The organism is Serratia sp. X10 (genome assembly GCF_017811775.1).
GTDB classification, from domain to species: Bacteria; Pseudomonadota; Gammaproteobacteria; order Enterobacterales; family Enterobacteriaceae; genus Serratia; species Serratia ureilytica.
The window spans coordinates 626,191-683,861 of the sequence record NZ_JAEIOH010000002.1; the positions used below are offsets into that span (position 1 = coordinate 626,191).

The window sequence follows — 57,671 nt, forward strand, 5'->3', positions numbered from 1 at the left end:
TGTAAATTGTCGATGCGTTTTTAAATTCATAACTAAGTATTGGGCATGGGGTTGTATTGCAATCAGCTCGTGTCACTTTTCCTTGTAAGGTTAAAGCAGCGCCATCTTTTTTACGCTTTCCATCATAAGTTGCATCATTACAGTCGTCTTTACTGGAACAAATAGTCGTGAGTTTGATAGAGAATGACTGCGTATCAAAATATTCTTTTTCCGCCCTCGCTTTTTTAGTTTTGTTGACTGTGACAAATTGCATGTTTTTGAAGCGTTCAGCCCAATGCTGGATGTCATTATTAATGGGAGCATCTTTATCAGATGATTTGTAATTTATGATATCAGAATCAGGTACAACCCAGGCGGCATAAATTTTCCCATCGGGATTGATGACCAAAGCAGAGGCATTTTCCAGGTAAAGATCCTTTAGCCAGCCCTCAACAAATAACCCACCGCCTGGAGTTGCGTGGGGCTCACCGAATACATCAAAATTATTGATGTACTTTTCATAGTCTTGACCCAGTATGCTTTTAAGATTGTCAGTGACCGCTTTATCGTTGACCAGCCCGCTTACTGTGTTGATTTTGTTATATTGTAACAAATCTATCGCTAATGTGGATTCAATGGAGCAAAGCAAAGAAGCAGCAAACAATGTAGGTAATAAGATTTTTTTGAACATAAATCACTCGTTTGATAATTTTAAAAATTCTTCTGCTTCCCGGGCATACCGCTTTTGAAGGCCATTACCATAACGTGCCCACCAGTTGTACTGTTTACCACCCTGCGTCGTGATGGTATCTCCATATATTGCTCTATCGTATTCTACCCGAGCTTTAAGTAAATTATCCTGAAAGCTTTCCGCCGACATACTTTCAATTTTGGCTATTGCCTCTGGCGTTAAGGTATCAGCCTTAACTATTCGTCCGGACTCCATGGAGTTCAGGATCGCTTGTGCGCCAGATGAGCCACGCATATGTGCCAATGAAGTTATTGCCCCTTGTTTTCCTGGATCAGAAAAGTTCAGTGCACCTGCAGACTTCGCTGATGCGCTCATTGCTTTGGATACTTCCTCAAACTCTTCAGCGCTGCCTTGGCCGTATTGGTTACGAGCAGCAAGGATTTTGTCATAGGCATTGCCATTTCCTTTTCTGAATCCGTATAACTCACGGCGCCCACCTTGTTCTCCAGCACTCCCTTCAGAGGCCATGACCGATTCAACAACCCGATTATCAATTCTGCCGGGTTTTGTTGTCGATTGAGCATTTTGCGTGATAGATGCCGGCGCCGCTGCCGCCGCCCGAGGGGCGCCGTTAACCGGCTTTCCCGGCGTACCACTCGCCTCCGCGTTAGGGAACAGCTGATCGACGGCGCTCTGGATTGCCGCCTGATGGCCGCCACCCGGTGCAGCGGTGCGCGCGGCGCCGCCAGGCTGGTTGAGATCCAGCTGGCCGCCGGTGTTGATCGCGCCATCCTCTTTCACCGTGATATTGAAACTGGTGCCGGTGATGTTGATTTGGCCGTCCGCCAGCAGTTCGATCACGCTTTCGCCGCACTCGAGCCGCAGCGATTCGCCGGAGCCGAGGGTAAAGGCATTGACCACGGCGTCGCTGCGCGTTTTGCCGGTCAGCGCGGAGGATTCGCCTTTGACGCCGGTCGCCTGATTGAGCACCACCCGTTTGATCTGGTTACCGCCCACCAGATGCGTGTGGTCGTTAGCGATGGTGTGGCTTTCATCATTTTTCACCTGGGTGTCCATGTTGCGCTCCGCCTGGATCCACACCTGTTCGGCGCCTGCCTTGTCTTCGAAACGCAGGGCGTTGGCGTTGTCGGCGGTGCCGTCCTTGGTGCGGCTCATAAAGCCCATTTGGGTGGCGGCGGCCGGCAGCGCCCACGGCGGCATGCTGGCTTCGTTATAGACGCGCCCGGTGACGATCGGCCGATCCGGATCGCCGTTGATAAAGTCCACCACCACTTCGTCGTTCACGCGCGGGATCTGCACGCCGCCGTAGCCTTGGCCGGCCCAGGCGCTGGAGACGCGCACCCAGCAGGAGCTGCCGTCGTCTTTCGGCCCGAAGCGATCCCAGTGGAACTTCACCTTGATGCGGCCATATTTGTCGGTCCAAATCGATTCGCCAGCCGGGCCGACCACCCGGGCGGTCTGCGGACCGTGGGTTTTCGGCCAGGTGGCCTGCTGCGGCGGGTGCCAGGGCACGTCCGCCGGCAGGACGATGAAGTCGATGCGGTGTTCGCTGCTCTGATCGTCGCCGCTGGCGTAGCGATTCTCTTTCAGATGGTAGCTGGCCTGCAGCGTCAGATATTCGCGATTGTCGTCGGCATGCGGGGCGTTATACAGCGTGAAGGTACTGCCGGGAGCGATGCCCATGGCGGTGGCGGTGCCTCGGATCTGCTGATGTTCGGCCTGCCAGGCTTCCTGGCGCACGCGGGCGTAGAACTCCCCCTGCTGATGCTCGGTATAGCGGCCTGGCCAGTCGTAAACGTCGATTTGCCCCGGCGTCGGCGAGACCGGGTTTTGCCGCGCCTGGAACAGCCAGGCGTTCGGTTTGCGGAAATCGTAGTCGTCCAGGCTGTAGATGCCCGGCGTGACGCGATCGGACAACGTCCACTGGCTGATGCCTTCCTCGCTGGTGCTGCCGCCCGACGGCGTCAGGTGGTAGGGGATCATCTCATAGCCGGGATAGGGCTGGTGATGGTGGGGGGCGTCCCCGAGCACCAGCGTATGTTTGCCCATTTCGTGTTTGAAATAGTAATAGATGCCCTCCTGCTCCATCAGGCGGCTGATGAAGTTGAAGCTGCTTTCGTTGTACTGCACGCAGTAGCCCCACAGGCGATAGTCGCCGGTCAGCTGATCTTCCAGCTGCACGTTGTGCTCCGCCAGCAGGGTCTTGACGATCTGCGGCACCGTCTGTTCCTGGAAGATGCGGAAATTGCGGTCTTTGGTCATCGGCCACAGATCCGGCTGCACGTGCAGGTTGTACACCGCGTAGCGCGTGCCGCCGATCTCTTCGCTGCTGACGGCGATGGCGGTGATCTTGCCGTTCAGGTAACGCGGGGCGCTGAGAAAGCCCTGGGTCGGAATTTCCAGCGTCAGCGGTTGGCCGAGCAGCGCTTTGCGATCGAGGCGCGCGTCGGTGCTCAGCAATTCAATAGAGAAGTCGAAAGGAGTGGAAAGCGCTTCGATACCGTCCAGCGAGCGAAACAGCAGTTGCTGCTGGCCCAGCGGCGTGTGCGCAATAATGCGATCCAACATGAGAACGTCCTCTGTGATTGACGTCATGCCCTGCATACTCCGGCGTTGCAGCGGCCTTGCCGCGCGGCCAATGAGGGGGCAGTTGCTCGTCAGTCTCATGAAATAGGGGAAACCCCGCCGAGGCGGAGTTTCAGAACGGGATTAGCTGGCAGTGGCCGGGTTGACCAGCCAGGTGCCGGCGGTGTCGATGCTGAGCTGCTGGCGGCGGAGCCGATCGTTGTGACGGATCTCCAGCTGATAGCGGCCCGGCGCCAGGTTCAGGCTGGCGAAGCCGTTTTCGCCCGGCGTCACCTGCTGCGGCTTGCCGTCGAGGCTGACCTGCTCACCCGGTTGCAGTTTAAAGTACACCAACGCCACCGGTTGCGCCGGCGGCGCCGCTTTTTCAGGTTCCGCCGCCGCAGGCTGCGCGGTTTGCGGTGCGCTCGGCTGCTGCGTCAGGGTTTTCTGCGCCGGTGACGCTTCGCTGTTTTGAGCGACGGCCTGGGCATCGTCCTTGCCGCCGCTCAGCCAGGCGATCGCGCCGATCACCAGCAGCGCGGCGACCCCGGCGCCGGCCATCATCGGGCGTGAGAATTGGGTGCCGCGCGCGGTAACGGTGCCGGCTGCGGCCGCAGCGGCGGCCGGGTTGGCGGCGACCAGCAAGTTCTCCGGCGCGGCGGCCGGGGTGCTGATGATTTCGTTTTCATCGGCGATCGGCAGGTGCAACAGCTCTGCCATTTCGTCGATGGTCTGCGGGCGGTCTTCCGGCTTCAGCGCCAGCGCGCGATCGACGGTGCGCAGCAGCTCCGGCGAGTAGCCGGCGGGGCGGCGCTCGGTCAGCGGCTGGTAGCTGTCTTCGATGCTGCGCACCACGCTGACCGGTGGCGGCGAACCGACGATCAGCGTGTGCAGCACGGCGCCGAGCGCGTAGATATCGGTCCACGGCCCTTGTTCGCCGTCGCTGTTCTCGGTGTACTGCTCGATCGGCGCGAAGCCCGGTTTGAGCATGATCTCCGTTTCGTCCGACAGGTTGCCGATCTCTTTGCGCGCCGACCCGAAGTCCAGCAGCACCGGCAGCTGGCTCTCCTGGATCTGGATGTTATCCAGCGAAATGTCGCGGTGCAGATAGCCTTCCTGATGGATGGTGTTGATGGCGCTGAACAGCGGCGGCAGCAGCCGACGGATCCACGCCTCGTCGATTTTCTCCGGCTGCTGCGCCTGCAGGTTTTTCAGCGTGGTGCCGCTGTAAAACTGGGTGCCCATATAGGCGGTGCCGTTCTCCTCCCAGAAGCGCAACACGTGCAGCAGACCGGGATGCGAGAAGCGCGCCAGCAGACGCGCCTCCTGAATAAAGCTGTTCAGCCCGGCCTGGAAAGTTTTGCCGAAGCGTTCGCCGCGCAGCCCGATGCTGAGATCGTCGTTGCGTTTCGCCAGCGAGGTTGGCATGTACTCCTTGATGGCGATGGTGCGTTCCAGTTGGTGATCGTAGGCGCGGTAGACGATGCCGAAGCCGCCTTCGCCGATCGCTTCCTGGATCTCGAATTCATTGAATCGATAGCCGCTCGGCAGGCTGTTCGAATTCGGTTTGGTTATCCCGGTTCCCGACATAGTGATGACTCTCTGTGTTCAAAGGGCCGCCGTCTCGGCGGCCGCGGCGTTATGCCTGAAATTGACAAATGAATTCGTTGTTCTGCAGCGCGATATGCAGCTGGCGATAGCGCTGGTCGTTGGCGCTGCCGGTCAGCAGGGTGTGACTGATCTGCGGCAGCAGGGTGTTGGTCAGGATGGCGTCGACCATGCGGCCGCCGGACTCCACCTCGGTGCAGCGGCTGACGATCTGCTCGATGACCGCGTCGTCGAAGGTGCAGACGATGTCGTGATTCTCCGCCAGGCGACGCTGAATGCGGCCCAATTGCAGGCGCACGATGTTGCCCAGCGTGGCGTCGGTCAGCGGGTAATACGGCACCACCAGCAGGCGACCGAGCAAGGCGGCCGGGAACACCGACAGCAGCGGTTGGCGCAGCGCGCCGCTCAGCGCCTCCGGCTCCGGCAGCAGCTCCGGATCGCTGCACAACCCGGCGATCAGATCGGTGCCGACGTTGGAGGTCAGGATGATGATGGTGTTGCGGAAATCGATATGACGGCCTTCGCCGTCCTCCATCCAGCCCTTGTCGAACACCTGGAAGAAGATTTCATGGACGTCCGGGTGCGCCTTTTCGATCTCGTCCAACAGCACCACGCTGTAAGGACGGCGGCGCACCGCCTCGGTCAACACGCCGCCCTCGCCGTAGCCGACATAGCCGGGTGGCGCGCCTTTCAGCGTCGAAACGGTGTGCGACTCCTGGAATTCGCTCATGTTGATGGTGATGACGTTCTGCTCGCCGCCGTACAGGGTTTCCGCCAGCGCCAGTGCGGTTTCGGTTTTGCCGACGCCGGAGGGCCCGGCCAGCAGGAATACCCCGACCGGTTTGTTCGGATCGTCCAGCCGCGCCCGTGAGGTGCGCACCCGGCGGGCGATCAGATCCAGCGCATGGCGTTGGCCGATGACGCGCTGGTTCAGGGTGTCGGAGAGCTGCAGCACCGCTTCAATCTCGTTTTTCACCATGCGGCCCAGCGGGATGCCGGTCCAGTCGGCCACCACCGCCGCCACGATGTTGGCGTCGACGGCGGCGAAGATCAGCGGCGCTTCGCCCTGCAGCGCGCTCAGCTGCTGCTGCAGTTCGCCCAGTTGGGCGCGCAGCGCGTCGGCATCAGGGCGCGTTTGCGTCTCTTCGTCGGTGCTCGCCTCTTCTTGGGCGTGCAGTTGGGCGCGCAGTGTGATGATCTGCTGGATCAGCGCCAGCTCCTGCTGCCAACGTTCGGTCAACTGCTCGAGTTCCTGGCGCAGCGCGGTCAATTGGACCTCAATCTCCTGCGGGCGCAGGGGATCGCCGATGCCGACCTTGGCCTCGCGGCAGGCGATATCCAACTCTATCTGCAGCGCATCGATGCGGTGGCGGCAGTCTTCGACCTGGGCGGGCTCGGCATGTTGGCTGACCGCCACGCGCGCGCAGGCGGTATCCAGCAGCGCCACCGCCTTGTCCGGCAACTGGCGGGCCGGAATATAGCGATGGGACAGCCGCACCGCGGCGTCCACCGCTTCATCCAGCAGCAGCACGCGGTGGTGTTGCTCTAGCGGGCTGACGGTGCTGCGCAGCATCAGCAGCGCTTTGTCTTCGCTCGGTTCGTGCACCTGCACCACCTGGAAACGGCGGGTGAGCGCGGGATCCTTCTCGATGTATTTCTTGTATTCCGCCCAGGTGGTGGCGCCGATGGTGCGCAGTTGGCCGCGCGCCAATGCCGGTTTCAGCAGGTTGGCGGCGTCGCCGGTGCCCTGGGCGCCGCCGGCGCCGATCAGGGTGTGAATTTCGTCGATAAACAGGATGATTGGCGTCGGGCTGGACTGCACTTCGTCGATCACCGCCTGCAGCCGTTTTTCAAACTCGCCCTTAACGCCGGCGCCGGCCTGCAGCATGCCGATGTCCAGCAGGCACAGCTTCACGTCGCGCAGCTGCGGCGGCACGTCGCCGGCCACGATGCGCAGCGCCAGGCCCTCCACCACCGCGGTTTTGCCGACGCCGGCCTCGCCGGTCAGCAGCGGGTTGTTCTGGCGACGGCGCATCAGGATATCGATGATTTGCCGGATCTCTTCATCGCGGCCGGCCACCGGGTCGATCTCGCCGTCGCGCGCTCTGGCGGTCAGATCCTGGGCATACTGCGCCAGCACGCTTTCACCGCTGCGCGCCGCGCCGGGCAGGGGCTCTGCGCCGCTTTGCACCGCTGCGTCCTGGGCGTTTTCCGCCGAGTGAGTGGTAATGACGGCGAACTGCTCCATCAACAGATCGGCGTTGATGCGCTCGAACTGCGGGGAAATGGCCTTCAGCAGATGGCGCAGGCTGTAGGTTTTCAGAATGCCGAGCAGCAGGTGGCCGCCGCGGATGCGCGCCGCGCCGAATTTCAATGAGCCATAGACCCAGGCGCGTTCTACCGCGCTGTCGATGTGCTCGGACAGATCGGAGATGGCGCTGGCGCCGCGCGGCAGGCGATCGAGCGCCTCGACGATGTCGCGCGCCAGTTGCGCCTCGTCCAGCGCGAAGTGGCGGACGATCTGCTGCAGATCGCCGTCCGGCGATTGCATCAGCTGATGCAGCCAGTGCGCCAGTTCGACGTAGGGGTTACCGCGCAGCTTGCAAAACGCCGTCGCACTTTCCAGAGAGGTGAATAACAGGCTATCCAGTTTGCCAAATAATACCGAGCGGCTGATTTCAGACATGGTTTTCCTCAGGTCTCAGGGTGGCCTGGCGCCGCCGGGCGCCGGCCGAAATAGGGTCAGAACGGGTTTTCCAGCGGTTCAGGGCTGAAGATCAGATCGTCGAGATCGCGCTGTCGCCGATGGTCGGCCAGCCAACTGCTCAGGCCCAATCGCTGCGCGCCGCCGAGCTGGATGCCGTGCGCCTGTTCCTTCGCCAGGATCAGGCGCACTTCCCAGACGAACTCGATGCCCAGGTATTGGCGCACCCAGTCGCGCAGTTGCCGGCACAGGTCTGCGCCCGGCAAGAAACGGTCATAGTCCCGCTGCGGCATCGGCCCCAGCTCGATGCGGAATTTGTGCTGAATATCGCGCACCGCGATGCCGAGAAAGGCCGACTCGCCGAGCCGCGGCGCACCGCGCCCGGCCTTGAGCCGCGCCTGCTCGCGCGGTTCTACCCGCAGCCAGTGCGGCACGTTTTCGACGATGCGCACCGGCACCTTGAAATACTGCTGCAAAATTTTGCTCAGGCCTTCCGGATCGCGGCTGTGGCGAATCAGATGACCGGCCATAAAATGCTTGGCGTGGGCGTTGATGCTGTCGCGTTCCTGTTGCGCCGGCTGGCCGAGGCCGATCAGGCTCGACAGGTACTCGTCGAAGCGCCGGTTGTCCGGGCGATCCAGCGATACCGTCGGTTGCGCGTCGGCCCAGGCGCGGTAAAACAGCAGCGTCAGCCGGTGATGGAACAGATTGGTGAACGCCAGCAGGGTGGTGTCCTGATGGTGATACACCCGTTCGCGCACGTATTCGGTCAGGTGCCGCGGCAGCGGCCCGTTGGGGCCGAACAGGCCGAAACTGAAGATCGAAACGTCGTGCAGCGGGCCGTTGGCGCGCGGCGTCACCTGCGCCAGCGTGGACGGCGCGAACGACAGCGAAGGTTCCTGGCCCAGGCGCAGCATCTCGTGGCGCGGCAGCGGCGCGCGCCCCAGCAGGTAGGGCTGGCCGCCCTGGGCGTCGATGCGCCGCAGCAGTTGAAACAGATCGTGCTTGTAAGGCGCGCTGCGCAGCCGCGGCCAGAAGTCGTCCGGCAGGCGATACAGCGCGTTGATCTGCGGCGGCGCCAGTTCGGTGGCGATCATCTCCGCGTTCATATCAGCGTCCTTTTGCCCATGCGCGCCTGCCAGTGGGCGATCTCGCCGCGCTGCTGGCTGGAGAGCGTCATCTCGGTGAAGGTGTTCATCGCCACCAGGCGCGAGAACAGGCGCTCCAGCACGCTGCCGAGCAGGTAAGGGCTGTTGCCGGAGAACGCCTGCTCATCGACCGTCACATCGATGGCGATGCCGCGCGCGAACACGATGGGGCCGGGTTCAGGCACTCGCCGATAGACCGGCCGCAGGTTGCAGTGGCGCACGCCCTGGATCTGTTTGGCGATCGCCGGCTCGCTCAGGTTGCCGTACAGCCCCAGCAGCTGGCGTAGGCTGGCGGCGCCCTGTTCCGGATCGCCGTCCATCATGCTCAGGTAATTCAGCTGCAGCTGACTGATCAACCGCCAGGTGATCATGCCTTCGGCCAGCGCCGGACGCGGCGGCGTAGGGCCTTTGCGCAGCGAGACCTGCTTGATCGGGATTGAATCGGGCATCACAAAATTGCCCTGATCCTGCTGCAACAGCATCAACGGCAGGTCGCGGCTGGTGCACAGCACGTCGGCGGTGAGGTATTTCAGATCGCTGTGCCACGGCGACTGCCGTTCGTCCACCAGCGATACGAACACTTCCGAACCGGCATAGCCGGTGCGGGTGCCGTAGCGGCGGGCGTGTTCCGACAGGGTGCGCTGTTCGCGCCGCAGCGAGAAGTAGGCGCCATAGTTGCCGTCGTCCGCGCTCAGGGTGCTGTAAAACGGCCGAAACTCTTGCTCGTAGCGTTTTTCGCTGGCGCTGCCGCCGAGCCGCTGCACCGAAAACACTTCGTAATCCAGCGGCCGGATATTATCGACCACCAGATGGTATTCGTGGTTCTTTTCGTTGATCGCGATGCGTTCGGCCACTTTCGGGAACAGGTTGATCACCGGCGTGCAGTGCAGCGCCAAATGGGCAACGTCGACCACTCGTTCCAGCGCGGCATCGTGCCTATCGAGCAGCACCACGATTTCGAACTGGCGCAGCGCCTTTTTCCCTTCGCGCACGCTTTGCAGCAGCGGGCGCAGGCCGTTGACGCTGAAGAACTGGAAGCGCGCCGGGAAGGCGAAATATTCTTGCAGCAGCCGGTAGCCTTCGAAGTTGCGCAGGTCGTTGGGCAGCAGCGCCTGATCGGCGGCGAAGCCTTCCTGTCGCAGCCCGTCCAACGCCAGCGCCCGCCGCTGCGGCTGCGCTTCCACCGTTTGGCAGACAAGCCCGACGCTGTGCTGCATCAGCAACTCCAGCAGCTGCTGCGCCTGCATGTCCGGCCCGGCCAGGTAAAACATCAATTGGTCCAGCTGCAGGTTGTTGAGCGTCACGCTTTCGTAGCACTCGAGCCGAATGCGCAGCGCGCTGACGCAGCCGCTGTGCTGCAGCCCCAGCGAGGCCAGCGGAATATCGGCCGGAATGCCGCCCAGCTCGACGCCGGCGATGCGCACCGGCTGCAGCGTGACGTCATGCGCCGTGGTGTAACTGCAGGTGATGCCGCTTTTCTTCAGCGTCTGGCTGTCCATCATGGTGCCGCGCGGCACCACGAAGCCGTTGCTGATATCGCCTTTACTGCTATCCGGCTGCAGCTCGGCGATCGCCATCGACGGCGTCGGCGACAGGTAGTTGGGGTAGATGATCTCCAGCAAGCGCTGAGAAAAGCGCGGGAACTCGGCGTCCATTTTCAGCTGCACGCGCGAGGTGAGGAAGGCGAAGCCCTCCATCAGACGCTCGATATAAGGGTCCGCCACGTCGATGCCGCGCATGCCGAGACGGCCCGCGACCTTCGGGTACTGTTCGGCGAACTCGGCGCCCATCTCACGCAGATAGGCCAGCTCGCGGTTGTAATAATCTAACAGTTTACTGTCCATCGCCTTACCCTATGTCTTTCAGATCGAAGTGGCCGTTTTCCAGATCCACGTCGGTACGGAACAGAAACTCCAGCGGATAGGGCACGCACCACAGGCGGCCCTTGATTTCGATCGACAGCACGTTGTGCAGCTCCAGCGAGCCGGTGTCCGAAATGCAGCGCACCTGCAGCCCGTCGGGCAGAATGCGCGGCTCGAAATGGAGGATGGAATCGGTCAGCGCGCGCTGAATGTCGAGCCATTCGATGTCCGACATGCGCTTGCCCGCCAGCGAGGCGATGCCGTAATTCAGGGTGGAACGCCGCACCTGCGGAAAATCGCCGAGATCCAGATTGGATTCGCTGTTGACGCAGTTGAACAGCCACTGCAAATCGCGCAATACCCGGCGGCGCAGCTCGCTGTGCGACACCAGGTTGCGCACCTGCGCCTCCTGCTTTTTCTGCGGTTCGTCGTCGGTCAGCATATCGAGCAGCACCGGCTGCATTTTGTCGCGTGAAGTCAGGCTATCGCTGTCCTGACGATAGCGATAGCCCTGGCGGCGCAGATCGCCGCCGTCATAGTGGGGTGGGCGCTTGTCGTTCATGGTCAGGCGCTCGCGTCGAAGCTCAACTGCCGCAGGCTGTGCAGCGGGAATTCGTCGCTTTCGCTGAGCCAGGTCTTCAGGCCCAGCCCCGCATAGTGGGCGCCGTCGCCCAGCGGTTGCCATTCGGTGCGTTTGCCGAGCAGCAGCGCGTCGTCGCTGTCTTCGGGCAGCGGGTAACGGGCGGGCAGTTGGCATACCTGTTCGCGGCCATCGGTCAGGCGCACCAGCGCATGGCTCCACACCAGATCGATGGCGCTCTGCGGCGCCTGGAACTGGATCGCGGCGATGTCGGCAAACGGCACCCAGTAGTAAACGCCGTTGAGCGCCAGCTCGCACACCGGCCCGAGGCGGCCGTCACCGTCGGTCAGCCAGTCGAAACTCAGTTGCCGCTCTTGGTCGCCTTCGGCCAGCATTAACCGCCCGGCGCCGGCCGGGGCGGCCTCCAGCGCCTCATCGCGCAGCGTCTGGGCCTGCTCGGCTGCCCCTTGCGCATCCTGATGCAGCGCCTGCACCATCAGTTTCAGCCAGGGATGCGCCTGCCGCAGCAGCGTCGGCGCGGCCGTGCCGGCAAATACCGCCTGGCGTTGCAACTCGGCGTTGACCGACTGCATCAGCAGCAAGGTGGTTGGTTGGGCGATCGGTTTCAGCGCCTGCCAGGATTTCAACTGCGCGTTGGCGCGCGTCCAGTTGCCGCTCAGACACAGCAGTTGCACCAGCGCGGCGCGCAGGTCGGCATCCGCCGGTTTCGCCTTGATATCGTTTTCGACGGCGGTGATGGCCGCGGCGATCGACTGGCCTTGCAGCATGCTTGCTAATGATTTCACAGGCTTTCCTTATAATCAGTGAGTGGCGCCGTTGACCGACAGGTAGCTGCCGCTGGCGGGATCGACCCGGTCTGCGGCCAACTGTTCCACCAGCTTGAAGGTCAGCGGGGCGGAGGCGCTCAGCAGCGGCTGCCAGGCGGTTTGCGCCTGCTGCACGCGCTGTTTGATCTTGGTCTCGTCGGCGGCGTCGACACGCGGCATTTCAACGATCGCTTCACCGTTGAACGCCCAGGCGTGCAACTGCGGTTCGAAGGTCAGCAGCAGGAAGCTGCCCGGCGCCTGCGGGTTGCCGCCCAAAATGAGCCGTTGGGCGTTGGCGCTGACGACGGTCAGCGCACGATCGCCGCCGTTGATCTTCGCCAGCGGGTAACCTTGCAGGAACCACAGCGTCGGCGAGAGGGTTTGCCCGCCGTGTTGCAGCGTGACCGCGCCGCTGCCTTGCAGCCAGCCGTCCTCGCCGCAGCGCAGCGCGTCGCCGGCGGGAATGAACAGCGCGCCGCCGGTGGCGTCGTCACCCCAGAAGGTGCGGAAGTGGCAGCCCTGCGGCAGGCTGAAACGCTGTGGCGGCGCGGTGTCCGCCTGCGCAGAGGTGACGGCCACCGCCGCAGGAATGGTCGGCGGCGGCGGGGTTTGCGGCTGCTCGGCGGTCTCTTGTTTGACCACCGGTTTCCAGCCGCGCGCTTTGGCGGCTTCGCCGGTCGCCAGTTTCTCACCGCGCTTGTCGGTCAGCGTCCAGGGCAGATGACCGGCTTTCGGACACTGCTTTTCCAGCAGATTGCCGACGCGGGGCAGGAAGTCGTTCAACACGGCCGGATCTTTGCCTTGCGCCGAGACGATGCGCAGCGGGATGCTTTTGCTGCACCAGCTTTCCGGATTACTGTTCTTGACGTCATCGATAAACACTTCCAGCTTCTGGCTGGGGGAGTAAACCAGGCGATAGTTCATCGCCTGCGCGGTCGGTACCGCCATCAGGGCGACGAGCCCCGGCATCCAGTATTTCATAGTGAACCTTGCTGTGAATGTGCGCCGACTCAGTCGCGGATGAGAAACCGTTCCGCATCCGCCAGCGAATGCAGCAGGGTGGTTTCCTGCGGTGAGCCAATCCAGACGGCGATAGCGCTGTAGTTATCGCTGTTATTGTTTTTCTTCCATGCCTGCTGCATCAGGGCGATCCACTCGCTGGGGGAGTTGACCATGTGCAGCGACTGTTCCAGTTCGGCCTGGCTGAAGCTGTGCCAGAAGCCGTCGGTGCACAGCAGGAAAACGTCGCCGTCTTCCAGCTGCAGCACGTCGCTGTAGGTGGCGTCGCGCTCTTCGTTGAGCCCCAGCGCGAAATACAGCAGGTTGCTGTTGATGCCGTTGGTCTGATAACCGGCGTCCTGCATCTGTTGGATCAGGCTGTGGTCGGTGGTGACGGCATGCAGGTAGCCGCGGCGGAACAGGTACAGGCGGCTGTCGCCGGCGTGCGCCCAGTAGGCCAGCTGGTAATCGCGATCGATAAACAGACTGACCAGCGTGGTGCCCATCTTGCTGTATTCGTCCGACTGCCGCTGTTGCTGGTGGATGGCGGCATTGGCGCGCGTAATGTGCTGACGAATGCTCTGGGCGTTCAGGTGCTTTTCGCCGTCGAAGTTTTGCAAAATGGTGTCGCGCGCCAGTTTGGCGGCGATATCGCCGCCCGGAAAACCGGCGATGCCGTCGCACACCACGAAGCAGGCGGCGCGGTTGCCGAGCACCTCGCCGGTCTGATCCTGGTTAGAGGCGCGGCCGCCCTGGTTGGAGGTAGAGGCTATGGTGATATTCATTACGCGTCCGGTTTGGTCTGTGAGTCTTTGTATTGATTCACTTCAACGTCATAGGCGTGCAGGAAGGCTTCGCCGAACAGGGTGTGGAAATCGTCCTCGATCTCGCCGGAGGTTTGCTGATAGTTCTTCACAAAGTAGTCCCACAGCGCGGCCTTGCGGTTGGCGGGCAGCGACAGACGCGGCGCCACGCCTTCCTTGCGCGCTTCCTCTTCGAGGCGCTCCGGGTTGAAGGACTGCAGCATGGCGGCGATGATGGCGCGAATGCCGGCGATCATCCCCAGCTGGTGCGCCTGTAGGTCTATCAGCGCGTCGCGCACCGCCTGCTCCGGCGGCATAAAGCCCGGCATCTGGCTGCCGAACATCTGCATCAGCACCGTTTTGCCCGAAGGCAGCAGCTTGAACGGGTTGTTGGCCTCGTCGAGGATCATGGTCATCTCCGCCTTCACGCCGCGCTTGAGGATCGAGCGGGATGAAAGCAGGGCGACGGTGCCCTGCGAGAACAGGCTCAGCAGGCGGCCGGCCTGGCGGATCTGTTGTTCGTCGAAATGCGGCTGCGGCTGCAGATCGTCGAGACCGATGCCTTGCAACAGCGCCGTCAGCAGCGGCCCCTCCAAGGTGTCGCCATTCGGCGCGGCGGCGTGCTGCCGCTGGGCAGACTGGTAGGCGACCGGATCGATGCCCAGGCGGTTGCCCTGGCGCGGACGCGGAGGTTGCGCAGGCGGTTCCTGCTGGCTGAACTGCGGCGCGGGTTGGGGTTGCGGCTCGGGTCTCTGCTCGGGCGGCGGCGTCGGTTGAGGGCGCGGCGCTTGCGGTTGCGCGGCGATCGGCGCCGGTGGTGGGGACGGCGGTTGTGGCGATTCTTCCGGCTGAGCCAGCGGCACGGCGCCGCCCATCAACAGCCCCAGCGGATCGTTGCTGTTCAGCGTCTCTGGCGAAGCGGGCGCGGATGAGCCGCCGAACAGCGCCAGCGGATCCAGCTCTTGTTCCGGTTGCTGCGCATTCTGGACGGCGGGGGCCGGGCGCGGCGGCGCAGCCTGCTCCGCCAGCAGCGCGCTGGGGGTGGTATCGGCCAGGATATGCTCACGCTCAAAAGTGGAGTCGGTGTTGAATAAGGCGGCCGGATCGGTTTGCTGTTGCTGCAATTGGCGCAGATCGACATCGCCCGCCAGCTGCGCCAGCGGATCGGCCGGGTTCAGCTCGCGAGCGGGGGTATCCAGCAGCGGATGATTGTCCGGATTGGCGATCGGCGGCGGTGTGACGGCGGCCGGCGCGTTCGGCGTAAATTCTTCCACCAGGCTGTCCCAGATTTCGTTGGGGATCGGCGCGGCGGATTTTTCTTTGGCGGCGGCTGCAGGGGCCGCAGCAGCGGCAACGGCCTTGGCCACCGGTTGAGCCTGCGGCGCGGCGTGCTGTTGCAGCGCGCTGACTTCAATCTGGTAATCGTCGATGCCGAGCACGTCGCCATCCTGCAGTTCAACCTGGCGGCCTCGTTCCAGCGGAATATCGTTAAGCAGCACGCGGGTGACGTTGCCGCGATTGGTGATGCGGCATTCGCCGTCAGAGGAAATGTGCACGATAGCCTGCAGGCGGGAAATGGCGCGCTCTTCGTCCGGCAGCACCAGGTTGTTGTCCACGCTGCGGCCGATGGTGCCGCCCGGCGGCAGAAAATCGCAACTGCTTTGCGGCGGAACCTGGCCGCTTTTATTTTTTACAATGGAAAATCGCATAAGGCATTCCTGCTGATTAGATCTTATGGCCAGACAGTGGAACTAGATAACTGGATGAGTTTGACTTAATTTCTTTCCTAAGAGAGATCTTTGAATGTGAGTGACTAATTTTTGGGGTTAACGCATTATATGATCGAAAACTTCAATGTAATAACGTGAGGCTGTATATGTCAGGTGATGTCTTTGCTATTATTTGCATTATTCTTAGTCTTTCTTTTGTAATAGAGGTTAGTTGGTAATTGAGACAGGTAAGTAAGGGCGAATATAATACTGGCGTACCACACCTCATCATAGTCTTGAAATTTTATATTGAGAATTGGATCTAGTATCTCAGAACCATAGTTAAATACTAAACCTTGGATGATGCTTGCAAATAAATTTACTATGGTAGCCATTACAAAAAGGGAATAGGATTTTTTATTGTTGGTTTTTTGTTTTAGGTGATAAAGCCCGACAAATACTAAGACTGACAGGAAAAAGTATAAAAACACAAATGAGTAAGAGTAGGTGGAAAGCGTGACGTCATCGATCACTGTTTTGTTTCCTCATCGATTAATTTGTAAATCCCATAGCCAGTTATGGCATTGGAAAAAACCTCTGCGCCTAATGGAAACGTGCCAAGCTTTTTCCATCCAATAATATAATCGCTATTTATGTGTTTAAACAACCGCCAAGAGTCAGGTCTTAATGACTTGCTAAATATACCGTACCCGGATAGTGAGATGTCAACGGAACTATAAACGATGTCAGCTTCATTTTTATTATAACCTAGATAGTTAGCCGCGTAGTGGTATGCCTCTCTTATACTGCCAATCTTATCTTTTCTGAAAAGTAAATAATAGCCACTTTCGTAAACATTATTTGCTCCTTGAGCCATTAACGGTACGCCAACGCCCCCGCAGGCCATGCCTGCAGAAAGTGCACAGGTTCCGATTCCGGCAAATATCTGAGAGCCGCCGCTGACAAAACCAACTTGTTTCATCACCAGGTTTGAAAATCTTTCTCTTTTTTCTTTTTTTATTGCGACAAAGAGCTTGGCTTTACCTGTATTAATGTTGAATTCTTGTTGTTTGAGGTTGTTGATTTCCTCTTCAATTATACTGATTGCTCCAGAGTAGGATGTGCAGTGTATACTGATATCCCTTTGTGCAAACTGAATAAGTTGGTCTATTTCCAGTGAGAAATTAGCTCTTGATTCGTTGGTGTATAGATACTGTCGTGAAAACGTTCTTGATAGTTTTTTGAGTTCATCGACAGATCTATCCAGATCTGCTTTTGTTTTGTATTGCATCAGGATTCCTTTCCTATTTTTCTAAACTAACATTTATTATATGTAAGGATGCGTATTTATTATCAGTTGTCGTCTTTCCCTTGGTACTTCTTGATGATGGCTTGTAACGCTTGGCTATGTACAAGATCGATGTACTTGGCCATCGTCATCGGCTCCCCAGACATGCTGTCATAGGGCTTTGCCAGAAATTCTTTTGCCAGCGCCCTGACGGCGGTATGCGCCTCCAGAGAATAATCGCCGAACTCCATGTAACCCCGAGCGGCGGCGGCGGCATCGTTTTTGACTTCTTTGGCTGAGTACCCCTCGGCGATACAAACGCTAAGCGCGTAGTTTTTGAGGTACTCGGCAGGGGAATAGTCAATTTCTGTCGCTGCATTGACGTTCAACGTTGCGGCGATGGCCACAGTCAGTGAGATTTTTTTCACTGATTATTTCCGAGGAGGATTTTCATTTACTCTGTCCGGATTGTCTTTCACCCAATTATCATTAGGGCGCTGTACATAATCTTTCGCAAGTTTATCAAGCTCTTCACTATGGTACATATCCATGCACTTCATCAAGTCTAAGCGGCTTTTCCCATCCTTAGCATTGTAATTCTTTTGCAAATACTGCTTTGTCAGCTTGATGATAGGGGATTCTTCATCACGAATTGCATAGTATGACCAAGCATCGATACCATTCGATGAGGCAATTGCATCTTTGCTAGCCTCTGGTGATGTCTTATAAGCGACGGAAATGCAGTAGGTTAGAGCAATATCCTTGTAGTTTTGCAAATAGCTTCTGTATGCCGCTTGCGGCGGCCAATTTTCAATCGACTCTTCTTGATTTTTCTGCGCTATAGCACAAGTGGCATATAGACAAAAAAAGGAGATAAGGATTTTTTTCATCTCAACACTCCAAAATCCGTATGGTTTGTGCAGAGTAATACATAACCAGCGCATGAGTATCTCAATGCTTGATGGCGAATACCCAGTGAAAATAATTAATAAAACTCTAATTTTCTTAAGTTGATGGTTTTATAAAATTGCAACTTACAATATTAATTATTAATTAGAGTAACGTTCGAAGATGGTTTTAGCCTCACTGGAACTCTGCAGCGAAAGACAATCTAAAGTATGATAACTTCCTTTAACTGAGCCTTGACTATTTTTATTTGCGTACTGTTCAGCCAGTTTTTCGCCTTGTTCGAATGCATCCATGGGGAGTTTACTGAATTCTAAATAGGCGGAAGCGGAACGGAAGGCATCTTGCTTGGTTTTTTCTGAGTCAGTAGATTTCCCAATACAGCGGCTAATCAGCCAATTTTCATAAATTTCGCTTTGAGGTAAGTTTTCTATTTTTATATCTTCCGCCAGCAACATAGGAGAAACGAGAAGAAGAGCAAGGGCGATGTGGGTAGTCTTCATTTTAATATCCAAAGTGATGCGACTTCAGGAACAAAAGATCCATTCTCAGGATCCCCCATGAAATGACAAGAGTCAGAGCAAATGTCACCGTTCCATAATGTGACATGTCCTCTGGCATTTCGCCAGCCATTTCCTTGTATAACCATTATCCCTTTTTTACCTGAGAATTTAGCTGGGGTAGGGGATTTCACCGTGATATCAGGCTTGCCGAAGTTCTTTTCTAAAAAGAGAATCATATCGTTAACACGATAAAGATACCATTTTTTATCTTTACCAGACACAGTCGCATAACCGGAGTTAGAGGGAATTGGTATGCCTGTATAGTTGAGTACATAACTCATTCGTATAGGACAAGCATTTTCAAAAATACCGTTTTCAATATTGCTTTCTACTTTTCCACCAATCAATGCACCCACTTTTTTTACATTGATATTGACTTCAGAAAAACGAATCCATGCGGGTCCAAATAGAGGTTTTTTCATCCTGACTCTCCATTGTATCCATGTTATGAACCCCCGGCCGTAGCCGGGGGCAGACAAATTAAGCTTCGCGGTTTTCCTTGATGTTCCAACCTGCGCTGCTTTCGGCGCCTTTGCCGCCTTTATCGCTCTGCTCCCAGTACTGCTGTTTCACTTTCGCCGCCTGGAAGGAGTAGGTGACGCCCACGGTGTCTTCGCCGCCTGCACCGGTGTACTGCACGGCGGTGACCAGCACGTCTTCCAGGGTGATTTTTGCGTATTCAACCTGGGTGCCGCCCGCCTTGCAAACCGACAGCTCAATCTTGGTCAGGTGTTTGCCGCTTGAGCAGTGTTTCAGCAAGGCCGGGGTTGACTTGTCGATCAGCGCGTTGACGTGCAGATCGTTGAAGCACACTTTGCCGGCGCCACCGCCGCCGCCAACGCCCATATTGCCTGGTTGAGAGGCGCCCCAGGAGAAAGAAGTAATGTCGGTCCAGCCTTTGTGATTCGAATCTTTGGATTCGCCGCTGGCACCTTCAACTTTCAGGAACATATCAATAGCCATAGTTTCTTCACTCTTTATTAAGGGTTAACAGTAGTATTAACGTTACGTTGAAAAACTCAGGTAATAGCAGCAGGAATTGCAAGTGTGGTAATGCATTACCAATTTATATCCTTGTGCCATGCACCTTCTTAAATACCGAAAACTATCGGTACGGGTTACCGAGCCACTATTAAGTGCTAATGGCTCAATGCTTAATTATTTCGCGTTATCTTGGTTCCACATGCGATCCGGGTTTTCTGCGATAGGCTGACGATGAGGTTAATACATCAGCCAGGCCGCGCGATCGCGGCCTGACTTCAGTCCATCAGGACGCGTCGTTTTGTTTCAGCGAAGGCAGCTTCGACACCAGGCGCAGGGAGACGGTCAGGCCTTCCAGCTGGTAGTGCGGGCGCAGGAAGAACTTGGCGCTGTAGTAACCCGGGTTGTCTTCAATCTCTTCCACCTGCACTTCCGCCGCGGCCAGCGGTTTGCGCGACTTGGTTTCCTGCGAGGAGTTGGCCGGATCGCCGTCCACGTAGTTCATGATCCAGTCATTCAGCCAGCGCTCCATATCGTCGCGCTCGCGGAAGGAGCCAATTTTGTCGCGCACGATGCACTTCAGATAGTGCGCGAAGCGGCAGCAGGCGAACAGGTATGGCAGGCGCGCGGAAAGCTGGGCGTTGGCGGAGGCGTCGGCGTCGTAGTATTCCGCCGGCTTCTGCAGCGACTGCGCGCCGATAAAGGCGGCGAAGTCGGAGTTTTTGCGGTGCACCAGCGGCATAAAGCCGTTTTTGGCCAGCTCGGCTTCGCGACGATCGCTGATGGCGATCTCGGTCGGGCATTTCATGTCCACGCCGCCGTCGTCGCTCGGGAAGGTATGGCACGGCAGGTTCTCCACCGCGCCGCCGGATTCCACCCCGCGAATGGCGGTGCACCAACCGAACTCTTTGAACGAACGGTTGATGTTGGCGGCCATGGCGTAGGCGGCGTTGGTCCAGGTGTAGTTGCCGTGGGTCGCGCCGTCGGTATCTTCTTCGAAGTCAAACTCGTCCACCGGATTGGTGCGGATGCCATACGGCAGGCGCGCCAGGAAGCGCGGCATCACCAGGCCCAGGTAGCGCGCATCTTCCGATTCGCGCAGGCTGCGCCAGGCGGCGTATTCGGTGTTCTGGAAAATCTTGGTCAGATCGCGCGGGTTGGAGAGCTCCTGCCAGGACTCCATCTGCATCACGCTTGGCGCGGTGCCGGCGATGAACGGGCAGTGCGAGGCGGCGCCGATCTTGGCCATTTCGCCCAGCAGCTCCACGTCCTGCGGGCTGTGATCGAAGTAGTAGTCGCCCACCAGGCAGCCGAACGGCTCGCCGCCGAACTGGCCATACTCTTCTTCGTAGATTTTCTTGAAGATCGGGCTCTGATCCCAGCCCACGCCTTTATAACGCTTCAGCGTGCGGCCCAGCTCCTGCTTGGAAATGCTCATGAAACGGATCTTCAGCATCTCGTCGGTTTCAGAGTTGTTGACCAGGTAGTGCAGGCCGTGCCACGCGCCTTCCAGCTTCTGGAAATCGTCGTGGTGAATGATCTGGTTGATCTGCTGCGACAGCTTTTCGTCGATTTCCGCGATCAGCGCCTGGATGGTGCGGTAGGCGTCGGAAGAGACGGTGACGGTATTTTCCAGCGCCTGCTGCGCCAGAGTTTTCACCGCGTTCTCGACCGCTTCTTTGGCCTGATCGGTCTTCGGCCGGAACTCTTTGTTCAACAGCGCGCTGAACTCATCGCTGGAAAAAGTCTCGGTGGTTTGCAACGCATTCTGTTGCTGAGGCGAGTTGCTCATCGATTAATCCTCACGCTCGTTGTTGTCATCGTTAACCGCCGGCTTCGGCGCGTCGGTCAGGGATTTCAGCAGCGCGGGGTTTTGCAGGATCTTGGAGATCAGCTCCTCGGCGCCGTTTTTACCGTCCATGTAGGACAGCAGGTTGGAAAGCTGGGTGCGGGCGTCCAGCAGATTGTCCAGCGCGTCGACCTTGCGGGCGATAGCGGCGGGGGAGAAGTCTTCCATGCTTTCGAAGGTCAGATCGATGTTCAGCTTGCCTTCGCCGGTCAGGGTATTGTCAACCTGATAAGCGACGCGCGGTTTCAGCGATTTCATGCGCTCGTCGAAGTTGTCGACGTCGATTTCCATGAACTTGCGCTCCTCCACGCTGGCTTGCGGATCGACCGTTTTCCCCACCAGATCCGCCATCACGCCCATCACGAACGGCAGCTGGATTTTGCGCTCTGCGCCATAAATTTCGACATCGTATTCAATCTGTACGCGCGGCGCGCGGTTGCGGGCGATGAATTTCTGCCCGCTGCGGGATTTCGAGTTTGACATGATTTACTCCATCTAATGGCGATTGGGAACGCGCCTCGTCCGGCTGGGAGAGTCAGGTTCTGATTCGGGTCTGCGCAGGGGCAGACGGTATCGGGTGTCGTCAAGAGAACAAAAGTCGGCGGCTAGCTGTTCTCCTCGTTGTCGGGGCGACCGAGAATGGTCTCCAGTTGGTTAAGCCCATCGGGCGCCAAATCGCGGACGATTTGCATAAAGTCCAGCGTAATCAGTCGCTGTACTCGATCGATCATCAGTGGCGCCGGGTGGCTTGGCTCATGAAGACGAAAATAGTTTTTCACCTTGTCCAGCATCAGCTGGGCGTCGTCGCGCGACTGGATCTGCGCGCTGCGCCAGTTGAGTGGGGCAGAGGCGCTCTGCACGGCTGCCGGTGGTTGCTCAGCGGCGGTTTCCTGTGTGGCGTCCGCTTCGGTGGCGGCCGGGGCCTCGCTCTGGCCGGCAAGCGCCACCAGCGAAAAGACCTTGGTCAGCGCGCTCATTTCCGGCAGCGCGCTTTCACCCAGATGGCGGGTGACTTCGCTGCGTATGGCGGCCAGGGTGTTGGCGATGTGCATCACCAGCGCGCCTTCGGGGCGATCCTGTTGCGCCAGCTCATCCTGCAGCCGTGCGCGGCCGCCGGGAAAGTTGGGGCACTCTTGCTTGCTGCCGTCGAGCAGGGCGCCGGCATCGCGCAGCGAGATTTCACCGGCGGCGCTTTTCAGCAGCGGCGCGGCGCGCACGCTGGCGGCCAGCGCGGCCTTGTCGCCAAGGTCGGCCAGCGCGTTGATGCGAAACAGCGGGTCGGCCTCGCCGTCGAACTCAAGCGGCGGCTGCAGGGCGTCCCAGTAGCGGAGTATCGCCTGGTGGATCAGCGTCAGCCCGTCGGCATAGCCCGGCAATCCGCGCAGCTGGGTCCAGGCGCGGGTGAGATAGAGCATGACGCGCAGGTCTTTGGTGCGCGCCAGCAACGAGCTTGCGAGACGCTCGACCTGCACCCAATCCGGCGCTTCTTCCGGAATGATGGTGCTGCCGAATTGCTGTTCGGCTTTGCCGGTGGCGGCGCGCGCCATGGCCAGAAAGTCGGCGTCGTATTCCAGGTTGTCGCCGCAGGGCGTATCCGCGTCAACCGGGGCCAGCAGGGTATCGGTGTCGATAGCCATAAGATTTCCTTCAACGAGCGATGTTAATCAAACATTTGCGGGTACTGGCCGCCGCGGCCGGGGCGCGCCCAGCCGTTGGGTTCGAACAGCAATGAAAACAGCTGCACGGTGAGGTTGCCGCTGTGCACGTGGGTATAGAGCGGGTGCCCATCGGCCTGATTGGTCCACCAAAAGCTGGTGTACTGCGCCGGATCGAAACAGTCGGCGGCCTGCTGCCAGCCGAGGCCAGGTACGCCCGGATGCTGGAAACCGATAATCGACAATATCTCGGAGTCCGCTTCCGCCGGCGGGCTGGGCAGCGCCGGGATCGCCTGCAGCGTGCGGTCGATCTGTTCGGCGGAGAAGCCGTTGCGCACGCCGTTCAGCAGGGTATGGCCGAGCTGTTGGTACCAGCTCGCCGCCATGTTCAGCTGTTGCGGGCGCCAATCCTGTTGGCTGAACAGGCGCAGCGCGCAGATGGGGTAACGCCGCCCGACGCGGTCGCGCGCCGGCAACAGGCAGCCCATCTGCACGTACTGGCTGCCGAGCGTGGCGGGGATCACGAAGTTCCACACCGGCGCGTTGCTGAACGGGTGATCGTTTGGCCCCTGCGCGTCGCGCTGCAAATTCACCAGCCCGTTATGGAACCAGTGGGCCCAGTTGTTGACCACCGGGTCAGGCAAACGGCGTTGCAGGAAGTCACCGGCGGAAGGAAGTTTGCCGTACCAGCCGATGCTCGTCGGGGCGCTTGAATCAGTGCTCATGGTCATGTCCTTTCGGGGCTACGGGCACGAGAAGGCCGGCAGTTGGAACGGATTGCGAATGCTGTTGGGCGTGAACTCCAGCGTGACGCGGTGGCCGTCGAGATTGAACGTCGCCTGACGGCCGAGGCCGCCGGTGCCCGAAGACTGCGCCATATCCACCAGGCGGTTCAACGCCCACGGCCCGCTGGTCACCAAACTGGCGGTGGTGCCGTTGGCCAGCGCCAGCTGCAGATGCACCTGGTTGGTATTGCGGGTGCCCGGCCAGCTGACCACCAGCGGCACCTGCGGGCCGTGGCTGTATTTGAACAGCTGCCCGTCGATATCCAGCGTCAGGTTGAGGATGTCGTTATCCATCCGCACCGGCCGCACGGTCACGCGGTAAGAGGGCGTCGCCGTGCCGTTGGCGAAAAAGGCGTCGCGAATGCGCTGCGCCTGCTGGAACGACCGCAGGATGCCTTCACCGCCGGGCAGCGTCTTGCCGTCCACGCCGGGCGTGAAACGCCAGTTGGCGCGGGTGGTATCGACCTTGCCCTGCAGGTTGTCGCGGAAGAAGCTGTCCATCAGCCCGCTGTTCGGCGCGAACATGCGCGCCAAATCGTCCGGCGTCACTTCCTGGCGCGCCCGGGCCACCAACGGATAACGCCCGGCGATCGCCTGGCGGCAGAAGCTGCCGACCTCGAAGCTGATGCGCTTTTTCACGTTCTCCATCTCTTTGCGCTGGGTGTCGCTGCTGGCGCCGATCGCCAGCGACAGCAGCATCTGTTTGAACGGCACCGGCAAGCGGCCGGATTCGGCCTGCAGGCGCGGGATGATGTCGCTCGGCGGCGCCGACATGCCGCTGTTGGCTGCGCCTTGCACCGCCGTCAGGTAGCTGTACAGCTCATCGACCTGTTTCAGCACGCTGTCGAAAGGGATCGCCTTATTGCCTTCGCCCTGGCTTTGCGCCAGTTCAAGCAGCGGCGCGAAGTGCGCCATCACCAGCTGTTCCGGCTGGGCCGACACGTCGCCGTCGGCGTTGGCTGGCCGGTTGGTGAACAGCGCTTCCAGCGTGCGGTTGGCGTTTTGATTCAGCTTGTCTTCGGTTTTGGCCAGCAGCGAGCGGGAATCGGCGTCGCTTTTCTCGTCGCGCAGGGTGACGTTTTTGCTGACGTTAACCAGCAGATTGCGCATCGGCGACGGATTGCCGGACAGCAGGCGCGCGCTGCTGATGCGCTGGGTCAGGTTGCCGATGTTGGCCAGTTGGATATCGCCCAGCAGCTCATCCCAGGCGCTGATAAAGTCCTGCATGTACAGCTGGCGGATGGTCTTGGTCAGATCGGCGCTTTTCTGCTCCGGCGTCTGGCTGTTCAACACCCAGACGTCTTCCTGGCGCAGGGTATCGGTCACCGGATCGATGTTGTCGTTGAACGCTTTCCAATACCCCTGCGAGGTGAACAGGCCCGGCACGCCGTCGGTCACCGGTTTGCCGCTTTTGCGGCTGAACGCCAGTTCGGTCTGCGGACCGGCCAAATCGACTAGGCTGACCGGCTTGATGTCGGTCTGTTTCAGCAGCAGGCGCTTAAGGCGGCCATAGACGCGCTGCGACAGCGGCGCCCGATTGAGCGCGGCCTGCGCCTGCGCCACCAACGGCTCGTCTTTGGCGTAAGGCGAGGCCTGGATCTGCGTATCCAGCAGTTGGCTCAGGTGCCATTCGATCTGCTGCAGCTGTTTTTGGGTGCTGCCCTGCGGCAGGTTGCGCTGCAGGTTGAGCATCACCCAGGCGCGCAGGAATTTGCCGTCGTACTGCTTCGGCAGATACAGCATCTGGTAGGCCTTCAGCGCTTCATAGCTGAAGTCCGCGTCGCCGTGGTTATCGTTGCGCAGCGTGGCGGCGATCTGTTGTGCCACCTGCGGCAGCAGCAGTTCTTTCAGCGCTTTTTGGTACAGGGCATTGCCGGCGTCGCCGACCTGATCGCCGCGGAACAATCCCATGCGATAGGTGAACGGCGGATCGTCCAGCGAAAAGTTCTGGCTGTCCGGCAGATGCAGCAGGCTGTTGAGGAACGGCAGCAGCGAGAACATATCGCCGTTGCCCAACTGGGTCAGGCTTTGCCCCTGGCGCTCGACGCCGGGCACCTTGGCGGCCACTTCCGCCAGATAGGCCTTGTTGTTGCCGTAGCTGGTGAACCACAACATCGCCAGCACCGCCAGGATCACCGCCAGCGCGATGTACCCTGCCCAGTGCAGGGCGCGGTTGCGGTATTCCCACCAGCGGTTGCTGCCCGCCAGCCCGGACTCCTGGAAGATCACCGATTCCAGCGTCTCTTTCAGGAAGAAGCTCTGGCCTTTGGCTGCCGGGATCGGCGTTTCCTGGCCCACGCTGTCCCAGGCCGCGTTGGCCTGCGCCCCTGAGCTGGCCGTCGGCAGCTGCAGATAGCGGTTCAGTTCGCCCATCACCCGGTCAAACGGCAGACCTTCCTGAGTGCCGCTGGTGAAGTAGATGCCGCGCGGGGTAAAGCGGGTTTCAAAACTGGAGGTGGCGAACACCTGTTCCAGATAATGGCCGAGCAGCGGGCGCAGCGCGGCGAATTCCTGCGGGAACAGGTAGCTTTCGGCGCGTTGGCGCGCGTCGTGTTCCATCAGCAGCGTATCCGGCAGCGCCGCATCCAGCCGTTGTTGCAGCAGGGCGTATTGTTGTTCGAAGGCGGCGTTCAGGTTGAAGTCCGGCTGCCGCGAGCGCTCGTAAGGGAAGGTGAATCCCCAGATCTGGTCGCGCTGGGCTTTGTCGAAGCTGCCGAAATAGGCCATAAAGCCGTTGAGCAGGTCGGTTTTGGTCACCAGCACATAGACCGGGAAGTGAATGCCCAGCTGTTCGTGCAGTTCTATCAGGCGTTTGCGCAGCGCGCTGGCCTGCGCGGCGCGCGCTTCCGCACTGTCGCTCAGCAGATCGGCGACGCTGATGGTGACCATCACGCCGTTGATCGGCTGGCGGGTGCGATATTTTTTCAGCAGCGCGACGAAGCTTTGCCATTCGCCGGCGTCTTCTTCACGCTGGCTTTCCTGGGTGGTGTAGCGGCCGGCGGTGTCGAGCAGCACCGCGTCGTTGGTAAACCACCAGTCGCAGTTGCGGGTGCCGCCCACGCCGCGCAGCGCGGACTTGCCGAAGCGATCCGCCAGCGGAAAATGCAGGCCGGAGTTGACCAGCGCGGTGGTTTTACCGGCGCCGGGCGCGCCGATGATCACATACCACGGCAGCTGATACAGATATTGGCGGCTGAAGCGGGTCATCCAGCGATGTTTGCCATCGCCCTGGCCCGGGGCGAAGCGCGCCTTTTTTAACAGCTGCGCCGCTTCGTCGAAACGCTGGGCCAGCGGATCGTCTGGTTTGATCTCGGGCTTGCCGTCTTCCGCCGGCACGGCTTCGGCGGTGCGCAGGTTGCTCAGCAGGCGGCTGTTGAACCAGGCGCTGTAGAGGCGCGGGATCAGGCGGCACAGGAACCAAATCAGGTAGATAGCGCCGATGGCGATCTGGCGGTTGAGTTCCGGCTCCAGCGGGCGATAGTCACCGATGGCGACCAGCGGGCCGATCGTCCAGATGATGAACGCCAGCGCGGTGATGCCGACAAAGCCCCACAGCAGGCGGCTGGTGATGATGGAGAATAACGTACTGAGCATTACTTTCCGGTTCCTTGCGGCAAGCCGTTGATTTCCGCCTGGGTGTTTTCCGGGGCGACCAACAGCGTAATTTCTACCCGGCGGTTCAACGCGCGGTTCACTTTGTTATCGTTCGGCGCGACGGGGTTGCTCTCGCCGCGGCCCTCGGCCTTGACCCGCTGCGGGTTGGCGAGGTGTTTTTGCAAGCGGGCGCTGACCGCTTCGGCGCGCGCCAGCGACAGCTCCCAGTTGGAGGCGAAGCGGGCGCTGCGGATCGGCAGGTTGTCGCTGTAGCCGGTGACCAGGATTTTGCCGCTGACGCCGTTCATGGCGGCGGCGATGCGGTCGATGACCGGGATATAGTTGGCGCGCACCGTTGTGGCGGCGGAGTCGAACAACCCGTCGCCTTTGAGGATCACCACGCTTTGCTGCGCTTCGTCGCGCACCACCACCAACCCTTCGGCGATCTCCTTGCGCAGGAAGCTTTTCAGGCTTAGCGTCGGCGGCGCGGCCGGCGCAGGGTTACCGATCGCCACCTGCGGCAGATTGGTTTGGTAAATCGCCGCCAGCACCGGGCTGGTGTTGTCACCCAGCCGCCAGTTGAGGGCGATAAACAGCAGCGAAGCCAGGAAGCCGGTCAGCGCCACGCAGGCCCACAGCGGAACCAGTGGACGCCACAGTTTCTGTTGTACCGGCAGATCCAACGCATGAGGCGACAGGGGCGGGGCGTAGCCGCCGCGCACCGACCGAATCAGCTGCAGCAGGCGCTGCTTCATGGTTTCCAACTGCGAGCGGCCGTTTTCCATCACCCGGTAGCGGCCTTCAAAGCCCAGCAGCAGGCAATAATTGATCAGCTCCAGCAGATTGATGTGCTCGCGCGGGCTCTGCGACAGCTTGGCCAGCAGCTGGAAGAACTTCTCGCCGCCCCAGGTTTCGTTATGGAAGGTCACCAGCAGCCCGCTGCCGGACCACACGCTGTTGCTGCCCCACGGGGTCAGCGCCGCCGCTTCATCCAGCGCGGTGCACAGACAATAACGCGCGCCGATGATCACTTCGTACGGCAGGTTGGCGCGTTGGCCGCGGATCTCGAAGCGGCGCATTTCGTCGATCAGCTGTTGGCGCAGCTGCGCCGGGTTGGCGTGCGTGGCCGATTGGCGGATCTGCGAAATGGCGTTCAGCAGCGGGTTGGCGGCGTCCACCAGCGGGTTGGCCGCCGGCGCCATGCTATTTTCCTGAGTCATAGGTTACCGGTCCGTATGGCTGCGAATCGCCCAAAATTCCATGTCCAGCCCCGGGAATTCGCCGGCCAGGTGCAGGGCGAAGGCGCTGGATTTTTCCATCTGTTTCCACAGGTCGCCGCCTTTTTCCAGCTCGAAATAGGTGTAGCCGGCGTGATAAGGGATCTGACGCGGCGCAACGGGCATGGTGCGCAGACCGATGCCTGGCAGCTGCAGCTGCACCAGATCGCGGATGCGCGTGACCGGGGCGATCTTCATCTGCGCCGGGAAGTGGGTCAGCAATACCTCGGCGGCCACGTCGGCGCGCACTGCCAAGACGAAGCCGAAGTCGCGCATCATTTTGGCGTCTTGCACGGTGGCGACGTTCAGGCCGTGGGAGCGCTCGACCAGCGTCAGCTGAATGGCGTTGTCCTCCAGCACCACCGACAGCCCTTGCCGCAGCAACAGCATCAGCTTGCCGAAGCACAGCGCCAGGTTGTCGTGGTCATACACCGGCAGGCGGCCTTCCGGGGTGCGCTGCGCCGAGAAGCTGGCGAGTTCGGTGGCGAACTGCAGCCAATCGGCGAACAGGCGCTCCGGGTGCAGATGGTCGAGGTGGTAGGCATGGCTCACCTGACCGAGATGGCGGTTGATCAGCTGCAGCAGCATGAAATCGACCATTTCGGAACTGCCGCCGCGGCCCGGTTGCAGCAGGCGTTGACTCATCTGCTGGCTGCGCTGTTGCAGCAGACCCTGCAGATCGTTGATGAAGGTCTTCAGTACCGGGTTGCCCTGACAGTTCAGCATCGGCGGGATTTGCGCCGTATCGAGACGCAGGCTGTTGTCGCCGCGCTTTTCCAGCACGCGGGTCACGCCGAGCGCCGTCCATTCGGCGTTCAGCTCGCTCTCCAGCATCAGCCGCAGGCGCAGGCGACCGAATTGCAGCGCCGCGCTGCCCACCGAGACGGCGTTGAGATCGTCGACTTCGGTCTCGTAAGCCAGATAGCGCGCCAGCGCTTCCGGGCTTTCCTGAAAGATCACGTCTTCACGCCCCGCGCGATAGGTCGGCAGAGCCAGCACCACGTTTTCACCGGTCTTGTTGTCGGCGATGGCCAGCGGCGCGGGCGCCTGCTGGGCGCCGGAGAAGCGAAACGGCGTGCCGTCGGGCATGATGCCGCTGGCGGCGTTGAGCGCGATCTTGCCCTGGCGCAGCAGCGTTTGGTCCAGATCCAGGGTGAGAAATCCCCAGAAACAGCCGCTGTGGGCCTGGCCCCAGTTGCGCATATAGCCTTCGAGATAGTTTTCCGCCTGCTGGAAATGGTGAGGGCGCAAAAACATTCCCTCAGTCCAGACAACCTTATGAGCATCTTTCATCATCACACCTATAGTTACTTCGCTTCAGCGCAGCGGTAGGTCAGTCGACCTTTTTTACGGGGCGCAGGCCACTCACGCCCGCGACGATATGCGCTTCCAGCTCATCCGGCGAGAATTGCCATACCTTGTAGAAATTGGTTTCGGTGGGTTCCGGCAGCGGCAGTGAAATGCGCCAGGTCTTGCCGTCCAGATTTTGATATTCGGCGATCACGCCGATATAACGTGCGTCCAATGTGCTTTGCCCACCGAGCTTTTTGCCGGTCTGGCCCGGCGTCAGGAAGAACTGATCGCTGTCCAGCAGGCTGTTGCCGAGCACGCTTTTGGCGTCGTTTTGCAGACTGAAAAAGTCGGCTTCCATGAATTCCGCATCCGAGCGCAGCAGCAGCACGCGAATTTTGATCGGCGCCGGTTGAGCGCCGGCGGCGGCGTTGACCTGGCGGTCAGCGTCGAAGACCAGGCTGTAACGCGCCGGCACGCTTTTCGCGGAAGACATGCAGCCGCCGAGCGCCAGCGCGCCCAGCAGCAGAAACAGCATCCCGCACCAGCGGGAAGCGATAGGGGTCGTCGTCATGGGAATCTCGTCGCCCGCAGGCGTGCTGACTACTGGAGGATCCAGGTGGCTGAGCCGGCGTTTTTGCACGCCTTGCTGTCGCCGCCGACTTTAACGCAGTCCTGCTTGGCGGCGCGCGCGCGGCGCGGCAGATCTTTGCGCAGCGTCGCTTTGTAGCGTGCTTCCGGCACGCCGGCGTTGGCCTGGATATACCCCACCAGATCGCCGCCGCGGATGGCGGAGATCGCCAGCCAGTTGTTTTCCACTTCGCCCAGCGCGTAGAACGCGGCGGCGTTGTCCAGGCTGCCGACGGCGGTGCCGGTATAATTCGGGCTGCTCATGATGCTGGCGGCGTACAGGCTGCGGTACTCCTCACCGATCGGTTTGAACTGTTTCGGCGCGCTCACCGCGGCGCGGTGTTTTAGCGTGACGCCGTTGACTTCACTGCTGACGATGGCGTCGTTATTGAGCGCCGGCGGCGGTGGCGGTGGGGTGGAGCAACCGGCAAGCGTCAGGGCGGTCAACAGCGTCAGGGTAATCCGTGTTTTCACAATGTCCTCTTTTTCTTGATTGAATGGCTGTGTAATAAGGCGCCGTCATCAGGGCGCAAGCAGCAACACTTTTAATTGGCTCGGCACGATGCGCATGCCGAGCGCGTTGGTGGAGTTCTGCAGGCTGAGGCTGGTCAGCCGGGTGGCCGGGGTGCCTTTGAGCAGCACGGTAAAGGCGCCGGTCAGGTGGCGGGACGGCCCCATCACCGTGCCGGAAGCGACGCCGGTGGCCACGCCGGGGTTGTCGCCGTTGGTCAGGGGCGTCACCGTCGCCATGTTGTGCGCCGGGGTGCCGACGAACAGAATGTTGAACGCGTTCGGGATGGCGGTCGGCGCCAGGGCGATATCCGGGTAGGGAATGGGCACCGGCGCCGGGCTTGGCGTCAGACAGACGTCGGGAAACGCCAGGTCTACGCCGATCATTTGGCTGTTGGCAAACATAAAAGGCCTCCGCAAGGTTATCCGACGTGGATCTGTTCCGAATCCAGCTTGGTGATGTCTTTCGAGGTAATCAGCGTGTTGCGAGCATGAATACGGGCGTAATCTTCCGCCTGATAATCCAGCTGACCGGCGCGCACGTGCTCGGTCTGGCGCACTTTGCGAAACAGCGAGTGGCTGATCTGGCTGACCGAATGCCACAGTGACTCGCAGCGTTTGCCGACCAGACGGCTGATGCTGACGAAAGCCGAGAGTTCTTCGCCGCTGTATTTCATCTTGTCGACGTGGCAGTCGCCGCTGTTCGCTTGCAGGGTCATGGCGTCGCCGCTCAGGTTCAGCGCCTGCGCGCCGTGCAGCGACAGCGAGCCGTGCAGCGTTTCAATGTGCAGATCGCCTTCGACGCTCAGCCGCGCCGCATTTTGCGGTTCCACGCGCTCGAGGACGGCGATCGCCCACAGCTGGTGGCCGCAACCGGCGACCAGTACGCTATCGCCGAGGGCCGGCGTCAGCAGGCAGCTGGCCGCACGGCGGCAATGCCAGCCGCGGCCTTCACATTCCACCACCAGGCTGCCGTCCGGCAACAGGTTGACGACCTGGCCGGCGGCCTGCTGGGGCGGCGCGATGTTGACGGCGCGAGTAGTGTTGACAACGCTCATGGTGATCCCCTCGTGAAGTGGTCAATACGTTCAAATGCGGCTCTGGCGCTGTGCGCTCCAGATTTCGGCGGCGTACAGCTCTTCGTCGCGCTCGAGAATGCCGCTGCGGTCGCCCCAGCGCGTTTGCTGCTGGTGGGCGCGGTGCATGCGGGTGCGCATGAAGCGCGCATGCCGGAAATCGGCGGCGCCGATGTCGGCATAACAAAAATCGGCGTAGGTCAGGTCGCTGTCGCTGAAATCACAGCGCGCTGCGCGGCTGTGCTGGAACACGCCCTGATACAGACGCGCCTGGTTGAAGTTGGCGGCGTCCAGCGTCGCTTCGCTGAAAATCGCCTGATCGAACTGCCCGCCGCGGCACTGCGCCTGAGTCAGGTTGGCCTCCATCCACAGCGACTGCTGCGCCTGCACGCCCGTCAGGTTGGCGCGCCGCAGCGAAGCGCCCTTGAAATTGCTTTGGCGCAGCGTCGCCTGGCTGAAGTCGACGTCGTCCAATTGGTTATCGGTAAACTGGCAGGCGATCAGGCGCTGCCCGGCGTAACTTTTGCCGCGGTGGTCGCATTCGAAAAACGTGACGCGGTCGAAATCTGCCCCTGCAAATTCTGTGTTACAGAGGGTTAAGCGAAAAAACGTGACAAGAGAAAGTCGCGCATGCTCCAACGTGGCGCCGTCGAGCGGGCTTTCGTAAAACGTGGTGCGATCGTGCTGAGTGGCGGAAAAGTTCGCACCGGCCAATTGGCATGACATCCAGTGGCTTTGGGTGAGCGGCAGACGGCTGAAATCACCCTGTTCAAGCCGGCAATCGTTGAACATCGTCAGCTCGATATGACTCTCGCTGAAGCGGCTGGCCGACATGGCGCACTGATTGAAGGCCGTTTGCTTGAGGTTAGCCTGAGTAAACAGAGCGTGCTCGAGCCGGCAATCGCTGAATACGCTGTCGCGCAGATCGCAATCGGAGAAGTCCACGCCGTTCAGGTTCAGCGCGTTGAACATCGCGCCGGCCAAATCCATACCCGCGAATGACAGGCCGTGCAAATCCTCACCGGAAATCGGTTCGCCGCGTTTTACACGCTGGCGTATCTGCTCTGGCGTTGAGGTCATACTTCTTTCCCGTTGTGGCGAGGCAATGTTTTCACTCTGGCGGTATAGGCATCGTCGAGCCGGGTCGCCTTGTCCACTTTCGACTGCGACAGATCGGCCCGGAACAGATTGGCGCCCTGCAGGTCGGCGCCTGACAGCACGCACTTTTGCAGGATCGCCGCAATAAAGTTGGCGTCGCGCAGGTTGGCGCGCGTCAGATCGCTGCGAATGAACAGGCTGCCGCTGCCGTTGGCCTGATTGAAGTCGGCCTCGTTCAGCCGCGTTTCCGACAGATCGCAATTGTTGAGGCGCGCGCGGCTGAAACTCGCCCGCTGCAACGGCATCTGACGCAAATTGCACTGGTTCAGCGTCGCGTCGCTGAAATCCACCTGGGGCAACAGCGTCTTTGCCGCAAAGGCACAGGCCGTCAGGCGCGCGGCGCGGAAGCTAAGGTTTTGCGTTTCGGTATCAACCCAGGCGCAGCTTTCCAGCCGTGCCTGCTCGAATTTCACCGCCAGCAGCCGGCATTTGATGAAGCTGACTTTGTCGAGCCGGGCGTGACTGAATGTCAGTTGCTCCAGCTGCAGCTCCATCAGCGTAATGTTGGCCAACGTGGCGCGGCTGAAATCACACTGTCCGAGCAAGGTTTCGTACCCCAGCAAATCGCGTAAAGACGCCATCGTGAAGTCGCAGCGTTGAAACAACGTTTGTTGAATATTGGTTTCATGCAGCTGCGCGCCGCCGAAATCCGTCGCTTCGCATTTCGCCAGGGCCAAAGAGGCGTGGCTCAGATCCGCCTGCTGCAAGACGGCACCGCAGAGATCGGTGCGCGCCAACATCGCCTCGCGAAGGTCACAGCCCACCAACCGGGCTTGGCGCAGATTGGCGTTTTCCAGCAACGTGCCGCGCAAGGTGGCATGGCTGAGGTCCATGCCGGACAGATCGGCGCCGGTGAGGTCCAGGCCGCTGAGATCTTTATCGCGCTGCATGGCCGCGGTGACGCGTTGGCGAATGATCTGTGCCAGATCGCCGCTTAAGCGCAGCGCCGGGCTTTGCGCCTGTGCCGACATTAAATACATTTGGTGCAGCGCGCGCTCGCTTTCCCCCAACTGCTTGTCGCTAAACGCGTCGGGGCGTTGACGCGCCTGTTGAAACAGCTGGTCGCGCTGCTGTTGGTAGCTTTCCGCGCCGGAAAGGTCGGCGGGGCCAGGGCCGTCAATATCAATGCCGTTTGCCTGCGCGTCATCGCGGATTTCACGATAATGCGCTTCAGCGCGCTGTTCCATGCCGTCGACAAACTCGGCCAGCTGATCCAAAGAGGGCATCGGTTCAGCTGGCGGCGCGGCAAACATGTCGTCGATGTCTCGGCCTTCGCGCTGCAGACGTTGGCGGTGTTGTTCGCGTTGGTGATGCTCGTAGGCGGCGATGTTTTCCACCATCGGGCTTTGCTGCGTTGGCGTTTCCGTATCGAGCCAGGGGCCAATACAGCACTCCGGCAGCAAATCTTTTTCACGAAAAGCGTGTAGAGCGCCATGCTCTTTATCAAGCCGCCGATCGAGCACCTGCCGATAATGCGCGACGGTGCGGCTTTTACCCTCAATTTCCAGCGCCGGCATGAGCTGCATGACGTCTGCGGCATCGTCTTCATTGATGGGAAGGCTGCCCTGGTAGATCAACAGCATTTGTTCGCGATGAGGAAAGAACCACACGGTGGTGTGGCGCATCGCGACTTCCCCGAAATGCGCTTCGCCGCCGCGCAGCCGGTTAATGAAGCAGCGTGCGCGCCACGGCGGCAAACGGCCTTGCTGAACCGGCTCTGAAGGGTGCATGTTCCATATCCGGTAGGCGGCCTGAAGCGGCAAGCTGTCGCGTTGGGGAAACTGCTGATCGCTTTCCGCCATGTTGAACAGGCGCCAGTCGATATCGTTGGCAAAGCCGGGAAAACCGTGTTTCAACCAGTCGGCGTCGTAGTTTTTACCGATACGTGAGAAGCGGCGCGGCCAGGTGATATCCAACGCGTCAAAGCTTGCCGGCTGCGCGCTTTGCCGAGGAGACGCGAGGCGCTCCTGCAGCGGTTCAACATTGGGTAGGCGATGAATGCGGCCCTGCGGAAATGTTTCTGGAGTGGCGCCGATGCCGTGCGGATTATCGGCGAACTGAGCCCCGCCGTAAGCCCGGCGCCAGTCCAGACGCATTTCTGCAAAAGGGAGAGGAGAGGAGGGGCGATCGTTGATCCAATGACGATCGCCGAAAACCACCAGCGTTTTCTCCAGCGAATCAAGCTGGATCTTCACGGCGCAGGCGGTTTTGTCTTGTTGATGGTGGGTGTAGGCGTTGCCGGTGGCGAGAAACTCCGCACAGGCTTTCGGAATAGCCAAATCGAGCACGCCGCCGCTCAGCGTAAGTTCGTCGGCGGCCAATTGCCACAGCTCCGGTTCGGGGCGCAGGCGCGGGGAAGCCCCCATGTCGGCCAAGGCCAAAATGGAAACGCCCAGATGATTTTGCCCTTGCCAAGAGAAGGGGCGATGAAGCGCGCTGAGGCGCAGAGGTTTTACGACTTTCATTGTGTGTGTAAAGCTTCCTGTGGATATCAGCCGGCAGCCAGGCTGCTTGCTCAAAAACAATCCGTTTTTCGGTTTAATAGATATCAGGCTATGTCACAACAGATGAAGAAAACGATGCGGCGTCCAGAGCCGATCGCGAATGCGGGGAGCGTTTCCTCGCGTCAAAGGGATTATCAAGAGGACAGTGCGTTGTCCTTCCCGCTTATTTTACGAGCCAGCAGTACGACGGCGACGGACAATGCCGCGGCGATCGCCTTGGCGGTAAATTGGCCTGCACTCTCCAGATGATAGGGGGCAAAAAAGCCGACGCCGGCGGTGCCCAGAATCAGCAGCGCGGCGAGCGGGGCAAAACAGCACAGTTCTATCGCCAGCGCCAGTCTGCCGGGGGCCGCCGCACCCAGATAACCCATCAAAAAACCGGGCAAAATCAGGAACCCGATCAGCTCCGCGGGCGCGTTCACCGCAGACATCACCTGCTGGTTGTACTTCAAGATTGCTAGCATCAGTGCGACAAAGATCAGCAACCGGACGGACAATGCCGCCGTTCTGCCCGCGGGTAAGACGGTCTTGCAAATAGCGGCGATCAATACGCCGCCAACCAGGATGCCTAAGAAGGTAAACAGGATTTGTCCCCAGAGGCTGTCCTGCGTCGAAAAGGCAATAAACGCGCCCATCGTGACACTTCCTTATGCAAGGTGATTTAGCGAACTGATGGACGACAAGTCGTTTTCACAACGTTGAAATCGGATCGCGTTGATTGAAAAGGTTCTTTTCGCTCAAAGTCGGGATAACTCTTCGATCACCGCTTTTTTGGGGTTCTTGGGATCGTACTTTATCGCGGTGAAATGACCCGGCTGATAACGCGGCAGATCAACGACGCTGATCGGGCCTTTCGCTACGGCCGTATGGTTTTTTCCGTCTTGGGCGATGTACTTGACTTCCACTTCGCAGACCGGCCGATTCCCGTCCCACAGGTTGGTCTGGCGGATGCTGACGATTTGCCCGGAGGCGGAAACTCCGTTCTCCATCACGCTGAGAGAAGAACCGATGTGTTTGAAATAGCCCCAGATATCGACCGTGATGAATTTGAAAAAACCCACCAGGCTGAGAATAGGGGCCAATAAAATCAAACCGATTACGGTGAAGATATTTTTGGCTTTGGACATGGGCATCCCTACTTATAAAAAGATCGCCAGCGCCTTGCTGCTCAATCGCAAAGAACCGTTGGTTATTAAGGCCCCAAGCTGCGTGAACGTCATGGGATCGTTGCTTAGCTTGAAATTGGTTTTGCTGATCGAAAGCGGGTTATGGGAAACATCGAACATCGTGTGCTTGACGCTCAGCCCCGTTAAGGCAAGGTTGGCGCCTATCGCGGTCCACTTATAGCCGTGGCAGTTATCTTTCCAGGTGGGCGCCGAAATAGACACGCCGTCCTCGCTGGTAATGCTGATGGTTTTTGCCGTGATGGTCAGCGAACCGCTAATGGTCGTTTGCTGATCGTTTTTGTAGGTTTCTTTGACATTCCCCGTGATGTCGGTGGTCTGGCCGCCGGCCTCCACCGTCAGCGTCTGACCGCCTGCGGTGACGGTAGTGGTTTGCCCGCCGGCGGTGATGGTGGTGTGCTGCCCGCCGGAGGTGATGTTGACCGTCTGCCCCTTGTTGATGGTGTTGGTCTGTTGCCCCTCGGTAATGTCGAGGGTCTGGTCGCCCTTCACCGTGACATGCTGGGTTTGCGTAATGTTTTGCGTCTGCGCGCCGTCAAGCTTGAAGGACTGATTGCCGGTGATGTCGATCTTATCGCCGCCGTCGATAATCGTCAGGGCGCGGCCGCCTTTGATGTTCACCGTCTGGTGAGCGTTCAGGTTGGCGGTTTCCAGCCCATCGACGGTGGTGGTGCGTTTCGCTTTGTACAGGAACGTGGCGTCGCCGGTGACGGTATCGTTCTGCTGGCGACCGATGGTGGTGGTGCGACTGCCGTCAATATTGACGTTCTTGTCGTTTTCCACCGTCATGTTCATGTTGCGTTCGGCGTGCATGTCGAAAGATTCGTTGCCGGGCGAGTCTTCCAGGAACAGGAAGCTGGCGTTGTCGACGCCGCCGCCTTTGCTGCGGCTCATAAAGCCCATTTTGGTGGCGTCGCCGGGCAGATCCCAAGGCGGCATGCTGTCTTCGTTGTAAACGCGGCCGGTGATGATGGGGCGATCCGGATCGCCGTTGATAAAGTCGACCACCACCTCCTCACCCACGCGCGGGATTTGGATCCCGCCGTATTTCCAGCCGGCCCAGGCGCTGGAGACGCGCACCCAGCAGGAGCTGGTTTCATTGCCGCTGCCGTGGCGATCCCAACGGAACTTGAGTTTCACCCGGCCATATTTATCGGTCCAGATGCTTTCGCCTTCCGGGCCAACCACTTCGGCGGTCTGCGGGCCATGGGTTTTCGGCCAGGGTGTGGTGCGCGCCGGGCGCCAGTTGATGTCCGCCGGCACCACCTGAAATTCGGTATGTTGCTCGCCAACGTCGTTATCGTTGCTGGCGTAGCTGTTTTCCTGCATGAAGTAACGCGCGCTGACCACCAGATAGGCGCGGTTGTCTTCCATGCGCGGCGCCTGGATCAGCTGAAAACGGTAGCCGGGCGCAATGCCCTGCGAACTGCCTTCGCCGCTCATCTGCTCATGCTGCGCTTCGAACTCCTGTTGGCGCACCTTGACGTAAAACTGGCCGTGGGCGTGATCGGTATAACGCCCGGGCCAGTCGAACACTTCGGCTTTGTCCTGTGCGAACGAGGCAGGATTCTGCCGGGCCTCCAGCAACCGTGCGCGCGGTTTACGAAAATCGTAGTCATCCAGGCTATACAGGCTGGGCGTGATGGCGTCCGAGACGCTCCAGCTGTTGATGCTGTCCTTGTTTTCCACCAGGCCGCCTTCCGCGAGCTGATAGGGGATGCTGGCATAGCCGGCGAGTTCCTGATGCGCCGCCGGCGCGTCGGCCAGCACCAGCGTATGGCCGTCCTGCTGGTGCGTGAAATAGTAATAGATGCCCTCATGTTCCATCAGACGACTGATGAAATCGAAATCGCTCTCCTGGTACTGCACGCAGTACCCCCAGATGCGGTAGTCGTAACTCAGACGGTTATCGATCTTCACCTGATACTGCCCCAGCACCTGGGTCAGGATGTCGGGAACGGTCTTTTCCTGATAGATGCGAAAATCGCGGTTTTGCGTCAGGTACCACAGCGTGGGGCGCAGCACGGCGCGGTAGATATAGTAGCGGTTGCCGCCGGCTTCTCGTCCGGAGAGGGTCATACGCGTGATATTGCCGTTGAGATAACGCGGGGCCATCGGGTTGCCCCGCAGCTCCAGCGTGATTTTTTGTCCCAGCAGCGATTTCAGATCGAGGCGATTGTCAGGGCTGAGCAGCTCGACGTCGAACTCGAACAGCCCGGCCAGTCTTTCCTCACCGGAAAGGCTTCTGAACAACAGCTGATGGGCGGGCAAAGGCGTGTGCGCAATGATAAGGCGATCCATACTATATCCCCGGTTTAGGCATAGCTACCGCACGAGATTTGACGCGCGATCCCGATGGCGTATCTGTCACGAATTGAGACAGGGGCTGACGAAAGATTTAACAAAGTTTACACAAAGGCACGATTTGTGCAGTCTACAATAGAGCTCTGCATTTGCAAAATAGCCTTGTGGATCAATGCTCAATTCGTTAACTCGCTCACGATCTGCTTTTTTATTATCTAAAACATATAGATACGAGCAGATCTTTTTTTATCCCAAATTATTGGGAAAATGGTAATACCAAATAATAAATCTGTAACACTTAAGTCAACGTGTTTATAAAACAACTCTTTTTTTCCGTGAAAAAAGTCACTGAGTATTTTTTATCCTTACCATTCGTTAGTTAAAGATGATCAAATATATAAATTTAACGAATGTTAATTCGGATGATTCCTATTTGGCGGGCGTGAAAAGCCCGCGGTGCGGGCCTCCGACGGTGAGTCTGAATGGTTGATAAAGCAGCAATTGATGCGGTTAGCGCGGAAGGGGATCGAGGGAAAGTCGGCTTATCAGGTCACAGAGCCAGGTTAAGGCCGGGTCGCGTTGCGCCTGTCGGCCGGCGATCAGCTCAATGGGGAAAGGCGCGATGGCCAACTCCTCAGGCAGCGGGAGAATGCGTACGCGTTGCGGATCGGAAAAACGCCGGGCCACGCTGGCGGCCAGGGTGGCGATCAGATCGCTGTCGGCGACCACCGCCGGCAGGGCGACAATGTGTGAAAAGGTCACGGCGACGCGCCGCTGGCCGCCGATTTCCGCCAGGCGGCGGTCGACCAAGCCTCTGGCGGAGCCGTCGTCAGCCGGCGCGTACAGCCCGTGCGGCAGGCTGAGGTAGCGGGCCAGATCCCAGCGGCCATCCGCCAATTGCGGGTGTGAACGGCTGGCGATACAGACCAGATGCTCTTCAAACAACGTGCGCACATAGTGGCTTTCCGCCCCGGAAAGATGCCCTCCCAGCGCGACATCCACCTCCCCGCTATCCAACTGACGGTAAATATTGCGGCGATCCAGACGCGAAACGCGAATATCGATGCCGGGTGCCGCCTGGCGCAAACGGCTGATGATGGCGGGCAGCAGCAAGATATCGGCATAGTCGCCGGCGGCCAGCGTAAAACGCCGTTGCCCGGCGGTGGCCGGATCGAAACGGGTCGGCGGGGCTAACGCCAGATGGATTTGCTCAAGCACCCGCTGTATCTGCGGCATAAGCTGGTGGGCGCGCGGCGTGGGCGCCATGCCGCCGCCGCTGCGGACAAACAGCGGATCGTTGAGCAGAATGCGCAGTCGCGCCAATGCATTGCTGACGGAAGGTTGCGCGCGGTTAAGACGCTGGCCTGCGGCGGTGACGTTACGCGTCTGATACAGCGCTTCAAACACCACCAGTAAATTGAGATCGACGTTGGCTAAATTCATTTTATGAATACTCTATATACAGATAATCCATTTCCAGAATCTTACAGCGTTCCCTAGGCTGGTAGCACACGAATTTAGCCTTCAATCAGGGGAAATGATGAACAAAGTGTTAATCACCGGCATTGAGCCGTTCGACGGTGACGCGGTGAACCCTTCCTGGCAGGTCGCGCAGGCATTGGCCGGAGAGCGTATCGCCGGCGCGGAGATCGCGGTGCTCGAGTTGCCGTGCGTATTGGGCGTGGCCAACCAGCAGTTGATCGCGGCGATTGAGGCATTGCAGCCGCTGGCGGTGATCTGTCTGGGGCTGGCCGGCGGCCGGGCCGAAATATCCCTGGAACGGGTAGCCATCAATTTGATCGATGCCCGCATTCCCGACAATGCCGGTAAACAGCCGATTGACGTGCCGGTGGTTGCCGGCGGGCCGGTGGGCTATTTCAGTACGCTGCCCGTCAAGGCCGCGGTGCAGCAACTGCGCCGGCAGGGGATCCCGGCGGGCGTTTCTTACACGGCGGGCACCTATAACTGCAACCATATTTTTTATGGTCTGCGTCACTATCTGGAGACGCGGCATTCGCGGGCCAGGGGCGGATTCGTGCACATTCCGTACAGCCATGAACTGGCGGCAGCGCATCCGGGCAAGCCGAGTATGGCGCTGGCGACGATGGTGGAAGCGGTGCGCACTCTCGTGCAGGTGACGCTCACGGTAGAGGAAGATGTGCGATTCGGCGACGGCGCCGTGCATTGATAAGCAGGGCGTGGCGCGCCACGCCCTGATGCGCGTTATTCGTCAGCGACGCGGATCACCAGTTTGCCGAAGTTTTTGCCCTGCAGCAGGCCGATAAAGGCCTGCGGCGCCTGCTCCAGCCCATCGACGATGTCCTCGCGGAACTTGATCTTTCCTTGCTCGACCCAGCTGCTCATCTGTTGCAGGAATTCATCAAAGCGTGAACCGTAATCGTCGAAGATGATAAAGCCCTGCATGCGGATGCGTTTACGCAAGATCAGCCCTTCCAGCAACGGTAAGCGATCCGGCCCGGCGGGTAACCCGGTGGCATTGTAATGGGCGATGATGCCGCAGACCGGAATGCGCGCTTTGGCGTTCAACAGCGGCAACACGGCGTCAAATACGGCGCCGCCGACGTTCTCATAATAGATGTCGATGCCCTGCGGGCAGGCGGCGGCCAGCTGTTCGGCAAAGTCGGGGGCGCGGTGATCGATACAGGCATCGAAACCCAACTCTTCCACCACATAGCGGCATTTGTCCGCACCGCCGGCAACGCCGACGACGCGGCAGCCTTTCAGTTTGCCGATTTGGCCGACCACTGAACCGACCGCGCCGCTGGCGGCGGCGACCACCAGCGTTTCACCCGCCTGCGGTTGGCCGATATCGAGCAACCCCATGTAAGCGGTAAAACCGGGCATGCCCAGCACGCCGAGCAGGCGGGAAGGGTGCGGCAAGTGTGGGCCGAGATTGCGCAGGCCGCTGCCGTCGGACAGCGCGTAATCCTGCCAACCGTCATAGCCCAATACCCAATCGCCGACGTTGAAATCGGGATGCTGTGAGGCCGCCACGCGAGATACCGTTCCGCCTACCATGACCTGACCGATCTCCACCGGCGGCGCGTAGGAGGGAGCATCGCTCATGCGTCCGCGCATATAAGGATCCAACGACAGATATACGGTGCGCAGCAGCAGCTGGCCGGCCTCGGGTTGTGGCACGTCGACCGTGTCGAGGCGGAAATTCGCCGCCGTCGGTTCGCCGTGCGGACGCGAGGCCAGCAGAAAGCGGCGGTTCTGTTGAGAAGGGGACATCGAAAGCTCCTTTGTGTTGCGACAAACAAGGTTCGTTAAGCCTAGTCCAGGGGCGCCAAGGCAACGTTACCGAATGTGCTTAGCCTCAGAGCGGAACGATCAGCACGTCGATATGGCTGATGTTGATGAAGCGGGCGGCGGAACAGGAGACTTTGTTCATCATGCTGTCGCGGTGATTGCCGCAGAGCAGCAGGTCGAACGGCTGACGGCGGCTGGCGAATTCCAGGCTGTCGCCAAGCTCGCCATGCACGATAAGGGTATCGGCGATCGGATAGCCGGCGCGTTGGCGCAGTTCCTCCATAAACAGCCGGGTTTCCTCTTCCATCAGCGTGCGCAAATCGGCCAGCATCGGCCCGGCGAAATTATTGTACATTTCCGGATTGGCGAGAGTGCTTAACAGGGTGATGTTGCCGCCGTAGGGGCGGACGATAGAGACGGCCTTTGCCACCAGGCGATGGCTGTCAGGCGCAACGGCGACGGTAACCAGAACGTTTTGATATCCCATATTCCACTCCTTGTTGCATCCGTCGTGTTTCAGGCTGCCGCGTCGGGGCCTTTGATGAAATGCTGCGCTCGGATAAAGGGTAGAACCTGGCGGGGGGAATAAATGTGTTTCGTATCACGCGCGGCAATAAAAGCTGAGTTTGCTCCGGTTATATAGCAATAAAAGATAAAACCGTTGCCGCACGTAATTTCACTGAATTAAAGCACCTGCGCCCACAGCGTTTTCGGCACCTTGCCCAGATCGAACAATTTACCGGCAACCAGCTCGGCGCGACGGTGGTCGGCAGCGCGGTACATATTGCTCATTTCTGTATCGTTTTCAATGGAATAGTTCAGTTTGTCGTACACCTTCTCCAGGCTGTCCAAAGAGGAGCATTTACGGAATGTCAGCAGATATTCGAGCGTATCGGTCATGATTAAAATATAGCCTGTTAATAGTTAAAGCCGGGTGAATAACACATAGTGGCTCACGGCGACGCCGTCGAGGCAGCGATGTACGACCTGACAAAAATCATTTCAAGTGAATAAATTGCACTGGGTAATAATGTGACGCCGCCCGTGGCGGCGCTGGGATAAATCATAATATGCAAGTGCGGCATCAGCAATCTCATCCTGCTGATAAATGAAGAAATAGGGAAAGTCTCAGGGCGATGCGTCACGAACGAGAAGCTTAAGCGTCGACGTTTCCGCTGCGTGCAAGCGCGCGAAGCCGCGCTCGCTCCCCTTTGGCGGCGTTTTTTTCACCTGCCCGGAGGGCGGTCGCAGCACGAAGCGATGTATGTTGCCGCTGTCGGCATTGAAACTGCGCCTGTTTGGCCTGCGCGATTATGGCAAGTAAAACAAAACTGCGTTTTATTTTATTGCAATGAAACGATGGGGCGCGGGAATTTTAATAACGTCTGGAACGGCGTGGTAATTAATGCGCCGGCAAAAAAGAAATAAAAAAATGCTAAAGCTTTAGGATGTGCTGCCGATATGTCGTTTTGGGGAAATTTAACGTTAAAAAACCATTCTTGCGCCGCGCTAATACGGAAACATATCGTTACGTCTATTGGCTTGTTCACTACGCCAGCGAATCATTGATAAGCCATAATCACCTGATGTTGAAAATTAGAACAACCCTCTGCGGAGGGTTTAAGTCAAATCCGATAGCTAATAACCTTATAGTTTACATAGGTTATTTTTCACCTCGGATATTTTTTAGCGGCTCAAATGGTTATTTATACTGAGATTGTTGCCTATATGCAGATTTTTGTTCTGTTATTTTGGTTTGGTGATGGTTTTGTTCGAATTGATCTAAAAAAGATAATTTTTTGGCTGATAAACATTGTTTTTAAGACGTTTTTTTACCTAAGGCGATTTTGTGAGCAAAATGCGGGTCATAAAATGTGCGAATTTAGGGGTATTTGGCTTAATTATTTTTTATTTTTGTGATCTATGTCACATTGTATTTAAAATTGCCTCTCACTTACATTGTGTGTGCTAATGGTTCGGGGGTAGAGTTGCGCTGCTTTAGGAATAATCTTATTAAATTTGTAAAAATAGTTTCATGGTGACTAAACACTATCGAAGCAGAATGCTGTACATCCATACACGTTGGTTTACGCTCGTAGCAAATACTGAACAGTGGTCGAATTTAGCGATTGGCGAAAATTATAGCAGTCGTTTTTGAGAGATTAATTTGCCAACTTTGGGAAACAACCCAGGTCACGGGCGATAAAATTTATCACCCAGCGTATGTTTTTAAACATAGTCTGTCGGGATGGGGAATATGGGTACGTCTGAATTACTTAAGCATATTTATGACATCAATTTGTCATATTTACTTTTAGCACAGCGTTTGATCAACGATGAAAAAGCGTCCGCGATGTTCCGCCTTGGTATTGATGAGACCATGGCCGATGCGTTGGCGCAGCTGACTTTGCCGCAAATGGTCAAACTGGCCGAGACCAACCAGCTGGTTTGCCACTTCCGCTTTAACGAAAGCCAGACCATCGAACGCCTGACAAAAGAGTCGCGCGTCGACGATCTGCAACAAATCCATACCGGCATTTTGCTATCAAGCCATTTACTGCAAGAGCTATCGAGTAAAGACGCTAGCCCGACGAAGAAAAGAGCCTGATGATGGTTGAGAAAAGCATTGTTCAAGAAGCCAAGGACATTCAGCTCGCCATGGAGCTGATTTCGCTGGGGGCCCGTTTGCAGATGCTGGAGAGTGAAACCCAGCTCAGCCGCGGGCGCTTGATTAAACTTTACAAGGAGTTGCGCGGCAGCCCGCCGCCAAAAGGAATGTTGCCGTTCTCAACCGACTGGTTTATGACCTGGGAACAGAATATTCATTCCTCGATGTTTTATAACGCCTACCTGTTTCTGATGAAAAGCGGACAGTGCAGCGGGGTGGAAGCGGTGATCAAAGCCTATCGCCTCTACCTGGAGCAGTGCCCGCAGCAGGCCGGCGAGGCGCCGTTGCTGGCGTTGACCCGCGCCTGGACGCTGGTGCGCTTCGTCGACAGCGGCATGTTGCAGCTCTCCGCCTGCAGCTGCTGCGGCGGCGCATTTATCACCCACGCGCACCAGCCGCTGAACGGTTTCATCTGCAGTTTATGCCAACCCCCATCCCGCGCTGTAAAAAGACGTAAACTTTCGCCGCAACTGGCCGATATTATTCCTCAACTGCTGGACGAGCAGGTCAAACGCGCCATTTGAGCCGCCACGTTGCCGGCTCTCGGCAATGAATACCGACGTGTGATACGCAGGGGCGGCATGCCGCCCCCAGACATGCAGCCTGGTCTGTCGCGCCAGGGCGCGTTTGCCCCACCTTCCATCCACATTGTTAATTTAAGGAATGCGTGTGCTAGTTATTTTGGGTTATCTCGTGGTATTGGGTGCGGTGTTTGGCGGCTACCTGATCGTGGGCGGTCATCTCGGTGCGCTCTATCAGCCGGCGGAGTTTCTGATTATCGGCGGGGCGGGGGTCGGCGCTTTCATCGTCGGCAACAACGGCAAGGCGATCAAAGCGACGCTGCGCGCCCTGCCACGCCTGATGCGGCGCTCCAAATACAACAAAGATCTGTATATGGATCTGATGGCGTTGCTGTTCCGTCTGCTGGCCAAATCGCGTCAGCAGGGCATGCTGTCGCTCGAGTTCGATATCGATAATCCGCAAGAAAGTGAAATTTTCTCTAATTATCCGCGCATCCTTGCCGATAACACCCTGGTGGAGTTCATTACCGACTATTTACGGCTGATGGTGAGCGGCAATATGAATGCGTTCGAGATCGAAGCGCTGATGGACGAAGAGATCGAAACCTACGAGCAGGAAAGCGAAGTGCCCGCCGGCAGTCTGGCGATGGTGGGCGACTCCTTGCCGGCGTTCGGCATCGTCGCGGCGGTGATGGGGGTGGTGCACGCCCTGGCTTCGGCTGACCGTCCGGCCGCTGAACTGGGCGCGTTGATCGCTAACGCCATGGTCGGTACTTTCCTCGGCATTTTGCTGGCCTACGGCTTCATCTCGCCGCTGGCGACGTTGCTGCGTCAGAAGAGTGCCGAAAACGTCAAGATGATGCAGTGCATCAAAGTCACGCTGTTGTCGAGCCTGAACGGTTACGCGCCGCAGATCGCGGTCGAGTTCGGCCGTAAAACGCTGTATACCACCGAACGTCCTTCTTTCGTTGAGCTGGAAGAACACGTGCGCCGCGTGAAAGCGCCGGCGCAGCAGGCGACGGAAGAAGAAGAAGCATGAAACAGAATCATCCGGTCGTTTTGGTCAGAAAGCGCAAGTCGCATCATGCCGCCCATCACGGCGGCTCCTGGAAGATCGCTTATGCCGACTTTATGACGGCGATGATGGCGTTCTTCCTGGTGATGTGGCTGCTGGCGATCGCCAGCCCGCAGGAGCTGACGCAAATCGCCGAATACTTCCGCACGCCGCTCAAGGTTGCCCTGACCAGCGGCGACAAGAGCAGTTCCGAAAGCAGCCCCATTCCTGGCGGCGGCGAGGATCCAACGCAACAGCATGGCCTGGTGAAAAAACAGGTCGATTCGCCGGACTCGCGCGCCGAAGAGCTGCGCCTGAACAAGCTGCGCGAAAAGCTGGATGAGTTGATTGAGTCCGATCCGCGCCTGAAGGCGCTGCGTCCGCATCTGTTGATCAACATGATGGACGAAGGGCTGCGCATCCAGATTATCGATAGCCAGAACCGGCCGATGTTCAAAACCGGCAGCGCGCAGGTCGAGAGCTACATGCGCGATATTCTGCGGGCGATAGCGCCGATCCTTAACGACTTGCCGAACAAAATCAGCCTGTCCGGCCACACCGATGACATCCCTTACGCCACCGGCGAACGCGGCTACAGCAACTGGGAACTGTCGGCCGATCGCGCCAACGCGTCGCGACGCGAGCTGATCGCCGGCGGCCTGGCGGAAGGCAAAGTGCTGCGGGTGGTAGGCATGGCGGCCACCATGAGCCTGAAACAGCATGGCGCCGATGATGCGATTAACCGCCGCATCACCGTACTGGTGTTGAACAAGCAAACGCAAGAGGGCATCGAGCACGAAAATGCCGAAAGCAACGCGCTGGATATTGCCCAGCCGGACAGCCTGAAGCAGCTGGCGCCGTCGGCGACCGCGCCGGCCAGCCAAACGCCGGAATCTTCGACGACAGCCCCGGAACCCGCGGCGCCAACGCCGAACGCTCCACCGCAGGCGTCCCCGGCGATAGCCCCGGCCGACCAGGCGTCGGAACCACCGGCGGCCGCACCCGCACCGACTAACCGCGACTCACAGCCAGAGGTGACCCCGTGAGCATGGACATTAGCGATTTTTATCAGACCTTCTTTGATGAGGCGGACGAGTTGCTGGCCGACATGGAGCAACACCTGCTGGAGCTGGATCCGTTGGCCCCCGATATCGAGCCGTTGAACGCCATCTTCCGCGCGGCGCATTCGATCAAGGGCGGCGCGGCGACCTTTGGTTTTTCGGTGCTGCAGGAAACCACCCACCTGCTGGAGAACCTGCTGGACGGTGCAAGACGCCAGGAAATGAGCCTGAGCACCGAGATTATCAACCTGTTTCTGGAAACCAAAGACATTATGCAGGAGCAACTGGACGCCTATAAAACCTCGCAACAGCCTGACGCTGAAAGCTTTGAATACATTTGCCAGGCGCTGCGTCAGCTGGCGTTGGAAGCGCAACAGCAGCAGGAGGCGCCTGCGGCTCAACCCGCCGTTCAGCAGCCGGTCGCTCAGCCATCGGCCGCGCCGGCGGCGATCGAAGGCGGCATGCGCATCAGCCTGAACGGGCTGAAAGCCAGTGAAATCCCGTTGATGTTGGAAGAGCTGGGCAACCTCGGCGAAGTTAAAGACCCGCATCAGACGGAACACAGCCTGGACGTGACGTTGCTCACCTCCGCCAGCGAAGACGACATCAGCGCCGTGCTGTGCTTTGTGCTGGAATCGGAACAAATCAGCTTCTCGACGCCGACGCAAAGCGCGCCGGCCGTCGCGGAGGCGAACTTGCCGGAGACGGTCGCTGCGCCGGAACCGGCGCCAGCGCCGATCGCCAGCGCTGCGCCGCCTGCCGCCAAACCGGCGGCCGCAGCGGCGGAAGCGCCGAAAGCGCGCGCCAAGGCGAGCGAATCCACCAGCATTCGCGTAGCGGTGGAAAAGGTGGATCAGCTGATCAACCTGGTGGGCGAGCTGGTGATCACCCAGTCGATGCTGGCGCAACGCTCCGGCACGCTGGATCCGGTGAACCACGGCGATCTGCTGAACAGCATGAGCCAGCTGGAGCGTAACGCACGCGATCTCCAGGAGTCGGTGATGTCGATCCGCATGATGCCGATGGAATACGTCTTCAGCCGCTACCCGCGTCTGGTGCGCGATCTGGCCGGCAAGCTGAACAAACAGGTGGAGCTGACGCTGCAGGGCAGCTCGACCGAACTGGACAAGAGCCTGATCGAACGCATTATCGACCCGTTGACGCACCTGGTGCGCAACAGCCTCGATCACGGCATCGAAGAGCCGGCCACCCGCATCGCCGCCGGCAAGTCGGCGGTGGGCAATCTGGTGCTGTCGGCCGAACATCAGGGCGGCAACATCTGCATTGAGGTCATCGACGACGGCGCCGGGCTGAACCGCGAAAAAATTCTCGCCAAGGCCGCTTCGCAAGGGTTGGCGGTGAGCGACAGCATGAGCGACGAAGAGGTCGGCATGCTGATCTTCGCGCCGGGCTTCTCCACCGCCGAGCAGGTGACAGACGTTTCCGGCCGCGGCGTCGGCATGGACGTGGTGAAACGGAATATTCAGGAGATGGGCGGCCACGTCGAGATCCGTTCGCAGGCCGGTAAAGGCACCACCATCCGCATTCTGCTGCCGTTGACGCTGGCGATCCTCGACGGCATGTCGGTCAAGGTGAACGACGAAGTCTTTATTCTGCCGTTGAACGCGGTGATGGAATCGCTGCAGCCGCAGGCGGAGGATTTGCATCCGTTGGCCGGCGGCGAGCGCGTGCTGCAGGTGCGCGGCGAGTACCTGCCGCTGGTGGAACTGTATCGGGTATTTGAAGTGGAAGGCGCCAAAACCGACGCCACTCAGGGCATTGTGGTGATCTTGCAAAGCGCCGGCCGCCGCTATGCGTTGCTGGTGGATCAGCTGATTGGCCAGCATCAGGTGGTGGTGAAGAATCTGGAAAGCAACTACCGCAAAGTGCCGGGCATTTCCGCCGCGACCATTTTGGGCGACGGCAGCGTGGCCTTGATCGTCGATGTCTCGGCGTTGCAAACCTTGAACCGTGAAAAGCGTCTGACGGACGCCGCCGCATAATAATGAGTTTATTGATTTAAAAGGTGAATGATATGGCAGGATTGGCAGCCGTCAGCAAATTGGCTGGCGAAACGGTAGGGCAAGAGTTTCTGATTTTTACCCTGGGCAACGAGGAGTACGGCATCGATATCCTCAAGGTGCAGGAAATTCGCGGCTACGATCAGGTGACCCGCATCGCCAACACCCCGGCGTTCATCAAGGGCGTCACTAACTTGCGCGGCGTGATCGTGCCGATCATCGATCTGCGGGTGAAGTTCTCGCAGCAGAGCGTTTCTTACGATGAGAACACCGTGGTGATCGTGCTGAACTTTGGCCAGCGCGTGGTGGGCATCGTGGTCGACGGCGTTTCCGACGTGCTGTCGCTGACCGCCGATCAGATCCGCCCGGCGCCGGAGTTTGCGGTGACGCTGGCGACTGAATACCTCACCGGCCTCGGTTCGCTGGGCGAGCGCATGCTGATCCTGGTGGATATCGAAAAGCTGCTGAGCAGTGAAGAGATGTCGCTGGTCGACAGCGTGGCGAAAAGCGTCTAATTCAAGACCGAAGGGGGCAGGGTGCTGCCCCCTATAACCTTCACTTTCCATGACTTGCCGCAACGTCGTAGGCCGTGTCCTGAACCCCCACTAAAAATAGTTACTTTCCCGCATAAAGTTTTGCCGCGCTGCGCCGATAACTCACACATTCAACGTCATCAAAGCCTGTCTGCGCGGGCTTCAACAAGGGAAATCATGTTAAATCGTATGAAGGTGGTCACCAGCCTGTTGCTGGTGTTGGTGCTGTTTGGCGCCTTGCAGTTGATTTCGGGCGGACTCTTTTTCTCCTCGCTGAAAAGCGATAAGGAAAACTTTACCGTCCTGCAAACTATCCGTCAGCAGCAGTTGCAGCTGAGTGAAAGCCGCGTTGACCTGCTGCAGGCGCGCAACTCGCTGAACCGCGCCGGTATTCGTTACATGATGGATACCAATAAGATCGGCAGCGGCGCCACCATTGATGAACTGCTGGCCAAGGCGAAAGAAGAGCTGGCCGAGGCGGAAAGACACTACGCCGCGTACGAGAAAATCCCTCAGGATCCGCGCCAGGATCCTCAGTCGGCAGAGCGCGTTAAGCAGCAATACGACATTCTGTACGGTGCGCTTTCCGAACTGATCCAACTGCTGGGCGAAGGCAAGATCAACGCCTTCTTCGATCAGCCTACGCAGAGCTACCAGGACAACTTTGAGCAGAGCTACAACACTTACCTGGAGCAAAACGGCAAGCTGTACCAAATCGCGGTCGACGGCAGCAACAGCTCCTACAACTCGGCCATTTGGACGCTGATCGTGGTGCTGGTGGTGGTGCTGGCAGTGATCGTACTGGCCTGGACCGGTATCCATCACATCCTGGTGCGCCCGCTGAATCGCATGATTGATCACATCAAACAGATCGCCGCCGGCGACCTGACTCAACAGATCGTCGTCACCAGCCGCAACGAAATGGGCGTGCTGGCGGCCAGCCTGAAACACATGCAAAGCGAGCTGATCGAAACCGTCAGCGGCGTGCGTCAGGGCGCAGACGCCATCTACAGCGGCGCGTCTGAAATCGCCGCAGGCAACAACGATCTCTCCTCCCGCACCGAGCAGCAGGCCGCTTCGCTGGAAGAGACCGCCGCCAGCATGGAGCAGTTGACCGCGACGGTGAAACAGAACGCCGAAAACGCCCGTCAGGCATCTCAGCTGGCGCTGAGCGCCTCAGAAACCGCGCAGAAAGGCGGCAAGGTCGTGGCTAACGTGGTGCAGACCATGCACGACATCGCCGGCAGCTCACAGAAGATTGCCGATATTACCGGCGTGATCGACGGCATCGCTTTCCAGACCAACATCCTGGCGTTGAACGCCGCGGTGGAAGCGGCGCGCGCCGGCGAACAGGGCCGCGGCTTTGCGGTGGTGGCCGGTGAAGTGCGCAACCTAGCGCAGCGCAGCGCGCAGGCGGCGAAAGAGATCAAAGGCCTGATTGAAGACTCGGTCAGCCGCGTCGATATGGGTTCCGTCTTGGTCGAGAGCGCCGGCGAAACCATGGGCGACATCGTCAACGCCGTTACCCGCGTGACCGACATCATGGGCGAAATCGCCTCGGCGTCGGACGAGCAGAGCCGCGGCATCGATCAGGTTGGCCAGGCGGTGGCGGAAATGGACCGCGTCACCCAGCAGAACGCCTCGTTGGTGGAAGAGTCCGCCTCGGCGGCGGCGGCGCTGGAAGAACAGGCCAGCATGCTGACCCAGTCGGTGGCGGTATTCCGCCTGAGGTCGGAAGGCCAGGAAGAGTTTAAAGCGCCTGTCACCAGCAAGGCGCAGGTAACACCGGTAATCAATCATAAGAAAATGAACGCCAGCGATCTGCAGGATAACTGGGAAACGTTCTGACCGGTATCGGGCCTCTCTCGCAGAGGCCCTTTTCCCTACGTAGGCCGGTCGCCGGCCGGCTGCAAGGAGGTTCAAGTGTTTAACCGAATCCGTATCTCTACCAGCTTATTCCTGTTGTTGATGACCTTCTGCGTTCTGCAGTTGGCCAGCAGCGGCCTGTCGTATTCCGCGTTTCGCTCCGATAACCACAACCTCGACATCATCACCCTCGGCAGCCAGCAGCGCGATTCGCTCAGCTTGAGCTGGGTGTCGCTGTTGCAGGCGCGCAATACGCTGAACCGCGCCGGCACCCGCGCGGCGCTGAAGCTGCCGCAGGAGCAGGTGAACGAGCTGATGAGCAACGCCCGCAGTTCGCTACAGAAGGCCGATCTCTATTTCAATCAGTTTATGGCGGTTGAACGCAGCAGTGAACAGCAGAACCAGCAGACGGCCACTACCAAGGCCAGCTACGAGCGGCTGCGCGGCGCGCTGCGCGAGCTGATCGGTTTCCTGGAAAAGGGCGAGCTGCAGGCGTTTATGGATCAGCCGACGCAGAAAACCCAGGATCTGTTCGAGGCCGACTTCGTGCAGTACCTGCAGTTGGTCAATGGTGACATCAGCGAGGCCAGAGACGCCAATCAGTTTTCCTTCACGCTGGCGGGTCTGATGCTGGCGGGGGCGGTATTGATGCTGATCGTGGTGACCGGCAGCGCCATGTGGTGGTTGCGCACCATGCTGATACAGCCGCTGAACCAAATCCGCGGCCACTTCGAACGCATCGCCGCCGGCGATCTGGCGACGCCGATTCAGGTGTACGGCCGCAATGAAATCAGCATGCTGTTCGCCAGCCTGCAACGCACGCAGCAGTCGCTGATCGGCACCGTCGGTGCGGTGCGCGACGGGGCGGAGTCGATTCTGATCGGCCTGCAGGAGATCGCCGAAGGCAACAACGATCTCTCTTCCCGCACCGAGCAGCAGGCCGCGTCGCTGGAAGAAACCGCCGCCAGCATGGAACAGCTGACCGCGACGGTGAAGCAGAACGCCGACAATGCGCGACAGGCGTCGCAACTGGCGCGCGACGCTTCGGCCACCGCGGCCAAGGGCGGCGAACTGGCCGGCGACGTGGTGACCACCATGCACGATATCGCCAACAGTTCACAGAAAATCGGCGCCATCACCAGCGTGATCGACGGCATCGCCTTCCAGACCAACATTCTGGCGCTCAATGCGGCGGTGGAAGCGGCGCGCGCCGGCGAACAAGGGCGCGGTTTCGCGGTGGTCGCCGGTGAAGTGCGCAACCTGGCGAGCCGCAGCGCGCAGGCGGCGAAAGAGATCAAGGTGCTGATCGACGAATCGGTCAGCCGCGTCAAACACGGCTCGGTGCTGGTGGAGAATTCCGGCGCCACCATGCAGGACATTGTGCGTTCGGTGACTCGCGTGACTGACATCATGGGCGAGATCGCGTCGGCTTCGGATGAACAGAGCCGTGGCATCGAGCAGGTGACGCAGGCGGTGACCCAGATGGACCAGGTTACCCAGCAGAACGCCGCGCTGGTGGAAGAGTCCGCCTCTGCCGCCACCGCGCTGGAAGAGCAGGCCATTACCCTGGCCGACGCGGTCGCGGTATTCCGTCTGGCGGACGATAACTTTGTCGCGCCAGGTAACAGCAACAATGCAGTTTCACCCGTGGTAAAGGAAGCCCAAGATTGTTAACCCGCATAAACAGCACGTTTTTCTCCGGTGAGGCGGCATGAAACAGGCGCCGTCAACTTCTAACCGGGATACTGCGTCGATGTTGACGCAAATGGTGCAGCGCCTGCCGCTGTCGGACGTGCATTTTCGCCGTATCAGCCAGTTGATATATCAACGCGCCGGCATCGTGCTGGCGGAGCATAAGCGCGAGATGGTTTACAACCGCCTGGTGCGCCGGTTGCGGCTGCTGGGATTGCACGATTTCGGCGCCTACCTGGCGCTGCTGGAAAGCGATCCGAACAGCGCGGAGTGGCAGGCGTTCATCAACGCATTGACCACCAACCTGACGGCATTTTTCCGCGAGGCGCATCACTTCCCGATCCTAGCGGAGCATGCGCGCTCGCGGCCGAACGGCTACAGCGTCTGGAGCACCGCGGCCTCGACCGGCGAAGAGCCATATTCGATCGCCATCACGCTGAGCGATGCCCTGGGGCAGCGGGCCGGCAGTTGCCAGGTCTGGGCCAGCGACATCGACACGCAGGTGCTGGAAAAAGCGGAAGCGGGCGTTTACCGCCAGGAAGATCTGCGCACCCTGACGCCGACCCAAATGCAGCGCTATTTTCTGCGCGGCACCGGGCCGCATCAGGGGCTGGTGCGCGTGCGGCCGGAACTGGCGGCGCGGGTGAACTTCCAGCCGTTGAACCTGCTGGCGCCGGAATGGGCGCTACCGGGGCAATTTGACGCCATTTTTTGCCGCAACGTCATGATCTATTTCGATAAGGCGACGCAGGAGCGCATCCTGCGCCGCTTCGTTCCCTTGCTTAAGCCGGGGGGGCTGATGTTCGCCGGCCACTCCGAGAATTTCAGCCAGATCAGCCGGGATTTCTACTTGCGTGGGCAGACCGTGTATGGGCTGACCAAGGAGAGGTAATGAGTAAAATCAGAGTGTTATGCGTAGATGATTCGGCACTGATGCGCCAGCTGATGACGGAAATCGTGAACGGCCACCCCGACATGGAAATGGTGGCGACCGCGCCGGATCCGCTGGTGGCGCGCGATCTGATCAAAAAATTTAATCCTCAGGTGCTGACACTGGACGTCGAGATGCCGCGCATGGACGGGCTGGATTTCCTCGAGAAGTTGATGCGCCTGCGGCCGATGCCGGTAGTGATGGTCTCTTCGCTGACCGGTAAAGGCTCGGAGATCACGCTGCGTGCGCTGGAGCTGGGCGCGGTGGATTTCGTCACCAAACCGCAGCTCGGCATTCGCGAGGGCATGTTGGCCTACAGCGAACTGATTGCCGAGAAGATCCGCACCGCCGCCAGAGCGCGCCTGCCGCAGCGATCCAGCAGCCCTGCGCCGGCGATCCTCAGCCATGCGCCGCTGTTGAGCAGTGAAAAACTGATCGCCATCGGCGCCTCCACCGGCGGCACCGAAGCGATCCGCCAGGTGTTGCAGCCGCTGCCGGCCACCAGTCCGGCGCTGCTGATCACCCAACACATGCCGCCGGGATTTACCCGTTCGTTCGCCGAACGGCTGAACAAACTGTGTCAGATCACGGTGAAAGAAGCGGAGGACGGCGAGCGCGTGCTGCCGGGCCACGCCTATATCGCACCGGGGGACCGCCATCTGGAGCTGGCGCGCAGCGGCGCCAACTATCAGGTGAAGCTGCATGACGGCCCGGCGGTCAATCGCCATCGCCCGTCGGTCGACGTGCTGTTCCGCTCGGTGGCGCAATACGCCGGCCGCAATGCGGTGGGGGTGATCCTCACCGGCATGGGCAACGACGGTGCGGCGGGGATGCTGGAGATGCATCGCGCCGGGGCTTATACCCTGGCGCAGAACGAGGCGAGCTGTGTGGTATTCGGCATGCCGCGCGAGGCGATCGCCAGCGGCGGCGTCAGCGAAGTGGTCGAGCTGGACAGAATGAGCCAACGGATGCTGGCGCAGATTGCCGGCGGCCAGGCATTGCGTATTTGATTTTAGTCCGCCGGGGTTACCCGGCGGCGATATGACCCACGGCCGCCGCGCGGCGGCCTGCGGTTTTGCATCATTAAACGGTTAACTATTTCAGGAGTAACAATGGCAGACAAGAACCTCAGATTTCTGGTTGTGGACGACTTCTCCACCATGCGTCGCATCGTCAGAAATTTGCTGAAAGAGCTGGGCTTCAACAACGTCGAAGAAGCTGAAGACGGTGCGGATGCGCTGAACAAGCTGCGCGCCGGCGGTTTCGACTTCGTGGTGTCCGACTGGAACATGCCGAACATGGACGGGCTTGAGCTGTTGCAAACCATCCGCGCCGACAGCGCGCTGGCCGCGATGCCGGTACTGATGGTGACGGCGGAAGCCAAGAAAGAAAATATCATCGCGGCGGCGCAGGCCGGCGCCAGCGGTTATGTAGTGAAACCATTTACGGCGGCGACGCTGGAAGAAAAGCTCAACAAGATTTTTGAAAAATTGGGCATGTAAGGAGAGGGCGATGAGAGACATTCCAATGCCTGCCAGCGATGCAGCGACCGCGGGAGAGATCATCTCCCGCATCGGCCAACTGACCCGAATGCTGCGCGACAGCATGCGCGAACTGGGGCTCGATCAGGCGATCGCCCAGGCGGCAGAGGCGATCCCGGATGCGCGCGACCGTCTTGACTATGTCGTAACCATGACGGCGCAGGCGGCGGAACGGGCGTTGAACTGCGTAGAGGCGGCGCAACCGCGCCAGGCGGAGCTGGAATCCGGCGCTAACGCGTTGAAAGGGCGCTGGGACGAGTGGTTCGCCAATCCCATCGAACTGGACGACGCGCGTTCTCTGGTCAACGACACGCGCCAGTATCTGGATCAGGTGCCGGGCCATACGGCCTTCACCAACGCCCAGCTGCTGGAGATCATGATGGCGCAAGATTTCCAGGATCTGACCGGTCAGGTAATCAAGCGCATGATGGACGTGGTGCAGGAGATCGAAAAGCAGCTGCTGATGGTACTGATGGAAAACATGCCGGAGCAGCCGGTGAAGGAAAAACGGCCGAACGACAGCCTGCTGAACGGCCCGCAGCTCGACCAGAACGGCGTCGGCGTGATCGCCAATCAGGCGCAGGTCGACGATCTGCTCGACAGCCTCGGTTTCTGAGGCCTTTCGGGGCGCGCGACGGCGCGCCCCGAAAGTTGCGCAGCGTCGCGCAAAGATTTGAGTATATAGCGTTGCTATATACACTGTGGCGATTATAATTTGTACTCCAGTTAAAGGAGGTCGCCATGACGTTAGGTTCTGTCTTTACCAATAATCGGACGCAGGCCGTGCGCTTGCCTGCAGAGGTGCGTTTCCCCGATACCGTTTCTAAAGTGACCGTCCGCGTGGTGGGCAAAGAGCGTATTCTTGCGCCGGTGGAGAATACCTGGGACAGTTTCTTCTGCGCGGAAAATGAGGTGAGCGATGACTTCCTCAATGAACGTGCCGGGCAACACCAGCGTGAGCGGGAAGCGTTTTGATGTTCAGCCATATGCTGGACACCAATATTGTTATCTATGTCATCAAGCGCCGGCCTCTGGAAGTGCTGGAGGCGTTCAATCGCTATGCGGGCAAAATGGTCATTTCGTCGGTCACCTATGGCGAATTGGTTCACGGAGTGGAGAAAAGCTCGCGTCCGGCGGTGAACGCCAGAGTGGTTGAGGATTTTGTCTCCCGATTGGACATTCTCGATTACGGCGCCAAAGCGGCTTCGCACTACGGCAACATTCGGGCTGCGCTGGAACGCCAGGGAACGCCTATTGGCGTAAACGATCTGCATATCGCCGGGCATGCGCGCAGCGAAGGATTGATCCTGGTGACCAATAATCGACGCGAATTTGAGCGCGTTGAGGGGTTGCGGCTGGAAAATTGGTTGTAACGTCTCCCTGATGGTCTCATCCCCTAAATAACCCGCCTTTTTCCCCGTTGTTCCCCCAATGACATCGCCATTTTTTTGGCATGCTGA

The 57,671-nt window shown here is 59.3% G+C and carries 53 protein-coding genes (1 of these 53 running past the window's edge); 16 read left to right on the forward strand and 37 right to left on the reverse strand.

The window, feature by feature from the left end:
• The 34 genes from J9788_RS08350 to J9788_RS08515 form a co-directional block, all read right to left on the reverse strand.
• Positions 1-670, reverse strand: the 5' portion of a protein-coding gene (locus J9788_RS08350; RefSeq protein ID WP_052759895.1) for a hypothetical protein. The gene continues 83 nt to the left of window position 1, outside the view; only the first 670 of its 753 coding nucleotides appear in the window; it begins with the start codon at positions 668-670; the stop codon falls past the left edge of the window.
• A 3-nt stretch (positions 671-673) separates the two neighbouring features.
• Positions 674-3,259 carry a type VI secretion system Vgr family protein gene (locus J9788_RS08355; RefSeq protein ID WP_182264248.1) on the reverse strand — a complete coding sequence of 862 codons (2,586 nt, stop codon included), beginning with the start codon at positions 3,257-3,259 and terminating at the stop codon, positions 674-676.
• Positions 3,260-3,400: 141 nt separating this feature from the next.
• Entirely contained in the window at positions 3,401-4,846 is a 1,446-nt protein-coding gene (locus tag J9788_RS08360) for a serine/threonine-protein kinase (RefSeq protein ID WP_182264249.1), read from the reverse strand.
• Positions 4,847-4,895: 49 nt separating this feature from the next.
• Entirely contained in the window at positions 4,896-7,550 is a 2,655-nt protein-coding gene (gene tssH / locus J9788_RS08365) for a type VI secretion system ATPase TssH (RefSeq protein ID WP_182264250.1), read from the reverse strand.
• Positions 7,551-7,606: 56 nt separating this feature from the next.
• Complete coding sequence (tssG, locus tag J9788_RS08370; RefSeq protein ID WP_182264251.1) at positions 7,607-8,677, reverse strand: type VI secretion system baseplate subunit TssG; 1,071 nt, start codon at positions 8,675-8,677, stop codon at positions 7,607-7,609.
• Positions 8,674-10,560 carry a type VI secretion system baseplate subunit TssF gene (tssF, locus tag J9788_RS08375; RefSeq protein WP_182264252.1) on the reverse strand — a complete coding sequence of 629 codons (1,887 nt, stop codon included), beginning with the start codon at positions 10,558-10,560 and terminating at the stop codon, positions 8,674-8,676. The genes tssG and tssF overlap by 4 nt, the downstream gene beginning before the upstream one ends.
• A gap of 4 nt (positions 10,561-10,564) precedes the next feature.
• Positions 10,565-11,140 (reverse strand): type VI secretion system baseplate subunit TssE, encoded by a 576-nt coding sequence (locus tag J9788_RS08380; RefSeq protein WP_046896565.1) that lies wholly within the window; start codon positions 11,138-11,140, stop codon positions 10,565-10,567.
• A 2-nt stretch (positions 11,141-11,142) separates the two neighbouring features.
• Entirely contained in the window at positions 11,143-11,964 is an 822-nt protein-coding gene (locus J9788_RS08385) for a type VI secretion system accessory protein TagJ (RefSeq protein ID WP_046896566.1), read from the reverse strand.
• 15 nt (positions 11,965-11,979) lie between these two features.
• Entirely contained in the window at positions 11,980-12,966 is a 987-nt protein-coding gene (locus J9788_RS08390; protein ID WP_182264253.1) for a type VI secretion system-associated protein, read from the reverse strand.
• 29 nt (positions 12,967-12,995) lie between these two features.
• Entirely contained in the window at positions 12,996-13,769 is a 774-nt protein-coding gene (locus tag J9788_RS08395) for a PP2C family serine/threonine-protein phosphatase (RefSeq protein WP_033643559.1), read from the reverse strand.
• Positions 13,769-15,496 carry a type VI secretion system-associated FHA domain protein TagH gene (gene tagH / locus J9788_RS08400; protein WP_182264254.1) on the reverse strand — a complete coding sequence of 576 codons (1,728 nt, stop codon included), beginning with the start codon at positions 15,494-15,496 and terminating at the stop codon, positions 13,769-13,771. Before tagH ends, J9788_RS08395 begins: the two co-directional genes overlap by 1 nt.
• A 529-nt stretch (positions 15,497-16,025) precedes the next feature.
• Positions 16,026-16,787, reverse strand: coding sequence for a DUF4225 domain-containing protein (locus tag J9788_RS08405; RefSeq protein WP_182264255.1), 762 nt, complete (start codon positions 16,785-16,787; stop codon positions 16,026-16,028).
• Between the two features lie 62 nt (positions 16,788-16,849).
• Positions 16,850-17,203 carry a T6SS amidase immunity protein Tai4 family protein gene (locus J9788_RS08410; protein WP_046896722.1) on the reverse strand — a complete coding sequence of 118 codons (354 nt, stop codon included), beginning with the start codon at positions 17,201-17,203 and terminating at the stop codon, positions 16,850-16,852.
• A gap of 12 nt (positions 17,204-17,215) precedes the next feature.
• A complete protein-coding gene (locus tag J9788_RS08415; protein WP_031299756.1) occupies positions 17,216-17,674 on the reverse strand; it encodes a T6SS amidase immunity protein Tai4 family protein in 459 nt (152 codons plus the stop codon).
• A gap of 159 nt (positions 17,675-17,833) precedes the next feature.
• Entirely contained in the window at positions 17,834-18,193 is a 360-nt protein-coding gene (locus J9788_RS08420) for a T6SS amidase immunity protein Tai4 family protein (protein WP_182264256.1), read from the reverse strand.
• Positions 18,190-18,675: a type VI secretion system amidase effector protein Tae4 gene (locus J9788_RS08425; protein WP_071796739.1), complete on the reverse strand. Its 486-nt coding sequence runs from the start codon at positions 18,673-18,675 to the stop codon at positions 18,190-18,192. Before J9788_RS08425 ends, J9788_RS08420 begins: the two co-directional genes overlap by 4 nt.
• 58 nt (positions 18,676-18,733) lie before the next feature.
• A complete protein-coding gene (locus J9788_RS08430; RefSeq protein ID WP_004934962.1) occupies positions 18,734-19,216 on the reverse strand; it encodes a type VI secretion system tube protein Hcp in 483 nt (160 codons plus the stop codon).
• 304 nt (positions 19,217-19,520) lie between these two features.
• Positions 19,521-21,026 (reverse strand): type VI secretion system contractile sheath large subunit, encoded by a 1,506-nt coding sequence (tssC, locus tag J9788_RS08435; RefSeq protein ID WP_004934958.1) that lies wholly within the window; start codon positions 21,024-21,026, stop codon positions 19,521-19,523.
• Between the two features lie 3 nt (positions 21,027-21,029).
• Positions 21,030-21,566 (reverse strand): type VI secretion system contractile sheath small subunit, encoded by a 537-nt coding sequence (tssB, locus tag J9788_RS08440; protein WP_046896570.1) that lies wholly within the window; start codon positions 21,564-21,566, stop codon positions 21,030-21,032.
• Positions 21,567-21,688: 122 nt separating this feature from the next.
• Positions 21,689-22,720, reverse strand: coding sequence for a type VI secretion system protein TssA (gene tssA / locus J9788_RS08445; protein WP_033643554.1), 1,032 nt, complete (start codon positions 22,718-22,720; stop codon positions 21,689-21,691).
• A 23-nt stretch (positions 22,721-22,743) separates the two neighbouring features.
• On the reverse strand, positions 22,744-23,463 hold the full coding sequence (tagF, locus tag J9788_RS08450) for a type VI secretion system-associated protein TagF (protein ID WP_046896571.1): 720 nt from the start codon (positions 23,461-23,463) through the stop codon (positions 22,744-22,746).
• An 18-nt stretch (positions 23,464-23,481) separates the two neighbouring features.
• Positions 23,482-27,117, reverse strand: a complete 3,636-nt coding sequence (gene tssM, locus J9788_RS08455; RefSeq protein ID WP_182264257.1) for a type VI secretion system membrane subunit TssM — start codon at positions 27,115-27,117, stop codon at positions 23,482-23,484.
• The gene (locus J9788_RS08460; RefSeq protein WP_080350155.1) at positions 27,117-28,319 is read right to left on the reverse strand and encodes a DotU family type VI secretion system protein; all 1,203 of its coding nucleotides are present in this window, start codon (positions 28,317-28,319) and stop codon (positions 27,117-27,119) included. The genes tssM and J9788_RS08460 overlap by 1 nt, the downstream gene beginning before the upstream one ends.
• A 21-nt stretch (positions 28,320-28,340) precedes the next feature.
• On the reverse strand, positions 28,341-29,687 hold the full coding sequence (gene tssK / locus J9788_RS08465) for a type VI secretion system baseplate subunit TssK (protein ID WP_033644304.1): 1,347 nt from the start codon (positions 29,685-29,687) through the stop codon (positions 28,341-28,343).
• Between the two features lie 40 nt (positions 29,688-29,727).
• Positions 29,728-30,258 (reverse strand): type VI secretion system lipoprotein TssJ, encoded by a 531-nt coding sequence (gene tssJ, locus J9788_RS08470; RefSeq protein WP_033643551.1) that lies wholly within the window; start codon positions 30,256-30,258, stop codon positions 29,728-29,730.
• Between the two features lie 29 nt (positions 30,259-30,287).
• Positions 30,288-30,788: a type VI secretion system accessory protein TagV gene (tagV, locus tag J9788_RS08475; protein WP_033643550.1), complete on the reverse strand. Its 501-nt coding sequence runs from the start codon at positions 30,786-30,788 to the stop codon at positions 30,288-30,290.
• Positions 30,789-30,836: 48 nt separating this feature from the next.
• Positions 30,837-31,229 carry a DUF4150 domain-containing protein gene (locus J9788_RS08480; protein WP_033643549.1) on the reverse strand — a complete coding sequence of 131 codons (393 nt, stop codon included), beginning with the start codon at positions 31,227-31,229 and terminating at the stop codon, positions 30,837-30,839.
• A 17-nt stretch (positions 31,230-31,246) separates the two neighbouring features.
• On the reverse strand, positions 31,247-31,882 hold the full coding sequence (locus J9788_RS08485; RefSeq protein WP_046896575.1) for a DUF3540 domain-containing protein: 636 nt from the start codon (positions 31,880-31,882) through the stop codon (positions 31,247-31,249).
• A 30-nt stretch (positions 31,883-31,912) separates the two neighbouring features.
• Complete coding sequence (locus tag J9788_RS08490; RefSeq protein WP_182264258.1) at positions 31,913-32,980, reverse strand: pentapeptide repeat-containing protein; 1,068 nt, start codon at positions 32,978-32,980, stop codon at positions 31,913-31,915.
• Positions 32,977-35,523 (reverse strand): DUF2169 domain-containing protein, encoded by a 2,547-nt coding sequence (locus tag J9788_RS08495; protein WP_046896577.1) that lies wholly within the window; start codon positions 35,521-35,523, stop codon positions 32,977-32,979. Before J9788_RS08495 ends, J9788_RS08490 begins: the two co-directional genes overlap by 4 nt.
• A 173-nt stretch (positions 35,524-35,696) precedes the next feature.
• The gene (locus tag J9788_RS08500; RefSeq protein WP_117187363.1) at positions 35,697-36,197 is read right to left on the reverse strand and encodes a hypothetical protein; all 501 of its coding nucleotides are present in this window, start codon (positions 36,195-36,197) and stop codon (positions 35,697-35,699) included.
• Between the two features lie 102 nt (positions 36,198-36,299).
• Positions 36,300-36,689, reverse strand: a complete 390-nt coding sequence (locus J9788_RS08505; protein WP_033643543.1) for a DUF3592 domain-containing protein — start codon at positions 36,687-36,689, stop codon at positions 36,300-36,302.
• A 12-nt stretch (positions 36,690-36,701) separates the two neighbouring features.
• On the reverse strand, positions 36,702-39,047 hold the full coding sequence (locus J9788_RS08510; protein WP_046687340.1) for a type VI secretion system Vgr family protein: 2,346 nt from the start codon (positions 39,045-39,047) through the stop codon (positions 36,702-36,704).
• A gap of 513 nt (positions 39,048-39,560) precedes the next feature.
• On the reverse strand, positions 39,561-40,493 hold the full coding sequence (locus J9788_RS08515; protein ID WP_046896579.1) for a LysR family transcriptional regulator: 933 nt from the start codon (positions 40,491-40,493) through the stop codon (positions 39,561-39,563).
• Positions 40,494-40,590: 97 nt separating this feature from the next.
• Between J9788_RS08515 and pcp the strand changes: the two genes are divergently transcribed.
• On the forward strand, positions 40,591-41,238 hold the full coding sequence (gene pcp / locus J9788_RS08520; protein WP_046896724.1) for a pyroglutamyl-peptidase I: 648 nt from the start codon (positions 40,591-40,593) through the stop codon (positions 41,236-41,238).
• 35 nt (positions 41,239-41,273) lie between these two features.
• Here pcp and J9788_RS08525 read toward each other — a convergent pair whose 3' ends face one another.
• From J9788_RS08525 to ydgT, 3 genes are all read right to left on the reverse strand, one after another.
• Positions 41,274-42,305, reverse strand: a complete 1,032-nt coding sequence (locus tag J9788_RS08525; protein WP_046896580.1) for an NADP-dependent oxidoreductase — start codon at positions 42,303-42,305, stop codon at positions 41,274-41,276.
• An 85-nt stretch (positions 42,306-42,390) separates the two neighbouring features.
• Positions 42,391-42,810, reverse strand: a complete 420-nt coding sequence (gene uspC / locus J9788_RS08530) for a universal stress protein UspC (RefSeq protein WP_046896581.1) — start codon at positions 42,808-42,810, stop codon at positions 42,391-42,393.
• Positions 42,811-43,007: 197 nt separating this feature from the next.
• The gene (gene ydgT, locus J9788_RS08535; RefSeq protein WP_004934895.1) at positions 43,008-43,223 is read right to left on the reverse strand and encodes a transcription modulator YdgT; all 216 of its coding nucleotides are present in this window, start codon (positions 43,221-43,223) and stop codon (positions 43,008-43,010) included.
• A 279-nt stretch (positions 43,224-43,502) separates the two neighbouring features.
• On the opposite strand from ydgT, the gene J9788_RS08540 reads away from it, so the two are divergent.
• The 15 genes from J9788_RS08540 (at position 43,503) to J9788_RS08610 (ending at position 57,584) form a co-directional block, all read left to right on the forward strand.
• Entirely contained in the window at positions 43,503-43,751 is a 249-nt protein-coding gene (locus J9788_RS08540; protein WP_152665174.1) for a hypothetical protein, read from the forward strand.
• An 829-nt stretch (positions 43,752-44,580) separates the two neighbouring features.
• Complete coding sequence (flhD, locus tag J9788_RS08545) at positions 44,581-44,931, forward strand: flagellar transcriptional regulator FlhD (RefSeq protein WP_004934891.1); 351 nt, start codon at positions 44,581-44,583, stop codon at positions 44,929-44,931.
• Complete coding sequence (flhC, locus tag J9788_RS08550) at positions 44,931-45,515, forward strand: flagellar transcriptional regulator FlhC (RefSeq protein WP_016927281.1); 585 nt, start codon at positions 44,931-44,933, stop codon at positions 45,513-45,515. Before flhD ends, flhC begins: the two co-directional genes overlap by 1 nt.
• A gap of 145 nt (positions 45,516-45,660) precedes the next feature.
• Positions 45,661-46,551 carry a flagellar motor stator protein MotA gene (motA, locus tag J9788_RS08555; protein ID WP_015378266.1) on the forward strand — a complete coding sequence of 297 codons (891 nt, stop codon included), beginning with the start codon at positions 45,661-45,663 and terminating at the stop codon, positions 46,549-46,551.
• A complete protein-coding gene (motB, locus tag J9788_RS08560; RefSeq protein WP_046896582.1) occupies positions 46,548-47,612 on the forward strand; it encodes a flagellar motor protein MotB in 1,065 nt (354 codons plus the stop codon). Before motA ends, motB begins: the two co-directional genes overlap by 4 nt.
• Complete coding sequence (gene cheA, locus J9788_RS08565; RefSeq protein WP_182264259.1) at positions 47,609-49,630, forward strand: chemotaxis protein CheA; 2,022 nt, start codon at positions 47,609-47,611, stop codon at positions 49,628-49,630. The genes motB and cheA overlap by 4 nt, the downstream gene beginning before the upstream one ends.
• Before the next feature lie 32 nt (positions 49,631-49,662).
• A complete protein-coding gene (gene cheW, locus J9788_RS08570; protein ID WP_004934876.1) occupies positions 49,663-50,163 on the forward strand; it encodes a chemotaxis protein CheW in 501 nt (166 codons plus the stop codon).
• 195 nt (positions 50,164-50,358) lie between these two features.
• Positions 50,359-52,029, forward strand: coding sequence for a methyl-accepting chemotaxis protein (locus tag J9788_RS08575; RefSeq protein WP_046896584.1), 1,671 nt, complete (start codon positions 50,359-50,361; stop codon positions 52,027-52,029).
• A 75-nt stretch (positions 52,030-52,104) separates the two neighbouring features.
• Positions 52,105-53,721, forward strand: a complete 1,617-nt coding sequence (locus tag J9788_RS08580) for a methyl-accepting chemotaxis protein (protein ID WP_046896585.1) — start codon at positions 52,105-52,107, stop codon at positions 53,719-53,721.
• Positions 53,722-53,758: 37 nt separating this feature from the next.
• On the forward strand, positions 53,759-54,631 hold the full coding sequence (gene cheR, locus J9788_RS08585) for a protein-glutamate O-methyltransferase CheR (protein ID WP_046896586.1): 873 nt from the start codon (positions 53,759-53,761) through the stop codon (positions 54,629-54,631).
• Positions 54,631-55,680: a chemotaxis response regulator protein-glutamate methylesterase gene (locus J9788_RS08590; RefSeq protein ID WP_046896587.1), complete on the forward strand. Its 1,050-nt coding sequence runs from the start codon at positions 54,631-54,633 to the stop codon at positions 55,678-55,680. Before cheR ends, J9788_RS08590 begins: the two co-directional genes overlap by 1 nt.
• Before the next feature lie 102 nt (positions 55,681-55,782).
• Entirely contained in the window at positions 55,783-56,172 is a 390-nt protein-coding gene (gene cheY / locus J9788_RS08595) for a chemotaxis response regulator CheY (protein WP_004934862.1), read from the forward strand.
• 10 nt (positions 56,173-56,182) lie between these two features.
• On the forward strand, positions 56,183-56,827 hold the full coding sequence (cheZ, locus tag J9788_RS08600) for a protein phosphatase CheZ (protein WP_004934858.1): 645 nt from the start codon (positions 56,183-56,185) through the stop codon (positions 56,825-56,827).
• 125 nt (positions 56,828-56,952) lie between these two features.
• The gene (gene vapB, locus J9788_RS08605) at positions 56,953-57,186 is read left to right on the forward strand and encodes a type II toxin-antitoxin system VapB family antitoxin (RefSeq protein WP_046896588.1); all 234 of its coding nucleotides are present in this window, start codon (positions 56,953-56,955) and stop codon (positions 57,184-57,186) included.
• Positions 57,186-57,584 carry a type II toxin-antitoxin system VapC family toxin gene (locus J9788_RS08610; RefSeq protein WP_094142813.1) on the forward strand — a complete coding sequence of 133 codons (399 nt, stop codon included), beginning with the start codon at positions 57,186-57,188 and terminating at the stop codon, positions 57,582-57,584. The genes vapB and J9788_RS08610 overlap by 1 nt, the downstream gene beginning before the upstream one ends.
• Positions 57,585-57,671: the final 87 nt, after the last annotated feature.

Excerpts from the sequence above, each read along its gene's own strand:
- J9788_RS08355 (WP_182264248.1), bottom strand. The coding sequence starts at position 3,259 with ATGTTGGATCGCATTATTGCGCACACGCCGCTGGGCCAGCAGCAACTG.
- J9788_RS08360 (WP_182264249.1), bottom strand. The coding sequence starts at position 4,846 with ATGTCGGGAACCGGGATAACCAAACCGAATTCGAACAGCCTGCCGAGC.
- tssH (WP_182264250.1), bottom strand. The coding sequence starts at position 7,550 with ATGTCTGAAATCAGCCGCTCGGTATTATTTGGCAAACTGGATAGCCTG.
- tssG (WP_182264251.1), bottom strand. The coding sequence starts at position 8,677 with ATGAACGCGGAGATGATCGCCACCGAACTGGCGCCGCCGCAGATCAAC.
- tssF (WP_182264252.1), bottom strand. The coding sequence starts at position 10,560 with ATGGACAGTAAACTGTTAGATTATTACAACCGCGAGCTGGCCTATCTG.
- J9788_RS08380 (WP_046896565.1), bottom strand. The coding sequence starts at position 11,140 with ATGAACGACAAGCGCCCACCCCACTATGACGGCGGCGATCTGCGCCGC.
- J9788_RS08390 (WP_182264253.1), bottom strand. The coding sequence starts at position 12,966 with ATGAAATACTGGATGCCGGGGCTCGTCGCCCTGATGGCGGTACCGACC.
- J9788_RS08395 (WP_033643559.1), bottom strand. The coding sequence starts at position 13,769 with ATGAATATCACCATAGCCTCTACCTCCAACCAGGGCGGCCGCGCCTCT.
- tagH (WP_182264254.1), bottom strand. The coding sequence starts at position 15,496 with ATGCGATTTTCCATTGTAAAAAATAAAAGCGGCCAGGTTCCGCCGCAA.
- J9788_RS08405 (WP_182264255.1), bottom strand. The coding sequence starts at position 16,787 with ATGCAATACAAAACAAAAGCAGATCTGGATAGATCTGTCGATGAACTC.
- J9788_RS08415 (WP_031299756.1), bottom strand. The coding sequence starts at position 17,674 with ATGAAAAAAATCCTTATCTCCTTTTTTTGTCTATATGCCACTTGTGCT.
- J9788_RS08420 (WP_182264256.1), bottom strand. The coding sequence starts at position 18,193 with ATGAAGACTACCCACATCGCCCTTGCTCTTCTTCTCGTTTCTCCTATG.
- J9788_RS08425 (WP_071796739.1), bottom strand. The coding sequence starts at position 18,675 with ATGAAAAAACCTCTATTTGGACCCGCATGGATTCGTTTTTCTGAAGTC.
- J9788_RS08430 (WP_004934962.1), bottom strand. The coding sequence starts at position 19,216 with ATGGCTATTGATATGTTCCTGAAAGTTGAAGGTGCCAGCGGCGAATCC.
- tssC (WP_004934958.1), bottom strand. The coding sequence starts at position 21,026 with ATGAGCAACTCGCCTCAGCAACAGAATGCGTTGCAAACCACCGAGACT.
- tssB (WP_046896570.1), bottom strand. The coding sequence starts at position 21,566 with ATGTCAAACTCGAAATCCCGCAGCGGGCAGAAATTCATCGCCCGCAAC.
- tssA (WP_033643554.1), bottom strand. The coding sequence starts at position 22,720 with ATGGCTATCGACACCGATACCCTGCTGGCCCCGGTTGACGCGGATACG.
- tagF (WP_046896571.1), bottom strand. The coding sequence starts at position 23,463 with ATGAGCACTGATTCAAGCGCCCCGACGAGCATCGGCTGGTACGGCAAA.
- tssM (WP_182264257.1), bottom strand. The coding sequence starts at position 27,117 with ATGCTCAGTACGTTATTCTCCATCATCACCAGCCGCCTGCTGTGGGGC.
- J9788_RS08460 (WP_080350155.1), bottom strand. The coding sequence starts at position 28,319 with ATGGCGCCGGCGGCCAACCCGCTGGTGGACGCCGCCAACCCGCTGCTG.
- tssK (WP_033644304.1), bottom strand. The coding sequence starts at position 29,687 with ATGAAAGATGCTCATAAGGTTGTCTGGACTGAGGGAATGTTTTTGCGC.
- tssJ (WP_033643551.1), bottom strand. The coding sequence starts at position 30,258 with ATGACGACGACCCCTATCGCTTCCCGCTGGTGCGGGATGCTGTTTCTG.
- J9788_RS08480 (WP_033643549.1), bottom strand. The coding sequence starts at position 31,229 with ATGTTTGCCAACAGCCAAATGATCGGCGTAGACCTGGCGTTTCCCGAC.
- J9788_RS08485 (WP_046896575.1), bottom strand. The coding sequence starts at position 31,882 with ATGAGCGTTGTCAACACTACTCGCGCCGTCAACATCGCGCCGCCCCAG.
- J9788_RS08490 (WP_182264258.1), bottom strand. The coding sequence starts at position 32,980 with ATGACCTCAACGCCAGAGCAGATACGCCAGCGTGTAAAACGCGGCGAA.
- J9788_RS08495 (WP_046896577.1), bottom strand. The coding sequence starts at position 35,523 with ATGAAAGTCGTAAAACCTCTGCGCCTCAGCGCGCTTCATCGCCCCTTC.
- J9788_RS08500 (WP_117187363.1), bottom strand. The coding sequence starts at position 36,197 with ATGGGCGCGTTTATTGCCTTTTCGACGCAGGACAGCCTCTGGGGACAA.
- J9788_RS08505 (WP_033643543.1), bottom strand. The coding sequence starts at position 36,689 with ATGTCCAAAGCCAAAAATATCTTCACCGTAATCGGTTTGATTTTATTG.
- J9788_RS08510 (WP_046687340.1), bottom strand. The coding sequence starts at position 39,047 with ATGGATCGCCTTATCATTGCGCACACGCCTTTGCCCGCCCATCAGCTG.
- J9788_RS08515 (WP_046896579.1), bottom strand. The coding sequence starts at position 40,493 with ATGAATTTAGCCAACGTCGATCTCAATTTACTGGTGGTGTTTGAAGCG.
- pcp (WP_046896724.1), top strand. The coding sequence starts at position 40,591 with ATGAACAAAGTGTTAATCACCGGCATTGAGCCGTTCGACGGTGACGCG.
- J9788_RS08525 (WP_046896580.1), bottom strand. The coding sequence starts at position 42,305 with ATGTCCCCTTCTCAACAGAACCGCCGCTTTCTGCTGGCCTCGCGTCCG.
- uspC (WP_046896581.1), bottom strand. The coding sequence starts at position 42,810 with ATGGGATATCAAAACGTTCTGGTTACCGTCGCCGTTGCGCCTGACAGC.
- ydgT (WP_004934895.1), bottom strand. The coding sequence starts at position 43,223 with ATGACCGATACGCTCGAATATCTGCTGACATTCCGTAAATGCTCCTCT.
- flhD (WP_004934891.1), top strand. The coding sequence starts at position 44,581 with ATGGGTACGTCTGAATTACTTAAGCATATTTATGACATCAATTTGTCA.
- flhC (WP_016927281.1), top strand. The coding sequence starts at position 44,931 with ATGATGGTTGAGAAAAGCATTGTTCAAGAAGCCAAGGACATTCAGCTC.
- motB (WP_046896582.1), top strand. The coding sequence starts at position 46,548 with ATGAAACAGAATCATCCGGTCGTTTTGGTCAGAAAGCGCAAGTCGCAT.
- cheW (WP_004934876.1), top strand. The coding sequence starts at position 49,663 with ATGGCAGGATTGGCAGCCGTCAGCAAATTGGCTGGCGAAACGGTAGGG.
- J9788_RS08575 (WP_046896584.1), top strand. The coding sequence starts at position 50,359 with ATGTTAAATCGTATGAAGGTGGTCACCAGCCTGTTGCTGGTGTTGGTG.
- cheR (WP_046896586.1), top strand. The coding sequence starts at position 53,759 with ATGAAACAGGCGCCGTCAACTTCTAACCGGGATACTGCGTCGATGTTG.
- J9788_RS08590 (WP_046896587.1), top strand. The coding sequence starts at position 54,631 with ATGAGTAAAATCAGAGTGTTATGCGTAGATGATTCGGCACTGATGCGC.
- cheY (WP_004934862.1), top strand. The coding sequence starts at position 55,783 with ATGGCAGACAAGAACCTCAGATTTCTGGTTGTGGACGACTTCTCCACC.
- cheZ (WP_004934858.1), top strand. The coding sequence starts at position 56,183 with ATGAGAGACATTCCAATGCCTGCCAGCGATGCAGCGACCGCGGGAGAG.
- vapB (WP_046896588.1), top strand. The coding sequence starts at position 56,953 with ATGACGTTAGGTTCTGTCTTTACCAATAATCGGACGCAGGCCGTGCGC.
- J9788_RS08610 (WP_094142813.1), top strand. The coding sequence starts at position 57,186 with ATGTTCAGCCATATGCTGGACACCAATATTGTTATCTATGTCATCAAG.